This is a genomic window from Pedobacter sp. Hv1, from assembly GCF_001412215.1.
GTDB lineage: Bacteria > Bacteroidota > Bacteroidia > Sphingobacteriales > Sphingobacteriaceae > Pedobacter.
The window spans coordinates 749,730-807,400 of record NZ_LLWP01000004.1 but is presented as its reverse complement, the minus strand read 5'-3'; the positions used below and the strand labels follow the sequence as shown (position 1 = coordinate 807,400).

Annotated in this window: 52 protein-coding genes and 1 tRNA gene (2 of these 53 cut by a window edge); 31 read left to right on the top strand and 22 right to left on the bottom strand. The window is 37.1% G+C overall.

Annotation, left to right across the window (positions count from 1 at the left end; all coding sequences use genetic code 11):
- The 11 genes from kduI to AQF98_RS11320 form a co-directional block, all read left to right on the top strand.
- A protein-coding gene (kduI, locus tag AQF98_RS11375; protein ID WP_055132049.1) for a 5-dehydro-4-deoxy-D-glucuronate isomerase crosses the window boundary here: on the top strand, positions 1-630 show its 3' portion. The gene continues 201 nt to the left of window position 1, outside the view; the window shows 630 of its 831 coding nt (coding positions 202-831); the start codon falls outside the window, past its left edge; the stop codon is at positions 628-630.
- On the top strand, positions 630-1,445 hold the full coding sequence (locus AQF98_RS11370; RefSeq protein WP_055132048.1) for an SDR family oxidoreductase: 816 nt from the start codon (positions 630-632) through the stop codon (positions 1,443-1,445). Before kduI ends, AQF98_RS11370 begins: the two co-directional genes overlap by 1 nt.
- A gap of 351 nt (positions 1,446-1,796) precedes the next feature.
- Entirely contained in the window at positions 1,797-3,197 is a 1,401-nt protein-coding gene (gene uxaC / locus AQF98_RS11365; protein WP_055132047.1) for a glucuronate isomerase, read from the top strand.
- Between the two features lies 1 nt (position 3,198).
- Positions 3,199-4,215: a sugar kinase gene (locus AQF98_RS11360; RefSeq protein WP_055132122.1), complete on the top strand. Its 1,017-nt coding sequence runs from the start codon at positions 3,199-3,201 to the stop codon at positions 4,213-4,215.
- Positions 4,208-4,873 (top strand): bifunctional 4-hydroxy-2-oxoglutarate aldolase/2-dehydro-3-deoxy-phosphogluconate aldolase, encoded by a 666-nt coding sequence (locus AQF98_RS11355; protein WP_055132046.1) that lies wholly within the window; start codon positions 4,208-4,210, stop codon positions 4,871-4,873. Before AQF98_RS11360 ends, AQF98_RS11355 begins: the two co-directional genes overlap by 8 nt.
- Positions 4,874-4,911: 38 nt before the next feature.
- Positions 4,912-6,486: an MFS transporter gene (locus AQF98_RS11350; RefSeq protein WP_082434993.1), complete on the top strand. Its 1,575-nt coding sequence runs from the start codon at positions 4,912-4,914 to the stop codon at positions 6,484-6,486.
- 3 nt (positions 6,487-6,489) lie between these two features.
- Entirely contained in the window at positions 6,490-8,115 is a 1,626-nt protein-coding gene (locus AQF98_RS11345; RefSeq protein WP_055132121.1) for an NADP-dependent glyceraldehyde-3-phosphate dehydrogenase, read from the top strand.
- A 214-nt stretch (positions 8,116-8,329) separates the two neighbouring features.
- Complete coding sequence (locus AQF98_RS11335; protein ID WP_055132044.1) at positions 8,330-8,902, top strand: UbiX family flavin prenyltransferase; 573 nt, start codon at positions 8,330-8,332, stop codon at positions 8,900-8,902.
- A gap of 468 nt (positions 8,903-9,370) precedes the next feature.
- Positions 9,371-10,690, top strand: coding sequence for a tRNA (N(6)-L-threonylcarbamoyladenosine(37)-C(2))-methylthiotransferase MtaB (mtaB, locus tag AQF98_RS11330; protein WP_055132043.1), 1,320 nt, complete (start codon positions 9,371-9,373; stop codon positions 10,688-10,690).
- Between the two features lie 105 nt (positions 10,691-10,795).
- Positions 10,796-11,950, top strand: coding sequence for a prolipoprotein diacylglyceryl transferase (locus AQF98_RS11325; protein WP_055132042.1), 1,155 nt, complete (start codon positions 10,796-10,798; stop codon positions 11,948-11,950).
- A 3-nt stretch (positions 11,951-11,953) separates the two neighbouring features.
- Positions 11,954-12,742, top strand: a complete 789-nt coding sequence (locus AQF98_RS11320; RefSeq protein ID WP_055132041.1) for an inositol monophosphatase family protein — start codon at positions 11,954-11,956, stop codon at positions 12,740-12,742.
- Between the two features lie 123 nt (positions 12,743-12,865).
- On the opposite strand, the gene AQF98_RS11315 is transcribed toward AQF98_RS11320, so the two are convergent.
- The 3 genes from AQF98_RS11315 to AQF98_RS11305 all read right to left on the bottom strand — a co-directional run bounded on the left by AQF98_RS11315 (position 12,866) and on the right by AQF98_RS11305 (position 15,325).
- On the bottom strand, positions 12,866-13,417 hold the full coding sequence (locus AQF98_RS11315; RefSeq protein WP_055132040.1) for a NifU family protein: 552 nt from the start codon (positions 13,415-13,417) through the stop codon (positions 12,866-12,868).
- Between the two features lie 222 nt (positions 13,418-13,639).
- Positions 13,640-14,986 carry an adenylosuccinate lyase gene (gene purB, locus AQF98_RS11310; protein WP_055132039.1) on the bottom strand — a complete coding sequence of 449 codons (1,347 nt, stop codon included), beginning with the start codon at positions 14,984-14,986 and terminating at the stop codon, positions 13,640-13,642.
- Positions 14,987-15,118: 132 nt separating this feature from the next.
- Positions 15,119-15,325 (bottom strand): hypothetical protein, encoded by a 207-nt coding sequence (locus AQF98_RS11305; RefSeq protein WP_055132038.1) that lies wholly within the window; start codon positions 15,323-15,325, stop codon positions 15,119-15,121.
- A gap of 586 nt (positions 15,326-15,911) precedes the next feature.
- Here AQF98_RS11305 and AQF98_RS11295 point away from each other — a divergent pair.
- The 5 genes from AQF98_RS11295 to AQF98_RS11275 all read left to right on the top strand — a co-directional run bounded on the left by AQF98_RS11295 (position 15,912) and on the right by AQF98_RS11275 (position 19,537).
- The gene (locus tag AQF98_RS11295; protein ID WP_055132036.1) at positions 15,912-16,478 is read left to right on the top strand and encodes an RNA polymerase sigma factor; all 567 of its coding nucleotides are present in this window, start codon (positions 15,912-15,914) and stop codon (positions 16,476-16,478) included.
- A gap of 1 nt (position 16,479) precedes the next feature.
- Positions 16,480-17,559 carry a S1C family serine protease gene (locus tag AQF98_RS11290; protein WP_055132035.1) on the top strand — a complete coding sequence of 360 codons (1,080 nt, stop codon included), beginning with the start codon at positions 16,480-16,482 and terminating at the stop codon, positions 17,557-17,559.
- Positions 17,560-17,635: 76 nt separating this feature from the next.
- Positions 17,636-18,559, top strand: a complete 924-nt coding sequence (locus AQF98_RS11285; RefSeq protein ID WP_055132034.1) for a DUF72 domain-containing protein — start codon at positions 17,636-17,638, stop codon at positions 18,557-18,559.
- Between the two features lie 56 nt (positions 18,560-18,615).
- A complete protein-coding gene (locus AQF98_RS11280; protein WP_055132033.1) occupies positions 18,616-19,251 on the top strand; it encodes a peroxiredoxin in 636 nt (211 codons plus the stop codon).
- Between the two features lie 88 nt (positions 19,252-19,339).
- The gene (locus AQF98_RS11275; protein WP_055132032.1) at positions 19,340-19,537 is read left to right on the top strand and encodes a cold-shock protein; all 198 of its coding nucleotides are present in this window, start codon (positions 19,340-19,342) and stop codon (positions 19,535-19,537) included.
- A 61-nt stretch (positions 19,538-19,598) separates the two neighbouring features.
- Here AQF98_RS11275 and AQF98_RS11270 read toward each other — a convergent pair whose 3' ends face one another.
- The 6 genes from AQF98_RS11270 to AQF98_RS11245 all read right to left on the bottom strand — a co-directional run bounded on the left by AQF98_RS11270 (position 19,599) and on the right by AQF98_RS11245 (position 27,192).
- Positions 19,599-22,604 (bottom strand): DUF2723 domain-containing protein, encoded by a 3,006-nt coding sequence (locus AQF98_RS11270; protein ID WP_055132031.1) that lies wholly within the window; start codon positions 22,602-22,604, stop codon positions 19,599-19,601.
- A 169-nt stretch (positions 22,605-22,773) separates the two neighbouring features.
- On the bottom strand, positions 22,774-23,952 hold the full coding sequence (locus AQF98_RS11265; protein ID WP_055132030.1) for a class I SAM-dependent methyltransferase: 1,179 nt from the start codon (positions 23,950-23,952) through the stop codon (positions 22,774-22,776).
- 13 nt (positions 23,953-23,965) lie between these two features.
- Complete coding sequence (locus tag AQF98_RS11260; protein ID WP_055132029.1) at positions 23,966-25,240, bottom strand: aspartate kinase; 1,275 nt, start codon at positions 25,238-25,240, stop codon at positions 23,966-23,968.
- On the bottom strand, positions 25,240-26,040 hold the full coding sequence (locus AQF98_RS11255; RefSeq protein WP_055132028.1) for a DUF3298 and DUF4163 domain-containing protein: 801 nt from the start codon (positions 26,038-26,040) through the stop codon (positions 25,240-25,242). The genes AQF98_RS11260 and AQF98_RS11255 overlap by 1 nt, the downstream gene beginning before the upstream one ends.
- The gene (locus tag AQF98_RS11250) at positions 26,037-26,504 is read right to left on the bottom strand and encodes a GNAT family N-acetyltransferase (RefSeq protein ID WP_055132027.1); all 468 of its coding nucleotides are present in this window, start codon (positions 26,502-26,504) and stop codon (positions 26,037-26,039) included. Before AQF98_RS11250 ends, AQF98_RS11255 begins: the two co-directional genes overlap by 4 nt.
- The gene (locus tag AQF98_RS11245) at positions 26,494-27,192 is read right to left on the bottom strand and encodes a YggS family pyridoxal phosphate-dependent enzyme (protein ID WP_055132026.1); all 699 of its coding nucleotides are present in this window, start codon (positions 27,190-27,192) and stop codon (positions 26,494-26,496) included. Before AQF98_RS11245 ends, AQF98_RS11250 begins: the two co-directional genes overlap by 11 nt.
- Positions 27,193-27,264: 72 nt before the next feature.
- On the opposite strand from AQF98_RS11245, the gene AQF98_RS11240 reads away from it, so the two are divergent.
- From AQF98_RS11240 to AQF98_RS11215, 6 genes are all read left to right on the top strand, one after another.
- Positions 27,265-27,744, top strand: a complete 480-nt coding sequence (locus AQF98_RS11240) for a DUF4296 domain-containing protein (RefSeq protein WP_055132025.1) — start codon at positions 27,265-27,267, stop codon at positions 27,742-27,744.
- Positions 27,745-27,758: 14 nt separating this feature from the next.
- On the top strand, positions 27,759-30,128 hold the full coding sequence (locus AQF98_RS11235) for an endonuclease MutS2 (protein ID WP_055132024.1): 2,370 nt from the start codon (positions 27,759-27,761) through the stop codon (positions 30,126-30,128).
- Positions 30,129-30,441: 313 nt separating this feature from the next.
- On the top strand, positions 30,442-31,530 hold the full coding sequence (locus AQF98_RS11230) for a sorbosone dehydrogenase family protein (protein WP_055132023.1): 1,089 nt from the start codon (positions 30,442-30,444) through the stop codon (positions 31,528-31,530).
- Between the two features lie 163 nt (positions 31,531-31,693).
- Positions 31,694-32,395 carry a CoA transferase subunit A gene (locus tag AQF98_RS11225; RefSeq protein ID WP_055132022.1) on the top strand — a complete coding sequence of 234 codons (702 nt, stop codon included), beginning with the start codon at positions 31,694-31,696 and terminating at the stop codon, positions 32,393-32,395.
- Positions 32,395-32,751 (top strand): DUF4260 domain-containing protein, encoded by a 357-nt coding sequence (locus tag AQF98_RS11220; RefSeq protein WP_055132021.1) that lies wholly within the window; start codon positions 32,395-32,397, stop codon positions 32,749-32,751. Before AQF98_RS11225 ends, AQF98_RS11220 begins: the two co-directional genes overlap by 1 nt.
- A gap of 1 nt (position 32,752) precedes the next feature.
- Positions 32,753-33,415 carry a 3-oxoacid CoA-transferase subunit B gene (locus tag AQF98_RS11215; protein WP_055132020.1) on the top strand — a complete coding sequence of 221 codons (663 nt, stop codon included), beginning with the start codon at positions 32,753-32,755 and terminating at the stop codon, positions 33,413-33,415.
- Between the two features lie 62 nt (positions 33,416-33,477).
- Here the strand turns inward: AQF98_RS11215 and AQF98_RS11210 are convergent, their stop codons facing one another.
- On the bottom strand, positions 33,478-34,116 hold the full coding sequence (locus AQF98_RS11210) for a uridine kinase (protein ID WP_055132019.1): 639 nt from the start codon (positions 34,114-34,116) through the stop codon (positions 33,478-33,480).
- Positions 34,106-35,428, bottom strand: a complete 1,323-nt coding sequence (locus AQF98_RS11205; RefSeq protein ID WP_055132018.1) for a LysM peptidoglycan-binding domain-containing protein — start codon at positions 35,426-35,428, stop codon at positions 34,106-34,108. The genes AQF98_RS11210 and AQF98_RS11205 overlap by 11 nt, the downstream gene beginning before the upstream one ends.
- A gap of 173 nt (positions 35,429-35,601) precedes the next feature.
- On the opposite strand from AQF98_RS11205, the gene AQF98_RS11200 reads away from it, so the two are divergent.
- Together AQF98_RS11200 and AQF98_RS11195 are read left to right on the top strand one after the other, a co-directional pair.
- Complete coding sequence (locus AQF98_RS11200; protein WP_055132017.1) at positions 35,602-36,081, top strand: Dps family protein; 480 nt, start codon at positions 35,602-35,604, stop codon at positions 36,079-36,081.
- A gap of 115 nt (positions 36,082-36,196) precedes the next feature.
- The gene (locus AQF98_RS11195; protein WP_055132016.1) at positions 36,197-38,029 is read left to right on the top strand and encodes a UbiD family decarboxylase; all 1,833 of its coding nucleotides are present in this window, start codon (positions 36,197-36,199) and stop codon (positions 38,027-38,029) included.
- A 55-nt stretch (positions 38,030-38,084) separates the two neighbouring features.
- On the opposite strand, the gene AQF98_RS11190 is transcribed toward AQF98_RS11195, so the two are convergent.
- Positions 38,085-39,635, bottom strand: coding sequence for an OmpP1/FadL family transporter (locus tag AQF98_RS11190; protein ID WP_055132015.1), 1,551 nt, complete (start codon positions 39,633-39,635; stop codon positions 38,085-38,087).
- A 22-nt stretch (positions 39,636-39,657) separates the two neighbouring features.
- Entirely contained in the window at positions 39,658-40,611 is a 954-nt protein-coding gene (locus AQF98_RS11185; RefSeq protein WP_152969697.1) for a hypothetical protein, read from the bottom strand.
- A gap of 161 nt (positions 40,612-40,772) precedes the next feature.
- Here AQF98_RS11185 and proS point away from each other — a divergent pair, with 161 nt between their 5' ends.
- The 5 genes from proS to AQF98_RS11160 all read left to right on the top strand — a co-directional run bounded on the left by proS (position 40,773) and on the right by AQF98_RS11160 (position 46,255).
- Positions 40,773-42,245 carry a proline--tRNA ligase gene (gene proS / locus AQF98_RS11180; RefSeq protein WP_055132013.1) on the top strand — a complete coding sequence of 491 codons (1,473 nt, stop codon included), beginning with the start codon at positions 40,773-40,775 and terminating at the stop codon, positions 42,243-42,245.
- A 94-nt stretch (positions 42,246-42,339) separates the two neighbouring features.
- Positions 42,340-43,026, top strand: a complete 687-nt coding sequence (locus AQF98_RS11175) for a hypothetical protein (protein WP_055132012.1) — start codon at positions 42,340-42,342, stop codon at positions 43,024-43,026.
- A gap of 37 nt (positions 43,027-43,063) precedes the next feature.
- Complete coding sequence (locus AQF98_RS11170; protein WP_055132011.1) at positions 43,064-44,203, top strand: cystathionine gamma-synthase; 1,140 nt, start codon at positions 43,064-43,066, stop codon at positions 44,201-44,203.
- Between the two features lie 90 nt (positions 44,204-44,293).
- Positions 44,294-45,148 (top strand): TIGR02757 family protein, encoded by an 855-nt coding sequence (locus AQF98_RS11165; RefSeq protein ID WP_055132010.1) that lies wholly within the window; start codon positions 44,294-44,296, stop codon positions 45,146-45,148.
- Between the two features lie 594 nt (positions 45,149-45,742).
- Positions 45,743-46,255: a YdeI/OmpD-associated family protein gene (locus tag AQF98_RS11160; protein ID WP_055132009.1), complete on the top strand. Its 513-nt coding sequence runs from the start codon at positions 45,743-45,745 to the stop codon at positions 46,253-46,255.
- 116 nt (positions 46,256-46,371) lie between these two features.
- Here AQF98_RS11160 and AQF98_RS11155 read toward each other — a convergent pair whose 3' ends face one another.
- The 8 genes from AQF98_RS11155 to AQF98_RS11125 all read right to left on the bottom strand — a co-directional run bounded on the left by AQF98_RS11155 (position 46,372) and on the right by AQF98_RS11125 (position 54,477).
- On the bottom strand, positions 46,372-47,100 hold the full coding sequence (locus tag AQF98_RS11155) for a polyprenol monophosphomannose synthase (protein WP_055132008.1): 729 nt from the start codon (positions 47,098-47,100) through the stop codon (positions 46,372-46,374).
- Between the two features lie 135 nt (positions 47,101-47,235).
- Entirely contained in the window at positions 47,236-48,822 is a 1,587-nt protein-coding gene (locus AQF98_RS11150; RefSeq protein WP_082434991.1) for a peptide MFS transporter, read from the bottom strand.
- Positions 48,823-48,893: 71 nt separating this feature from the next.
- The gene (locus AQF98_RS11145; protein WP_055132007.1) at positions 48,894-50,555 is read right to left on the bottom strand and encodes a peptide MFS transporter; all 1,662 of its coding nucleotides are present in this window, start codon (positions 50,553-50,555) and stop codon (positions 48,894-48,896) included.
- A 74-nt stretch (positions 50,556-50,629) separates the two neighbouring features.
- A complete protein-coding gene (locus AQF98_RS11140; RefSeq protein ID WP_055132006.1) occupies positions 50,630-51,559 on the bottom strand; it encodes a hypothetical protein in 930 nt (309 codons plus the stop codon).
- 18 nt (positions 51,560-51,577) lie between these two features.
- Entirely contained in the window at positions 51,578-52,756 is a 1,179-nt protein-coding gene (locus AQF98_RS11135) for an acetyl-CoA C-acyltransferase (protein WP_055132005.1), read from the bottom strand.
- A 170-nt stretch (positions 52,757-52,926) separates the two neighbouring features.
- Positions 52,927-53,103 carry an Arc family DNA binding domain-containing protein gene (locus AQF98_RS21840; RefSeq protein ID WP_082434989.1) on the bottom strand — a complete coding sequence of 59 codons (177 nt, stop codon included), beginning with the start codon at positions 53,101-53,103 and terminating at the stop codon, positions 52,927-52,929.
- Positions 53,087-53,620, bottom strand: a complete 534-nt coding sequence (locus AQF98_RS11130; RefSeq protein WP_055132004.1) for a hypothetical protein — start codon at positions 53,618-53,620, stop codon at positions 53,087-53,089. The genes AQF98_RS21840 and AQF98_RS11130 overlap by 17 nt, the downstream gene beginning before the upstream one ends.
- Positions 53,620-54,477, bottom strand: a complete 858-nt coding sequence (locus tag AQF98_RS11125) for an SPFH domain-containing protein (RefSeq protein ID WP_055132003.1) — start codon at positions 54,475-54,477, stop codon at positions 53,620-53,622. Before AQF98_RS11125 ends, AQF98_RS11130 begins: the two co-directional genes overlap by 1 nt.
- 131 nt (positions 54,478-54,608) lie before the next feature.
- Between AQF98_RS11125 and AQF98_RS11120 the strand changes: the two genes are divergently transcribed.
- Together AQF98_RS11120 and AQF98_RS11115 are read left to right on the top strand one after the other, a co-directional pair.
- Complete coding sequence (locus tag AQF98_RS11120) at positions 54,609-56,684, top strand: HD family phosphohydrolase (RefSeq protein WP_055132002.1); 2,076 nt, start codon at positions 54,609-54,611, stop codon at positions 56,682-56,684.
- Between the two features lie 67 nt (positions 56,685-56,751).
- Positions 56,752-56,838 (top strand) — tRNA-Ser (locus AQF98_RS11115).
- A gap of 86 nt (positions 56,839-56,924) precedes the next feature.
- Here the strand turns inward: AQF98_RS11115 and AQF98_RS11110 are convergent.
- A protein-coding gene (locus AQF98_RS11110; RefSeq protein WP_055132001.1) for an ROK family protein crosses the window boundary here: on the bottom strand, positions 56,925-57,671 show its 3' portion. The gene runs 507 nt beyond the window's last position; only the last 747 of its 1,254 coding nucleotides appear in the window; the start codon falls outside the window, past its right edge; its stop codon occupies positions 56,925-56,927.

The window sequence follows — 57,671 nt, the reverse complement described above, 5'->3', positions numbered from 1 at the left end:
GATTTCTTTTTAGAAAGAAGGGAGATGGGCGTAATTAACGTAGGTGGTGCTGGCACTATCGAGGCCGATGGTACCACATACGAGCTGGCAAAAATGGACTGCCTGTATATGGGTAAAGGTGTAAAAGAAGTAAAGTTCAGTAGTAAAAATGCTGATGAACCTGCTATCTTCTATGCATTGTCTGCACCAGCGCACCACACTTATCCAACTACTCATTTGCAACATGCTGATGCTTTTTCTGCTCAATTGGGAAGTTTAGAAACAGCAAACGAACGTAAAATTGTAAGATATATTCACAAAGATGGGATCCAGAGCTGTCAATTGGTAATGGGATTGACCATTCTTTCTACCGGAAGTGTATGGAATACCATTCCACCACATACCCACGATCGTAGAATGGAAGTCTATTTCTACTTTGATGTTGATGAAGAACATCGTGTTTTCCATTACATGGGCGAACCACAAGAAACCCGTCACATTATTGTAGCCAATCATGAGGCAGTTTTATCGCCAACATGGAGCATCCATGCAGGTAGTGGTACCAAGAATTACAGTTTTATTTGGGGCATGGCTGGCGAAAACCTGGATTATGCAGATATGGACACCTTTGGCGTAAAAGAACTTAAATAATGGAACAATCATTCTCTTTAAAAGATAAAGTAATTGTAGTAACTGGTGGCACAGGTATTTTGGGCAACTCGTTTATCAATGCAATTGTAGAAGCAGGTGGGGCTGTAGGTATTTTGGGCAGAAATGCCGAAATCGCTAACGAACGTGCTGATGCCATTAACAAAAATGGGGGTAGGGCTATTGCCTTAATTGCCGATGCCATGGATGAAGCACAACTAATTGCTGCCAGAACAAAAATATTGGCTGCATTTGGTAAAATTGATGGTTTGGTAAACGCAGCTGGTGGCAATATGCCAGATGGAGTTTTACAACCTGAAGAAAGCATTTTCGAAATGAAAATGGATGGCATGAAAAAAGTGTTGGATCTCAATTTATGGGGAACACTAATTCCAACCCAAGTTTTCGGTGCTGCAATTGCCGAAACCGGAAAAGGAAGCATCGTTAACATTTCGTCGATGAACTCTAAAAAAGCAGTAACCAAAGTATTGGGATACAATATGGGCAAAGCTGCGGTAGATTGTTATACACAATGGTTCGCTGTAGAGTTGGCCAACCGCTATGGAGATCAAATCAGGATGAATGCCCTAGCACCTGGTTTCTTTTTAACCGAACAGAACAGAAATTTATTAACTACACCTGATGGTGGTTTTACACCTCGTGGACAATCGGTAATTAAACAGACTCCTTTTAAACGTTTTGGCGATCCAGGCGAATTGAAAGGTGCCTTGGTTTGGCTATTGAGTGATGCTTCGCAATTTGTAACCGGAGCCATGATCTGTGTAGATGGTGGATTTTCGATTTTTAGTGGGGTTTAGATAGTAGGGAATAGGAAATAGAGAATAGGTAGTAGGGAATGGGAAATAGATAGTAGGGAATAGCTAGAAGGAAATAGGAAATGGAAAATAGGGAATAGAAAATAATAGAGAATAGTAAATAGACAATTTGCATCAGCATCTAGTCTATTGCCCATTTCCTATTCTCTATTTCCTAATCATCTAGAAAGGAAATAGACAATTTGCATCAACATCCAATCTATTGCCCATTTACAATTCCCAATTTCCTAATCATATACTAGAAAGGAAGTAGACAATTTGCATCAACATCAAATCTATTCCCAATTTACTATTCCCTATTCCCCAATAACAGACATAAAAAAATAAGAATACGTGAAAAACTTTTTAGACGAAAACTTTTTATTGCAGACCAAAACAGCACAAACGCTGTATCATGAATTTGCAAAACAGATGCCCATCATCGATTACCATAATCACTTGATGCCTGAGCAGATTGCTGAAGATAAAAATTTCGAGAACATTACTCAGGTTTGGTTATATGGCGATCACTATAAATGGAGAGCCATGCGTGCCAACGGAGTAGACGAATATTACATCACAGGTGGTGCATCTGATTTTGAAAAGTTTGAGAAATGGGCAGAGACAGTGCCATATACTTTAAGAAATCCACTTTACCATTGGACCCACCTCGAGTTGCAACGTTATTTTGATATCCACGAGGTTTTATCGGGGGCCAATGCCAAAAAAATATACGATGAATGTAATGCCAAATTACAGACAAAGGAATACAGTGTACAGGGGCTGTTGCGCAAAATGAATGTGAAAACATTGTGTACTACTGATGATCCATTAGATAATTTGGAATATCATCAGCAGATCAAAAACAGTGGAACCGATCTTCGGGTTTTACCAGCATTTAGACCAGATAAAGCAATGAATGCAGATGATATCGCTGGTTTAAACCAATACATCGATAAGCTGTCTAATTTAATTGGGATCGCTATTTCAACCTACGATGCTTATTTGAGTGCATTGAAATCTCGTCACGATTATTTTGCCAAAAACGGCGCTTCAGTTTCTGATCATGGTTTAGAACAAATCTATGCCGAAGATTATACCATAGAAGAAGTGAAAAATATCTTCCTGAAAATCAGAGCAAATGCAAGCCTTACTTTAGCAGAGAACTTGAAGTTCAAATCGGCAATGTTGTTCAATTTTGCACTTTGGGACCATGAAAAAGGTTGGGTGCAACAATTCCATTTAGGGGCTTTACGCAACAACAATAACCGCTTATTGTCTTCTTTAGGTCCAGATACTGGTTTCGATTCTATTGGAGATTTTGTACAAGGCAAACAATTGGCCAAGTTTTTAAATAAATTAGATTCTGGCAATACCCTTGCAAAAACGATTTTATATAACCTCAATCCTGCAGATAATGAGCTAATGGCCACCATGATTGGTAATTACAACGATGGTACCGTTGCCGGTAAAGTACAATGGGGTTCTGCCTGGTGGTTTTTAGACCAAAAAGATGGCATGATCAAACAGTTAAACACCTTGTCTAACATGGGCTTGTTGAGCCGCTTTGTAGGGATGTTAACCGATTCTAGAAGTTTCCTTTCATTTCCACGTCACGAATATTTTAGACGCATTTTATGTGATTTATTTGGAACGGATGTAGAAAATGGAGAACTTCCTAATGATAAAGAATGGCTGGGAAAAGTAATCCAAGACATTTGCTACAACAATGCCAAAACCTATTTCAATTTTTAATATGGGTAAAGTCTTAAATTTTGGTGAGCTTTTATTGCGGATCTGTCCAGATGGAGATGGAGCATGGCTAAAGGAAAATAAATTGCCGTTTTATGTAGGTGGTGCCGAGTTAAATGTGGCAACAGCACTGGCATTATGGGGCATTCCTTCGGCCTACTTTACTGCCTTGCCAGAAAATTTCATGGCAGAACAGTTGATCGGTTACCTAGATGGCTGTCAGATTGATACTTCTAGGATCTATCATGGCGGCGACCGCATTGGCTTATATTATTTGCCAAAAGGAAAAGACTTGAAAAATGCAGGTGTGATTTATGATCGTGCAAATTCGGCCTTTGCCAGCCTGCAACCAGAAAATATCGATTGGGACAAAGTATTAGATGGAATCAGTTGGTTTCATTTCAGTGCCATTTGTCCAGCGTTAAATCAAGCCGCTGCCGATGTTTGTTTAGCTGCAGTTAAAGCAGCAAGCGCAAAGGGCATTACCATTTCTATCGATCTAAATTATAGAGCAAAGTTGTGGCAGTATGGCAAACAACCCATAGAGGTGATCCCGCAATTGGTGCAATATGCCGATTTGGTAATGGGGAATATTTGGGCAGCCGAAAAAATGTTAGGCATTCCTGTTGCCGAAAATATAGAAAAGCTTGATGATCAAACGACTTATCTCGAACAAGCCAAAACAACCTCTGCTGCAATTGTTGAACAATATCCTAAATGCAAATGGGTTGCAAATACATTTCGTTTCGACCAGCAACAAGGCATCAAATACTACACCACACTTTATACCGATCATGAATTATTGGTATCAAAAGAATTCAATGCAGGACAAATTTTAGACAAAGTAGGGAGTGGCGATTGTTTTATGGCGGGCCTGATCTATGGTCTGTATCAACAAAACCAATTACTAGATACCTTGAATTTTGCTACAGCAGCAGCATTTAATAAATTATTTATCCCAAGCGATTGTACCACAGCAACAGTTGCAGCCATAAAACAAACATTAGCAGACCATGATTAAAAATAAGGAAACCGCTATAGCAGCGATCAAAACCCAAGGTCTTTTGCCTCTTTTTTATACAGACGATGCACAAGTAAGTTTAGATGTGGTGCGTACCTTGTACCGTGCTGGGGTTCGTGTTTTCGAATATACCAATAGGGGCAAAGCGGCGCTTGAAAATTTCAAATTCATTAAAGCAGTGCAAAAAACCGAGATGCAAGACCTGTTTTTGGGTATTGGTACCATTAAGAACACTACAGAGGCCAAAGCATTTTTAGCTGCGGGTGCCGATTTTATCGTTTGCCCAGTGGTAGATCTCGAAGTAGGAAAATTGGTACATGATGCAGATCTGTTGTGGATTCCGGGATGTATGACCCCAACAGAAATCAATCTGGCACACCAAAATGAGGCAGGAATTATCAAATTGTTCCCAGCAAATATTCTAGGACCAAGTTACCTGTCGTCTATTAAAGAACTTTTCCAAGGGCAATTATTTGTGCCAACTGGTGGCGTAGAAATAGACGAAACCAATATCGATACCTGGTTTAAAGCAGGCGTTTGTGCAGTTGGTATGGGCAGCAAGCTAATCAGCAAACAAATTTTAGAAAATAAAGATTACGATACCTTGTTTTTACTAACCACGAAAACATTCGAAATTATCAATAAAGTAAAACCTTAACTACCAATACAAACCAACCAACATATAAACTTAAAATTATGAACCAAGCTAAAATCGGCAATTACAGATGGACCATTTGTGCCCTTCTGTTTTTTGCAACTACGGTAAACTACCTCGACAGACAGGTGCTGAGTTTACTGAAACCCACACTAGAAGAGCAGTTTGGCTGGTCTAATAGCGATTACGCTGATATTGCTGCCGTATTTCAATTTACCTATGCCATTGCCATGCTTTTTGCAGGCAGGTTTGTAGATAAGTTAGGTACAAAATGGGGCTACGGCATTGCCATTATCGTTTGGTCTATCGGCGCAATTATTCATGCGTATTCCATTACCATCGGTACAGGTATTGCTTCTATCTTAACTTCTTTTGGTATTGCAGCCATTCCAGTTTCCATATTGGGCTTTATGTTCTCTAGAGCGGTTTTGGCCATAGGTGAATCAGGAAATTTTCCAGCAGCCATTAAAGCTACAGCAGAATATCATCCCAAAAAAGAACGTTCATTTGCTACCGGTATCTTTAATTCTGGAGCCAATGTAGGTGCAATTTTAGCGCCGATTACTGTGCCTTGGATTGCTACCCACTGGGGATGGGAAAGAGCATTTGAGCTTGTTGGGGCAATAGGCTTTTTATGGTTGTTCTTTTGGTTGATATTTTACGAATCTCCAGAAAAACAAAAAAGATTGTCGGCAGGCGAGTTGGCCTATATCAATAGCGACGAAGATGAAGTAGCTGATAAAGCCAACGTAGATAAGGTATCGTGGTTTAAATTGTTAAGTTACAGACAAACTTGGGCATTTACTTTTGGTAAATTCATGACTGATGGTGTGTGGTGGTTTTTCTTGTTCTGGTTACCTGGTTATTTGAAAGATCAATATGCCATGACCGGTTCAGATATCATGTTGCCATTATCGGTGTTGTATAGCATGACCATGATTGGTAGCATTGGCGGAGGCTGGTTGCCTAAATATTTTGCAGATAAAGGTTACGCCGTTTACGATGGCAGAATGAAAGCTATGTTCTTAATAGCCCTTTTTCCATTAATCGTTTTATTGGCACAGCCTTTAGGCCATTATTCTTTCTGGATTCCAGTAGTATTAATTGGCATTGGTGCTTCTGCGCATCAAGCTTGGTCGGCAAATATCTTTACAACCGTATCAGATATGTTCCCGAAAAGAGCCATTGGTTCTGTAGTAGGTATTGGTGGTATGGCTGGTGGTATGGGTGGTGTTTTGGTAACCAAAATTGGGGGCTGGATTTTCGATAGCTATGCACATAAAGGCATTGCAGAATCGTTTACCAAATTTAATGAATTGGGCAATAGTAGTTTCATTAGTCAAATCACTTCAATGGATTTGGCCAGTAAATATGGCGATAAAGTAAACCTAAATGTAATGGCCTTAAGTAAATTACCAGTAGAAGTGGCAGATAAACTGAAAGCCATTGATGCAAATCTATTTACCCAGCTTTTAGAAGTTCAAAAGCCTTTGGTGCAATCGAATATGACAGTTGCTTACACCATTATGTTTGCATTTTGTGCGGTTGCCTATTTAATCGCATGGGCTGTAATGAAGTTATTGGTTCCTAAATATAAAAAGATTACCGACCTATAAATGATGAGCTTTCAAGAACAATTAAATGGGCTTTTCCCTAGCGAAGAGCAGATTCCTGCCGCTTTTAAATTGGCAGCAGAGGTTAATCAAAGAGAATATCTATCCAATGGCGAGATGTTGGCCTGGAGTGGAGATGTGCATACGGTTTTATCACCAATCTGTATCCAAACTGCCAATGGTTTAGCACGTAAGGTAATTGGTACTTATCCGCTGTGCGATAAAGAAGAAGCAAATGCTGCTTTAGATGCTGCCGTTAAGGCTTATGACAATGGGAGGGGAGAATGGCCAACCATGAGTGTGGCTCAAAGAATTGAAAGTGTAGAGAAGTTTACCAGAGAAATTATAGAGAAAAAAGAGGAAGTGGTGAAGCTCATTATGTGGGAAATTGGTAAAACATTTGCCGATTCGACCAAAGAGTTTGACCGCACCATCGAATATATTCAAGCCACTATCGATGCACTGAAAGATCTGGATAGACAATCTTCAGGTTTTACCATAGAGCAGGGCATTGTAGCACAAATCCGTCGTTCGCCATTAGGGGTAGTTTTGTGCATGGGTCCCTTCAATTATCCATTAAATGAAACTTTTACCACCTTAATCCCAGCCCTGATTATGGGCAATACCATATTATTTAAACCACCAAAACATGGTACTTTATTGTTCTATCCTTTGTTGCAGGCCTTTAAAAACTGTTTTCCAAAAGGAGTAGTCAATACCATTTATGGCCGTGGCAATAAGATCATTCCAGGTTTAATGGAGTCGGGCAAAATCAATGTGCTCACTTTAATCGGTTCTAGCAAAGTGGCCAACGAATTGAAAAAGATGCACCCTAAAGTAAACCGTTTACGTGCTATTTTAGGATTAGATGCTAAAAATGCAGCCATTATTACGGCACATGCCGATTTGAAATTGGCGGTACAAGAAACTGTTTTAGGTTCGCTTTCTTTTAACGGACAACGATGCACGGCTTTAAAGATTATTTTTGTACACCGTAGTTTAGCTGACGAATTTTTGAAACAGCTGGATGAAGCAGTAGCTAAACTGAAATTTGGAATGCCTTGGGTAGATGGCGTTTCCTTAACTCCGCTTCCAGAACAGCATAAACCTGCTTATTTAAAAGAGTGTTTAGACGATGCTGTGGCAAAAGGTGCTAAAATCATTAACGAAAATGGAGGAGCTACTAACGAATCCTTTGTGTTTCCAGCAATTGTTTATCCTGTAAATGCCGAAATGAAGTTATACACCGAAGAGCAATTTGGTCCGGTGGTGCCAGTGGTACCATTTGATAATTTAGAAGAAACGATTGAATATCTGATCGAATCTACGCACGGCCAACAGGTAAGTATCTTTAGTAACGACGATCAAGAAGTAGCAGCTTTGATCGATCCTTTGGTCAATCAGGTTAGTCGTGTAAACATCAATTGTCAATGTCAAAGAGGACCAGATGTGTTTCCATTTACCGGAAGAAAAGACAGTGCCGAAGGAACTTTATCTGTAGTTGATGCTTTACGTTCATTTTCGATCCGCTCTTTGGTGGCTACAAAACTCAATGAAAACAACAAACACTTACTAAATGAGATTATTGATAGCAATAGTTCAAATTTTTTAAGTACCAAATATTTATTTTAAATCGTCTGAAGTGCATTTTAAGCCACATTTTGATTTTCGTTGTGTCACATTTACACTATATAAAAAAAAAGAGTGTTTAAACTTTCTTTTTTTTACAATTTTAGTTACATTTGAGCTTACCCTTTCGGGGGTATGTTTTTCATAGGTAGATGTAGGGTCAGAAACTTGTTTCTGGCCCTTTTTTGTTTTAAGCTTCGTATCTTTGTACCATATCATGGGAAACAAGAAAAAAATCATCGTTGCAATTACCGGAGCCAGTGGTTCTATTTACGCCAAACTCTTATTAGATAATTTAGTAAAACTCTCCGATCAGATTGAGAAAGTAGGAGTAGTGATGTCTGATAATGCCAAAGAAGTATGGCGATATGAGTTGGGCAACGAAGAATATGACAATTATCCATTTACCTTTTACCATAAAATGGATTTCAATGCCCCTTTCGCCTCAGGTTCGGCCAAGTTTGATACCATGATCATCATTCCTTGCTCAATGGGAACTTTAGGCCGTATCGCCCATGGCATTTCTAACGACCTCATTTCTCGGGCAGCCGATGTCATTTTAAAAGAACGAAGAAAATTAATTGCCGTAGTACGAGATACCCCATTTAGCCTGATCCATATCAATAACCTTAAAACCGTTGCAGAAGCCGGAGGAATCATTTGCCCAGCCAACCCATCATTTTACAGTTTACCCAAAACCATCGAAGAAGTAGCCCAAACCGTAGTCAACAGAGCAATAGACCTAGCAGGCTTAGAACAAGACAGCTACCGCTGGAATGAGAATGATTAGCTCATTGGGCATTGGTTCATTAGTAAAAAGTACCAAGTATAAAGTACTAAGACTTATTAGTTCATTGGTCATTAGTATAAAGTACCAAGTAAAAAGTATAAAGACATCATGCTAACCTGTTCAATAGTTCATTAGTAAAAAGTACTAAGCAGAAAGTAGTTAGTACCAAGTATAAAGATTTAGCAAAGCATACCAATTTTGTGAACACATTTAACAAACATCACATTTTGTGAATAAATCAACTTATAACTTAAAACGTACAACTTTTAACTTTACACTTTCAACCTTTAACTCTAGTTCCATTTTACCTTTTCCATCGTCCATTTACCATTCCCTATTTCCTCCAAGCTATTCTCTATTTCCTATTACCCATTCCCTCCACCTATTCTAATATTCTTGTAAGGTTTCTAACTCACTGCAAATCTCCTGTCTTAATACTCGTCTCAAATTCTTATCTTTGCATCCTCCATGAAAAAAGTTGCATTTTATACACTTGGCTGTAAGCTAAACTTTTCAGAAACCTCAAGTATTGGTCGTTTGTTTACCGATGCAGGTTATGCTGTAGTTGAATTTACCGATGCTGCAGATGTATATGTGATCAATACGTGCTCCGTTACAGACCATGCAGATAAAAAATGCAGGAAAGTTGTCAAAGAAGCCTTGAAATATTCGCCGAACGCTTACATTACCATTGTAGGATGTTATGCACAGTTAAAACCAACAGAAATTGCTGAAATTGAAGGAGTTGATATGGTTTTAGGTGCTGCAGAGAAATTTAGGATTGTTGAATTTATTTCAGATCTGACCAAAAATCCAAAGGCGATTGTACACCAGCAAAACATTGAAAAAGTAAACCATAATTTTATTGCAGCCTATTCTATTGGCGATAGAACCCGTACTTTTTTGAAAGTTCAGGATGGTTGCGATTACCCATGTACCTATTGTACCATTCCATTGGCACGCGGTGGAAGTAGGAGCGATACCATTGAAAATGTGGTGAACCGAGCTACCCAAATTGCTGCAAGTGGAGTAAAAGAAATTGTGCTAACCGGGGTAAACCTTGGCGATTTTGGTATTCGTGAAGGAAAAAGAGAAAATAAATTCTTTGACCTGGTTAAAGCTTTAGATGAAGTAGAAGGGATTGAAAGAATTCGGATTTCTTCAATTGAGCCAAATTTACTGAGCAATGAAATCATTGAGTTTGTCGCAACATCCAAAAGATTTGTACCTCATTTTCATATTCCATTACAGTCTGGATCTAACAAGATTTTAGGCTTGATGAAAAGACGCTACCAACGCGAACTCTATACCGAGCGTGTAGCCAAAATTAAAGCAGTAATGCCAAATTGCTGTATTGGGGTAGATGTAATTGTTGGTTTTCCGGGCGAAACACACGACGACTTTTTAGATACCTATCAATTCTTAAATGAATTGGATATCTCTTATTTACACGTGTTTACCTATTCAGAGCGTGAACAGACTGAAGCTGCCGAAATGAAGGGCAAAGTAGCAGGTAGCACACGATTTGACCGGAATAAAATGTTGCATATCCTTTCCGATAAAAAAAGAAGAGCCTTTTATCAATCGCAAATTGGTTCTCATGCTCAGGTACTTTTTGAAGACGATCAGAAAAATGGATACATGCATGGTTTTACCAAAAACTATGTAAAAGTAAAGGCCAAATACGACCCAATTATGGTCAACGAGCTTAAAAATGTCAAATTGGTTGAGCTGTTAGCAGATGGTGAGGTTGAAGTAGCCGAACTAGAAACAGTTTACACACATTAAATCAGTTCCCAATTAGCAATTGAAGGTTGACAGTTAATATCATCAACTGAAAACTCAGAACTGAAAACTGAAAACTCTTTATTATCTTCGCCTAAACTTTTGACTATGTTTCCTACCGTTTCCCATTTCTTAAACTATCTTTTTGGCATTGATGTGCCACTTCCATTTAACACTTTTGGTGTTTTTGTTGCCTTAGCTTTTGTAGCTGGTTATTGGGCTTTTTCTGAAGAGCTAAAAAGAAAAGAAGCATTGGGGATATTGCATCCAACAAAAAGAAAAGTAACCATTGGCGAGCCTGCACATATCGTAAGCTTATTAACCAATGCCTTTTTCGGTTTTTTGGTTGGTTATAAATTAATTTATGCCTTATTAAACTACAAACTTTTTGTAAGCGATGCACAAACTGTTTTGCTCTCTACAAAAGGAAATATATTAGGTGGTATTGCATTAGCAGCATTATTTGCCTATTGGGAATACAGAGAGAAAGAAAAAGCAAAATTACCTAAGCCAAAAACGGTAGAAGTTACCGTTCGTCCGCATGAGCTGATGAGCAATTTAATTGTTTGGGCAGCAGTTTGGGGCTTTTTGGGCGCCAAAATTTTTGACAACCTAGAACATTGGGATACTTTTATCCAAGATCCGATAGGAGGTTTGCTATCATTTAGTGGTTTAACCTTTTACGGAGGTTTAATTTGTGGTGGAGCAGCTGTTTTGTATATCGCTAAAAAAAATGGCATCAAACCATTACACATGCTTGATGTGGGTGGAGCAGGTATGATGTTAGCTTATAGCGTGGGCCGTATTGGCTGCCATATGTCTGGAGATGGCGATTGGGGTATTGTCAACTTAAACCCAAAACCTTTTAGTTGGTTGCCAGACTGGTTGTGGGCTTATACCTATCCCAATAATGTGGCTAATGAAGGAGTACGGATGGCCAATTGTGTAGGCAAGTTTTGTAACGAATTGCCACAGCCTGTATATCCAACGCCAATTTATGAGGTGATCGTCGCCTTCATTTTATTCCTGATCTTATGGAAAATTCGTCGCCAAATTAATTTACCAGGCATGATGTTTGGAATCTATCTGATGATGAATGGTGTAGAACGTTTCTTTATCGAATTGATCCGTGTAAACTCAAAATATACAGTAGCTGGCATTCCTTTTACACAAGCAGAATTAATCTCAACCATCTTATTCATTTGTGGATTATTACTTGTTGTATTTTCTATCAAGAACAAAGAGAAACATGCAAACTACTAGCAGATGGATTACGAATTATTGTGCTCAAAAGTAATTGCAATTACCCGCTTAACAGGTAATTTTATTCGTAAAGAATCGATGTCATTCGAGGCTAAATCGATAGAATACAAAGGTTTGAATGATCTGGTGTCTTATGTAGATAAAAATGCTGAAAAACAATTGGTCAGAAACTTAACCAAGCTGTTGCCAGAAGCTGGATTCATTACAGAAGAAGAAACGGTTAATGTAACAGGTAAAACCTTTACTTGGATCATTGATCCTTTAGATGGGACAACCAATTTTATCCATGGCATTCCAACCTATTCAATCAGTATTGCGCTATATGAAGAAGGACAGCCCGTAATTGGTGTAGTATACGAAATCAATAGGGGAGAAATGTTTTTTACCTATAAGGGAGGAGCGGCCTATCTTAACAATAAAGAAATTCGCGTTTCTAAAGCTACAGATCTTTCACAATGTTTGTTGGCAACCGGATTTCCTTATTACCAATTCGATAAACAACCACAATACATTCAATTATTTACCGAAATGATGCAGAAGTGTCATGGACTAAGGCGAATTGGCTCTGCGGCCGTAGATTTAGCTTATGTGGCTTGTGGGCGTTTCGATGCTTACTTTGAATACAACTTAAATGCGTACGATGTTGCAGCAGGTGCCTATTTGGTGCAACAGGCAGGAGGTACCATCTTGAACTTTGCAGGTGGAGAAGAATTTTTAGAAACACGGGAAGTGTTGGCTACCAATAATCTGGTTACCGAAGAGATTTTGGCGACAATCAAAAAATACTTTTAAGTGTTGGTCGGGATTTCAAATCCCGACCCATTTTTGTTTCGTGTCGACACGAAACAAAATAATAGAATAAAAAAAAGTCGCAACCAAAGGTTACGACTTTTTTATTTCTATTGAATCTTGCAATTATAGTGCTTCAGAAACTACTTCTTTAACTTCTGGCACCATTCTTTGCAATAAATTCTGGATACCCGATTTTAAGGTAATGGTAGAAGAAGGACAACCACTGCAAGAACCTCTCAATTCTACAGTTACCACACCTTCATCAAATGATTTATAGCTAATGGCTCCACCATCTTGCTCTACAGCAGGGCGAACATAATCGTGTAAGATCTGCTGAATTTTAATTTCTAGGTCAGATCCTTCAAAATTAGGAGCTTCATCAGCGGTATTTTCTTTTATTTTAAGTTCAGATTCTACAGCACCTTTAACAAATTCTTTTAAAATGGCTTCAATATCTGTCCATTCAGCATCTTCAGTTTTAGTAACGGTTACAAAGTTACTGGCAAAAAATACGCCATTAACAAAGTTGAATTTGAACAGTTCTTTAGCAAAAGGAGAGTGCTCGGCACTTTCTTTCGTCGCAAAATCCTCACTACCGTTAATTAAAAGTTTATTCACCATAAACTTCATGGTAGCCGGATTAGGAGTTAGTTCTGTATATACGTTAATAGTCATGTCTATAATTTTATGCTACAAAAATAATTAATTCAACTACCAAATGTAGCTAAGGGTTGTCTGTTTTAGGTCATTTATAAAATGATGCCTTTAAACACACCATTTAAAAGCCAAAACTCACCACTTAAAACGTATAACTTATTACTTAAAACTTACTACTTAGAACTTATAACGGACCACTTAACACTTACTACTTAGAACTTATAACGTACCACTTAAAACTTAAAAAATCCCAGTATAATTAAAAGGTGTAATTTGTTTTAGTTCTGCTTTAATGCTATCATTCACGTCCAATTCATCAATAAATACAGCCATGGTTTGTGCAGTAATTTTCTGATTGGTACGGGTTAATGCCTTTAAAGCTTCGTATGGATTTGGATAAGCCTCACGTCTTAATACCGTTTGAATAGCCTCTGCCACAACAGCCCAATTGTTTTCTAGATCAGCTTCAATAGCCTCATTGTTTAAGATAATCTTATTTAAACCCTTTAAAGTAGAGCTAATGGCAATAATGGTATGAGCCATCGGAACGCCAATATTTCTTAGTACTGTTGAGTCTGTTAAATCTCTTTGTAAACGAGAAATTGGCAATTTAGCAGCAAAGAATTCAAACAAAGCATTGGCAATTCCGGCATTTCCTTCGGCATTCTCAAAATCGATAGGATTTACCTTATGTGGCATGGCCGAAGAGCCAACTTCGCCTTCTTTGATTTTTTGTTTGAAATAATTTTTAGAAATATAAGCCCAAATGTCCCTGTCTAAATCGATAATGATATTGTTAATTCGTTTTAAAGCATCACATTGTGCAGCAAATTGATCATAATGTTCTATTTGCGTAGTGTATTGAGCACGATTTAACCCTAAAATTTCATTCACAAAATTGTTTGAAAACTGAACCCAATTGGTTTGAGGATAAGCAATGTGGTGTGCATTGAAATTTCCTGTCGCACCACCAAATTTAGCATTGTTCGGAATGTTTTTTAAGTTTTGCAATTGAATATTTAAACGCTCGGCAAAAACCATAAACTCTTTACCCAATTTAGTTGGAGAGGCAGGTTGACCATGCGTATGGGCCAATAAAGGAATGTTTTCCCATTCTTTAGCCAAATCACTTATTTTTTCAATCAAATCTGCAATTGCAGGATAGTAACTTTCTTCAAGGGCAAGCTTAAAGGTATAAGGTATGGCGGTATTGTTAATGTCTTGTGAAGTTAAACCGAAGTGGATAAACTCTTTATAAGGTTGTAGGTTCAGTTCATCGAACTTTGTTTTAATGAAATACTCTACAGCTTTTACATCATGATTGGTAATGCTCTCTGTATCTTTTACCTGTTGTGCGTCGGCATCGTTAAAATTTTGATGAATTGCCCTAAGTTTGGTATATAAATTTTTGTCAAAAGACTCCAAACCTGGAATTTGAGCTTCACATAGTGCAATGAAATATTCGATTTCTACAAAAACGCGATATTTGATTAAAGCAGATTCAGAAAAATAGTCGGCAAGTTTAACAGTTGTCTTTCTATAACGGCCATCTACTGGAGAGATAGCTTGGAGCGGAGATAAATTCATTGAATTGAAATTGATACAGCCGCAAAGTTAACATTTATCAGGCATTTATGGTAGTTAAACCCTGATAAAAAGGTCTGGAATCAAAAAAGTCCTGACAAATTGCCAGGACTCTTTTATAAGTTTTACTAGAAACTAGTGTTTTGCTGCTGCTTTAGTAGTATCAGCTGCTGCTTTAGTAGTATCAGCTTTAGTAGTATCAGCTTTAGTAGTGTCAGGAGCCATTGCGTTAGTATCAACTGCTGGAGAATCAGTTGCGTCTGCTTTTTTCTCAGAGTTACAAGCTACAACTGATAAAGATAATGCTAAAGCTACAAAGCCTAATTTGAAGAAATTTTTCATTTTAATTTTCTGTTTAAATAATTAATTAATTTTACATGTTAATACTGCAAAGTTAAAAAGGTAACCCGCAAATGTGAAAAAAAGTTAAAATTATTTTCGTTTAGTGCTTCTGTGTTATGGAATCAGGCTTTACGATTGCTTTATTTGCTACAGAAGTGTCTTGTTTTAAGGTATCTAGCTTCAAAGAGTCTACTTTATTCGAGTCTACAACTCCCGCTTTCGGACTGTTACCAAAGAATTGACATGAAGATAAAATTAGGATAAAAGTGATGGCCAAAAGGCTAAATCTAAATAAGTTTTTCATAGGTAGTGTTTTAAAATTTTTAAATTAATGATTGTTGATTTTTAAACTTAATGCACAAAAAACAAAAAGGTGACCTGAAATATATATTTAAATTTTAGAGGTTACCATTTGCAATTTGCAGGTATTAACGGATGATGTTTTTGTGCAAAAGATGATGGAATAATATGGAACTATTTTTGTGCTGTTGAAAAGAGAAACAACCATGGGAAACGTCTTTTTAAAACAAAAAATAATTTTTTTGCCTATCATTGGGTTACCATTCACGTTTAAATGTATTAATTGGTGAGTATTAAGTTAAGCAGTTCAGTTCCAACAGATAGAGAAGTAGTATTAGGTATACTTAACAACTCAGAAGAAGCGCTAAATAAGTTGTATACGGGGTATTTTCCGATGGTTTTGCAATTTATATTGAATAATAACGGTGATGAAGACGATGCAAAAGATGTGTATCAGGAAGCGATCATTGTATTATATAACAAAATTAAAAGCGGCAATTTTGAGCTCAGCAGTAAATTAAAAACCTATTTGTACTCGGTAAGCCGACGCATTTGGTTGAAAAAATTAGCACAGCAGAGCAAAAAAACAAATAACATCGCCGATTTTGAAGATGTGCTGGCAGTAGATGAAGATATAGAACAGCATGAACAAAAAGACATGCAGTTTGACAAGATGAAAGTGGCCCTAGAGAATTTGGGCGAACCTTGCAAAACGATAATCCAGGATTTTTATATCCATAACTTATCAATGCAGGATATTTGTGAAAAATTTGGCTATACCAATACTGATAATGCCAAAACACAGAAGTATAAGTGTTTACAAAGATTAAAGAAGTTATTTTTTCAATCCTAAAATGAGAAACGACATACAATTAGAATCGATTATTGAAGATTACTTAAATGGTAAACTTAATCCTGCAGAGCAAGCCGCTTTTGAGCAATTGAGGAGTAATGATCCAATTGTTGACCATAAAGTTGTTGCCCACAAGGTTTTCTTAGAGTCGATGCAACAATATGCCGATGTTTTATTGTTGAAACAACAAATGGATGCTGCACATGATCAAATTGATGTAGTTTCACTAAGTGCCCAACTTAAACCACACTCATCTAGAATTGTAAGGTTCTGGAATAATTATAAATCTGCTATTGCCGTTGCTGCATCGTTCTTGATCTTAGTAAGTGTAGTGGTTTTAAACCAGAATAAACAAGAAGGCAGTTTTGAAGCCTTAAATAGAGATGTATCGCAGATTAAAAAATCACAAAATAGTTTAATCAGAGACATTAAGGCCAATTCGCAGAAAACAAATATCACTCCAGCAAAATATGGAGGTACTGGTTTTGCCATTTCAAGCAATGGTTATATCTTAACCAATTTCCATGTAATTAAAGACGCTGATTCTTTATATATCCAAAATAACAAAGGTGTTTCTTTTAAGGTTAAAGTCTTTTTTACAGATGCAGCAAATGATATTGCCATCTTAAGGGTTATTGATCAATCTTTCCGTAACCTAGGTAGTTTACCTTATAATATCAAAAGATCAAGCACAGGTATCGGCGAACCAGTATATACTTTAGGCTATTCAAAAGATGATGCAGTTTTGGGAGATGGTTATGTGAGTTCTAAAACAGGTATCAATGGCGATACTTTAGCCTATCAGATTGCTATTCCTGTAAACCCAGGTAATAGTGGTGGACCATTATTAGATAACAATGGCAACATTGTAGGAGTGATCAATGGCAAAGAAAATAAAACAGATGGCGCTGCTTTCGCGGTAAAATCTAAATATATCATGGAGGCTTTAAATGCAATTCCTCAAGATTCGTTAAGTAAAAGAGTAGCTTATGGTAAAAGAAGCTCTTTACAAGGTTTAAAACGTAATAAACAGGTAGAAAAAATACAGGATTACGTTTTTATGGTTAAAGTATATAATTAACTCTAAATAATTATAAATTTGAAAGCCCTGAAACTTTAATTAAGTTTTGGGGTTTTTCATTTATAAACAAACTGATATGGAATTTGGTAGAGTTGCCGAAGAAGAAATCAAACACATTGATTTTACCTTACCTGCTGATGGCGAGCAAACAATGTTGACTTTAAAAGGTTTAGCGCCTGTAGCTCAGCCTGCTTATTATGTAGGTTGTGCCAAATGGGGCAGAAAAGAATGGAAAGAACTCATCTATCCAAAAAAGACCAAAGAAGCAGATTTTTTGGGCGAGTATGTGAAACACTTTAATTCGATTGAGTTGAATGCCGTATTTTACAGTGTACCCAAAGAAGAGCAGATTTTAAAGTGGAAAGAAATGGTAGACGCCAATACCAAAGGCGATTTTATGTTTTGCCCTAAATTTTCTAGAACGATTACCCATATCAAACGTTTAAAAGACACCGATTATTTAACAGACGAATATATCAAGGCTATTTCTGCTTTTGGTAAATATTTAGGCCCATGTTTTTTGCAGGTAAGCGATAATTTTGGACCAAATAATATCGATGTTTTAGAAAGTTATCTCGAAAAATTACCAAAAGATTTAAAGGTATTTATTGAAGTGAGGCACAAAGACTGGTTTATTGGTGAACATAAAAAACAATTGTTCAGCCTATTGGCAAAAGTGGGTAAAGGAGCAGCCATTACAGATGCCAGTGGGAGGAGGGATTGTGTACATATGGAATTGCCAACCCCAGAAGCTTTTATCAGGTTTGTAGGCAATGGTGGCAAATATTTAGATTCTGATAAAGCCAGAGTTGATGAATGGGTAGTGCGGATTAAACAATGGTTAGCGGAAGGATTACAACAAGTATACTTCTTTTTGCACCAACATGATGAGGCCGATACCCCATTAATTGCAGATTATACCATCCAAGAGTTTAATAAGCATTTAGGTAGCGATTTGTCACGGATAAATTTTATTACACCCGATAAAGGATTATTCTAATGGAGTTTTTGTAACTTCAAATCATATATTAATTTTAGGATTTAAAACAATTGACCATGAGTTTAAGACTTGGAGATACAGCACCGAACTTTAAAGCGATAACTTCTATCGGAGAAATAGATTTTTACGATTATTTAGGCGAGAGTTGGGGCGTATTATTTTCGCACCCGGCAGATTATACACCTGTTTGCACTACAGAATTGGGACGTACCGCATCCCTAAAACCAGAATTTGACAAAAGAAATGTTAAAGTTTTAGCTTTGAGTGTTGATTCGGCAGAATCGCACAAAGGTTGGATCAGCGATATCAACGAAACGCAAAACACCAATGTAGAGTTCCCGATTATTGCAGATCAGGATAAGAAAATTGCAGATGCCTACGATATGATCCATCCAAACGCTTCGGAAACGATGACTGTACGTTCATTGTTTGTGATTTCTCCTGATAAAAAGGTTAAGCTAATGATTACTTATCCAGCCTCTACAGGAAGGAATTTTGTGGAGATTTTAAGAGTGATTGATTCATTGCAATTAACAGCACAGTATAGCGTAGCCACACCTGCCGATTGGCAAGATGGCGAGGATGTGATTGTGATGAACAGCATCAAGACAGAAGATATTCCTGAGCGTTTCCCAAAAGGGCACACGGTGATCAAACCTTATTTAAGAACCACACCACAGCCTAATAAGTAAATTATAAATAATTATTTTATTTCAATTTTTTTGTAATTAACTTTAGTTCAGTAACAATTAAATTAATTTTCAATACAATTACAGTTTTATGAATACCGGAAAAGTAAAATGGTTTAATAGCCAAAAAGGTTATGGTTTTATTGTTTATGATGGCAATAAAGAAATTTTTGTTCACTTTAAAGATGTAGAAGGTGGTATTGAAGGGATTAAAGAGAACGATGAAGTAGAATTTGAAACCGCTGAGGGTAAAAAAGGTTTACAGGCAGTAAAGGTTAGAAAAGCTTAATTCTGTACATATAAAATTTCCAATAAAAAAGCCCTAGATTTTGTATCTAGGGCTTTTTTGTTTAGCCTAAGCTATTGGCAAATCTCGTTTCATAAATTTTAAGCTGTTCTTTTAGGCTTTTGCTCAAGGCCTGTTGATTGTGCATGTCTGTGATTTGATCTAGGTTTTGTAAAACATAAAAACCTCTTCTAATGTCGTTGATAAAAGCTTGTTGCTGGCTTGGCTCTAACGATAAAATATAATCAAATTCTTGTGCCAAATATTTCGAGGTTGTTTTAACAATCTGGCTTGCTTTACCCTCATCTTTCAAATAATAAAGGTTTTGAACCAAAGAGATTTTACCCAACGTATCAGAAATTGAAGAATTGGTTAATGGTAACTTGTTTAAACTCTTGTTAACGACTGCCTTTGCCTGAGCAATTTGATTGGCTTGGAGCAGGTTAGCCGTTAAGGTATTGGCATAACTCCAAGTTCCTGATAAAATACGTCTGCTTTCTGGATCCAGGTATTTTGCATTTTTAAAACCGTCCAATTCAAAATTTAGGTAATGTTGATAAGCCAAGGCTGTATTGGTTTTGTCCAATTTATCTACCTTAGGGTCTGGTTTTAAAGGCAACAGGCGATAAGTATAGCCTTCTTGATATAAGTATTTTTCTAAGCCCATATAAGTATCTTCAGAAACACCAACAGAAAAATAGATTGGTCTTTTCCAATTGTTGTTGGCAATGATATCAAACATGGCCAAATCTTTCTTAAACACATATTTTTCTTTAAAATCCCAATCCAATTGCGTGGCAATTTTATCTTTATCGCTAGCAGCTACTGTTTTGGTAGCAATAATTTGATCAGCATTGATGCTCAGTTTGAGCTTACGTGTAGGCATAAAGTTCTCGTAACTGCCGTCATTCATCTGTATTTTATCGGCTTGGTTATCAGAAGTAAGGATAGAAAGCAAATCGCCAAGCTCAACACTATCGGTAATGCCATAATCAACATATGGTAAGTAATCTCTTACTCCATCTTTGTACTGGCTATTTTTTAGGCTAATGGGTAGCGGAGCAGATAGGTTTTGCTGTCTTTTCATCTGATCGATATACGAACTGGTGGAAAGGAATTGCAAGCACACCACCCTTACATCGGTACGAATACCTTCCACTTCTTGGGCATACCATAATGGATAAGTATCATTGTCTGCATTGGTAAACAAAATGGCATTTGGTTCGCAGCTGTTAAGGTAATTTTTGGCCATTTCAAGCGCAGTTGTTTTTCCGCTTCTATTGTGGTCATCCCAGCCTTGTACCGCCATTAAAACTGGTGCAATTAACATACATGTAGCTGTGGCAACAACAAGGCTCATTTTATTTGACGAAATACGAGCTAAAATGTCTTTTACAGCCAATACCCCAATTCCGATCACAATGGCAAAAGCATAAAAAGAACCCACATAAGCATAATCACGTTCTCTAACCTGCAATGGGTCTTGGTTAATGTATAAAATAATGGCAATACCGGTACAAAAGAAAAGTGTGGCAACTACTAAACCATCTTTTCTGTTTTTTTTAAAGAGGTAACCAATGCCTAAAAGGCCTAAAATTAAAGGGAGCCCATAAAATAGATTATTACCAGCATTTTGGGTAATACTTTCTGGTAACTTGCTCTGGTTGCCCAAATGTAAGGCATCAATTGGTTTGATCCCACTTACCCAGTTTCCCTGATGGATGGCACCTTGCCCTTGCTCATCATTTTGCCTGCCAATAAAATTCCATGAAAAATACCTCCAGTACATAAAACCCATTTGGTAGCTATTGAAAAAGCCAACATTTTGCCAGAATGTAGGTGTCTGTTCATCACCTAATCCCATCCAACTTTTATAAAAGTCTATGTGTGGCTGTTTATTGCTATAGGTTCTTGGAAAAAACGTGTTATTGTCGTAAATGCCTTTGTAGGTTTTTCCACTTACTTCATATTTTTTATCGCCTCTGCGGTAAGTTAAGCCAGTTTCTTTGCTGTCTATAGGTTTCGAATTATAAAATTGGCCATAAACCAAAGGTTTTTCTTCATATTGTTCTCTGCTCAAGTAGCCGTGTAAAGACATTGGGCTATCTGGACTAGAGAGATTGATATTTGGTTTGGCATTAGATCTGATAATGATCATGAAATAAGAACTAAACCCAAATAAAATTAAAGTAAACATCAACAAACCTAAATTTAGGCGATACAGTTTCTTTTGGATACTGTAATAAATGGCCACACCTAAACCTGCAAATAAACAGATGATAAATAGGAGGGCACCAGTACCAAAGTCCATTCCAAATGAATTGACAAACAATAAATCTGCTTTTGCAGCAAATAACACCACATATTGGATCACTCCAAACTGGACAATGCCCAATAAGAAACAACCAATTAAAAAGGCTTTTGTGGTACCCCAAAATGTTGGTTTGTCTGTTTTTCTGAAATAATAAACCAAACTAATGGCCGGAATAACCAATAAACTTAACAGGTGCATACCAATAGACAAGCCAATGATTAAGGCAATAAACAATAACCATCGGTCGTTCATCTGCTCTTCCCATTTCAAAATAGCCCAAAATACAATGGCAGTACACAGCGTAGAAATAGCATAAACTTCTGCCTCAACAGCCGAAAACCAAAAAGTATCTGAAAATGTATAAGCAAGTGCACCCACGGCACCAGCGGCAATAATGCTCCAGATGTTAAGTGTTGATAGATTTTCTGTGGTTCTTTTTACAATTTTAAGTGCAATGGCATTGATGCTCCAAAATAAAAAAAGTATGGTAGCCGAACTAGAAATTACGGAAACAAAATTGACCCAATAGGCAACCTTAGCCGTATTGTTGCCTGCCATAAGCGAAAATAATTTGCCGATCATTAAAAATAATGGGGCACCTGGCTGGTGACCTACTTCTAACTTAAAGGCGGCAGCTATAAATTCGCCACAGTCCCAAAAACTGAGGGTGGGCTCCATGCACAACCAATAAACAATGGTGGCAAAGGCAAAAATAACAAAACCAGAAATGGTGTTAATGCTGTTGAATTTCTTCATGAGATGAGTTTTAGGGTCTAATCAAAAATACCTCATCACTTATTGCTATGCTGTTAAAAGATGTTAAAGAATGTTAAAATTGTTTATTGGTCAATGGTTCGTTAGTCAATAGTTCATTGGTTCATGGTAATTGTACTCAACCTATTTAAACCATTAGTTATTGACTACACTAATAATGTTGGATAATTTTTGTTTTAATTACCATATAGCCGTTTTGAGACTGCGTGAAAATGAGAAAGTCATCATGGCTTGAAGTGATTTTATATTTTTTAACCAGATTTTCAGCTTTTTCTGGAAAATTTCTAACAATTACATTGCCTTTTAAAGATTTTTCTTTTTTCAATTCATTTAAACTGAGTAAAGACTCGATTTCAAAAATCCTACCTAAAAAATCTGATTTAATTTCTGGGGCAAAATACAATTGACTTTGTTGATGCAGTTTTTCTAATCCAAATTTTGTAGCAATGAGATTAAATGCTCCACTTTTTAAAAGGGCAACATCTGGTTCGTACAAATAACCAGCAGGTGCGTTACTGCTCATCTCTAGCTTTGTTTTGAGCTCGCCAATTGGAAAGGCAAAGGTTTTTACATTTTCATTAATTGTAGCACAAATAATTTGGGTTTCGGCGGTATGGTTTCTATCAATTACCCAAAGTAGTTCCTTACATTCATTTTTAACACTTACAATATGGATTTCGCTTACATGGTTAAGTTCGCTCAAACCTGCGCTAATGTCTAAAAGTGGCGCAGTTTTGATAATGATGCGTTGTGCTTTTTGTAGAAATAAGGCTAAATGTTCAGTAACATCTGGGGTGCAATCCTTTAACTTAAAAACCTTATTACTATGGCTTCTTCTAGCTGGGTCTATGTAAATGGTATCAAACTTTAAATGGGTATTTTGTAGAAATGTAATGCCATCTTCAGCCAAGATGTGAATATTGTTGCTACCTAAAATTTGAGCATTATGTATGGTAATTGCTGCTAATTCGGGGTTGATTTCGCAACTGTATACATGGTCAATTTTTTTTGAAAAGAAGTAGCTGTCTACGCCAAATCCTGCGGTAAGGTCTATTAGTGCATTTCCGATAGCCAAATTAGCTTTATAAGCAGCCGTAGATTCAGAAGAACATTGCTCGATTGATAGGAGGGCTGGATAATAAATCCCTTCTGTATTAAACCAGGTTGGAAGTTTGTTAATGGACTTTTTTTTAGCGGCAATTTGTCCGGCCAGTTCAGCAGCGCTTACATTTTCGAAAACAGGTTTAGCCAAAGCGATCTTGTTTACATCAGCATTTAAATTTGCATTGATGTATGCTTGTACTGGTTTGGCTAAAAGTGCTTCATTCATCCCCACTATTTAATTAAGCAATTTGAGGCTTATCTTTCATCACAATCTGGCAGGTATGTCTGCTCTTTACTTCCAATAGTACATCTTTGTTTACAATTACGCGATCAATAGTTTGTTGGTTGTAATAACGAATAGTAACCAACTCTAAGCCCTTGTTGTATTTTACCTTAAAGGTTTCAGATAGATCCTCAATCAATTGTTTAATCTTCGCCTCATCATTGTCTACACTCACCGAAAAACTAATGGCAGAGTTGAGCATGGTATTTACTTTTACCTTGTTTTTGTGAAGGATATTGAAAATATGGCTTAGGTTTTCTTCAATAATGAAAGAGAAATCTTTAGGAAAGATCGAAATTAAAACCTGATCTACCTTAAAAATGAAAGAGGGTACAGGTAAAGGTGTAGCTATTCCGGTAATGGCGGTTCCTTCTACGTCTGGTTGAAGAAAAGAACGCACATAAAGTGGAATATTTTTATTTTGAATAGGTTTGATGGTTTTTGGATGGATTACCGTAGCACCATAATAAGTTAGTTCTATGGCATCGTGATAGGAGAGCTCTGGAATTTTCTCCGTTTCATCAAACCATTTTGGATCTGCATTGAGTACGCCTGGTACATCTTTCCAAATGGTCATTGAAGTTGCATTTAAACAAGCACAGAAAATAGCTGCCGAATAATCAGACCCTTCTCTACCTAAAGTACTGGTAAAGTTTTCGCTGGTGCCCCCAATAAAGCCTTGGGTAACCACAATTCCCTTGTCTAAATAAGTAGGCAGGTGCTTTTGGATTTCTTGCTCGGTTTTATCCCAAATTACATTGGCTTCGCGGTAATTGTTATCTGTTTTGATGTAACTTCTGGCATCGGCCCAAATGGTAAAACAACCCACTAAATTTAAGTAGGCGGCCACAATTTTTGTAGAAACCAGCTCGCCGATAGATACAATCTGATCGTACAGGTAATCAGCACTATCATTTGCTTCTTCTTCTAAGAGCCATTCAATTTCTACAAATGTGTTCGCTACATCATCGTAAACTGGGTTTTGATGATCTTCGAACAAAGTGGTAATGATTTGGAAATGATAAGCTTTGATTTCTTCAAATAATTGATGAGAGCGTTCGTCTCCATTTACATGGGCCCAAGTTAATTCTTCTAATTTATTGGTCATTTTTCCCATGGCAGAAATCACGATCAATAAATTGTTAGCTGGATAATTTTGGACAATTTTGGCTAAATTTTTAACACCTTCTGCGTCCTTTACCGACGCGCCTCCGAACTTAAATACTTGCATTAATTTGTTGATGTTAAAATGGTATGGGGTTTAGCAATTTCTTTTAAAGCAGAGAATGGAACAATCAATTCAGTTGTACCAAAAACATAGGCTTTAATCTCGTAAGGGTTATAAAGAAATACCAAGCCTTTATCGCTTACATAAAAATTTTGGGCCAAGGCAAATATGCCTTTGTCAAAAAAGTATTTGTCGGCCAATGGTGCTGTTGCACTTAATTTTTCATTCTTTCTAAAAATGCCTTCGGCAATGCTCAACAACTTAGGTTTTTGACTGGCGTCAATCAGCGAATCTAAGGTAATGGGCTGATTGGTTTTTGGGTTGTAATTGATATACGAGATATTGGTAATGCCATGCGCACCACCAGCATAATCTGAGTGCATGTATTGCATAGCGATGTAATTTGAAGTTTGTCTCAATACCTTAATGTCAATCTGTAAAAACCACCATTGGTGCGTGTCTTTATTTTCGGTATAAAAACTATCATATCCCTTGATAAAACTATTCACAATATCCTGATAAGAGCTCACAGCTTGATCTTCTTTCGAGAAATAATCAAGCACTTGTCTGTTGATATAAGTATTGAGGTCTTTATTTTCAAAAATAGGATATTTGATACTTGCTTTTGCTGTATCGGTATTTTTATCCTCCTTAATAACGTATTTACTATATACCTTAACCGAATCGTATTTATAAGTTAAAGTATCAACTTTAGCATCACCGCTAGCAGTGGTATCTTTTTTTTCATTGGTACAAGCTACAAAGATGCTTGCTGCAATAAAAAATAGGGCTAATTTTTTCATAGGCTTTTTGTTTGTGCTTTAGAGAATGATGCATTTAACCAACCATTTTCTATATAAGCGTTATATTTATTGTAAAAATTGATAGCAGGTTCATTCCAGTCTAACACTTGCCAAGTCATACCGTTGTAATTGTTGTCTCTAGCTTCTTCAATTACCTTTTCAAATAATATTTTACCTACACCTTTTCCTCTGTAAGCTTCGGTTACAATAAAATCTTCTAAGTATAAACGACAACCTTTCCAGGTTGAGTATCTGGTGTAAAATAAGGCGAAACCGATAATTACCTCATTTTCTTCTGCAACAAAAGCTTTCCAAACCGGTTTTTCTCCAAATCCTGCATCAATAAATTCGGCCAAAGTTACCGTTACTTCTTCAGGAGCTTTTTCATAAAGGGCCAACTCATTAATCAGCTCGAGTAAACGAACACAATCTTTTTCTACTGCTACTCTTAAATTAATTTCCATCTGCTGTTTTCCAATGTTTAATTACCCTTTTACCAAATATATTACTTCCAATCCTTACAATGGTGCTTCCTTGCTCAACGGCAATTTGGTAGTCTGAAGACATGCCCATAGAAATTTCTTTAAAACTATCTTCTTTTCTAAAAAAGCTCAGCTTAATGCCATCAAAAAGTACTTTCAACTCCTGAAATTCTGCTTTTGTCTGTCCATCAAGGGCGGTGTTGGTGGCAATGCCCATTAAACCGATGATCCTTACATTTTTCAAAGTTGTAAATTCTTCCGAACGCAATAGTTCAATAGCTTCATCAAAGCCCAGGCCAAACTTCGTTTCCTCATCGGCAATGTAAATCTGTAACAAACAATCAATTACCCTGTTGTTTTTTGCGGCTTGTTTGTCAATCTCTTTTAAGAGTTTTAGACTGTCTACAGATTCGATCAATTTAATAAAAGGAGCAATGTATTTTACCTTATTGCTTTGTAAATGACCTATTAAATGCCATTCAATATCTTGTGGCAGTTGAGCTTGTTTTTCCACCATCTCTTGTACCAGATTTTCGCCAAAAACTCTTTGACCTGCATTGTAAGCAGTTAATATAGCTTCTGCTGGATGGTTTTTAGAAACGGCTACCAACTTAACCCCCGCTGAATCTAATTCATTTTTATATTTCAATAAGTTATCTGCAATGCTCATTTATCAGTATTTTTGGTAAAATTAATAACCTTAGCTCAATTTGACTAAGAAATAAGAAAGGTTTTGTAAATAATGAAGAGATTTTTTGCCATCATCATATCTTGTATGCTATTATATGCTTGTAAACCAGGCATCCCTAAAGAGATCATTCAGCCAGATCAAATGGAGAAAGTATTATTTGATGTGCATGTAGTAGATGGCTACGTTACCACAATTGCTAAAAAAGATTCTGCAACATTGGTAGCTTCGGCTTACTATAAGGGCATTTATAAAAAATTTAGTATTGATTCTGCTTTATATGCTAAAAGCATGAATTATTATTACGACCATCCAGACATCATGGAAAAAATTTACCAACAAGTAGAAAAAACCTTTGCTAAAGAAAAAGCAAAAAATGATAAAATGGTTAATGCAGAATCGGTAAAAGAGCAAGAAAGGCTTGCAGCACAACAGAACCCATTGTTGGTTATAAAATATTTAGATATTCAAAATGCAGGGGCAAAGCGTACAGGACCTGCAGTGGGTTCAAACCCATTTTTTTTAGTGCACTAACACCAGTATAAAGTATGTTATATCCAGAAAATTGCCAAGAGAGATTGGGTTTTAATGAAGTGAGGCAAATGGTTCATCAACATTGTTTAAGTACAATGGGGCAAGCATTGGTGAATAAAATGCAGGTGATGACCAAATATGATCAGATCAATAAATTTCTTCGCCAAACCCACGAATTCAAGAGTATTTTAGAAAACCAGGAACCTTTACAGATCAGTACCTTTTTTGACATTAAGGCACTAGCCGATAAAATTAGGGTAGAGGGAACTTATTTAATGGAAGAAGAACTCTTCCAGATCTATGCTTCTTTACAGACCGTATTTTCGGTGATTAGATTTTTTGACGAAAGAAAAGAAATCTATCCAAACTTAGAGGCGCTGTTTGAGCATTTGCCCATCGAAAGAAATATCCTTAAAAAAATAGAAGCAGTTTTAGACCCTAAGGGGAAATTGAAACCAAATGCTTCGCCAACATTACAAGAAATTACCGCTGAAATTGCCAAAGGCGAGCAAGAAGTTCGCAAAAGAATGGACTCCATCTATAAAATGGCAGTTGGTAAAAATTGGGTGGCCGATGGAAGTTTAACTATCCGTGATGGGCGAATGTGTATTCCTATTTTAGCAGAAAATAAAAGAAAACTGAAAGGTTTTATCCATGATGAATCTGCCAGTGGGCAAACGGTTTATTTAGAACCTGAAGAAGTTTTTACCTTAAACAATAAACTTCGCGACCTAGAATTCGACAAACGCAGAGAGATCATTAAGATTTTGATTGCTTTGACCAACGAATTGAGGCCATACACGCCTTTATTGTTGTCGTACCATGGTTTTTTAACTAAGCTTGATTTTGTTAGGGCTAAGGCCTTGTTTGCTATTGATATTCAGGCAAATATGCCAGTGTTGTTAAAAGAACCTAAAACTAGGTTGACCAATGCCCGCCATCCTTTATTGTTGCTTTCTTTTGCGCTAGAAAAAAAGACAGTGGTGCCTTTAAATATTCATATCAATGAAAATTTAAGGATTGTATTGGTTTCTGGGCCAAATGCCGGGGGAAAGTCTGTTTGTATGAAAACAGTAGGCTTGTTGCAGATGATGATGCAAACAGGTTTATTGGTGCCTGTTGATGAGAGCAGTGAAATGGGTATTTTTGATCAGATTTTTGCAGACATTGGAGATGACCAATCAATAGAATCCGATTTGAGTACCTACAGTGCACACTTAACCAAAATGCGTTATTTTGTGGAACATGCCTCACCCAAAACATTGGTGTTAATAGACGAATTTGGTACCGGAACTGATCCGCAATTTGGTGGGCCAATGGCCGAAGCAGTATTAGAAGTATTGAACAATAAAAAAGTTCGTGGTGTAATTACAACCCACTATTCTAACCTGAAGTTGTTTGCCGGAAATACAGATGGTCTAGAAAATGCATCCATGCTGTTTGACAATGCAAAAATGAAGCCTTTATACATTTTGGATATTGGTAAGCCAGGAAGTTCTTACGCCTTTGAAATTGCTCAAAATATAGGTTTGCAAAAGGAAGTATTGCAATTGGCCAAAGAGAAGACAGGAACCAACCAGAATAGTATTGATAGTTTATTGGTTGATTTGGAGAAAGAAAAACGACAAATTCACGAAACCAAAATCACCTTAGCCAATCAACAAAACAAGGTGAAGAACCTCGTTGCTGAAAATGAAAAACTCAAACTGTTTTTAGAAGAGAATAAAAAAGTACTGATTAAAGAAGCCAAACTCGAAGCCCAGAACATTGTACGTGAAGCCAATAAATTGGTAGAAAATACAATTGCTGAGATTAAAGAAAAACAAGCAGATAAAGTGGTAACCAAAGAACTGCGCCAGAACCTACAGAAAAGCTTGGTTAAAAACGAAGTGAAAGAAGAACGCAAACCTGTGGTGAAGATAGACAATTCTATAATAGAGGTTGGCGATTGGGTACAATTGGTAAATACAGAAACCAGTGGGCAGGTTTTAGAGATTAATAGAGATAACTTGGTTATTGCTTTGGGCGATCTAAGGTCTGTAGTAAAGAAAAATAGAGTGCAAAAAATTAGCAACCGCCAAGCTAAAAAGGTAGTGCAAAGCAATTCTTTTTCAGGACGTATTTCTGAGGCCATTACCAACTTTAAGCCAGAATTAGATTTACGTGGTATGCGTGGCGAAAATGCCCTGCAAGAAGTAGAAAACTATTTGGATAAGGCCATTATGTTGGGCTTTCCATCGGTTAAGTTAATTCATGGCAAAGGCGATGGCATTTTAAGGAAATTGATTAGAGATTACCTTAAAAAATTTAAAGAGGTAACCAAAGTGGAAGATGAGCATGCCGATAGAGGAGGAGATGGGATTACTTATGTATACCTAAACTAATGTAAGCTCAGGTTAAGGAGCCTAAACTTGGAACTATGTCAAGCCAAAGCACCACCTCACGTTCCACTAAAAGCGGCCTTGGCCTGTTCGGAATGCAGCAATAGGCCTAAGTACTTTCTTTAAAAGAACAGGGCGCAGCCGTGGATTTTTTTGCATACTTTTTTCATCTACAGGAAAAAAGTTTGTCTGCGAAGCAATATAGTTACCAAAGAGGAGAAAAAAATAAAAACTCATTTTCTTATCCCTAAGTCCAGTTAAACCAAACTTTAAAACTAAAATACCCTAATGTTGTTATCTTTAAAACATTGGGGTTATGAAAACATTCTTATTTTACCTTGTAATTGCAATTTCATGCGTTGCTTGTAAAAAGAGCAGTTCCGAAAATGAGGAAGTAGGAACCTTACCAGATGTAACACTCAAAACAAATGTATTGGTGTCTGGTTTGGTTAATCCTTGGGAAATAGTTTATGGTCCAGATCAGTTCATTTGGTTGACCGAAAAGAGTGGCAAAATTAGTCGCTTAAATCCGCAAACAGGTGCAGTAAGCCCTTTACTCACTATTAGTGAAGTTCGAGTAAATGGTGAAGGTGGTTTGTTGGGCATGGCGCTTCATCCAGATTTTGCTACCAATCCGTATGTATATGTAGTGTATAATTATGGTACAACTTATAAAGGCAAAGTTGTGCGTTATACTTATTCAGGTGGAGCTTTAAATAATCCTCAAATTTTATTAGATCAAATTCCGGCAGCATCTATCCACAATGGTTCTCGATTGTTGATCAATGCCAATAAACTTTTCATCACCACTGGCGATGCATCAGATACTTCAACACCACAAAATAACACCTCAATTTCTGGTAAAATATTAAGGATAAATTTAGATGGAACCATTCCTGCCGATAATCCAAATCGCAATAGCCCAATTTGGACATCAGGCCATCGCAATCCACAAGGTTTAGTGCTCGTTAGTAGTAAAATCTTTTCTTCAGAACATGGTCCAGATTCTGACGATGAAATTAATGTAATTGAAAAAGGAAGGAATTATGGTTGGCCAAATGTGAAAGGTTTTTGTAATGAGCCCAATGAACAAGCTTTTTGTACCCAAAATAATATCGTAGAACCATTGATCAATTGGACACCAACCATAGCGCCAAGCGGCTTAACGTATTACAATTCAAATTATATTCCGCAATTTAAAAACTCTTTGTTGCTAGCCGTATTAAAGGGATCGAAATTGGTACAGCTCAAATTAGATGAAACGCAATCCAGAATTGTTGAAACAAAAGATTTTTATGTGAACAGTTTTGGTAGGTTAAGAGCGGTTTGTCAATCTCCGGAAGGAAAGATCTATATCTGTACCAGTAACGGAAGTAACGATAAAATTATCGAAATCACAAAATAGCTACACTAGTTTTTAATTTGACAAAATTACGGCTAAAGTAGTCTTTAAATATTTTTAGAGGCTATTTTTGTTCTGCCTTAGTGTATAGTTTACATCATCATTGTTCAAAAAACGATTTGGAAGCCGTGCAATAACTTTATAATTTAGCCCTAAAACAGAGTATATGATCAATAAAGTTGTAGCTGGTGCAGACGAGGCTATTAAAGATATCAATGACGGACAAACCTTAATGTTAGGTGGTTTTGGTTTATGTGGTATTCCAGAAAATTGTATTGCAGCCCTAGTTAAAAAGGGAGTGAAAGATTTAACCTGTATTGCCAATAATGCAGGTGTTGACGATTTTGGGATCGGTTTAATGTTGCAGACTCGTCAGGTAAAAAAGATGATCTCTTCTTATGTAGGAGAAAATGCAGAATTTGAACGTCAACTGCTAAGTGGTGAATTAGAAGTAGAACTGATCCCTCAGGGAACTTTAGCAACCCGTTGTTTGGCAGCTGGTTACGGTATGCCTGCAATTTTTACACCAGCAGGAGTAGGAACCGAGGTAGCAGAAGGAAAAGAAGTGCGTAATTTTAACGGAAAAGATTACCTAATGGAATATGCCTTCGATGCTGATTTTGCTTTGGTAAAAGCCTGGAAAGGTGATACAGCTGGCAATTTGATCTTCCGTTCTACCAGTAGAAACTTTAATCCGGTAATGGCAATGGCAGGTAAAACTACCATCGCTGAAGTAGAAGAACTGGTAGAGGCCGGAGAATTAGATCCTGATCAAATTCATACGCCTGGTGTTTATGTACACCGTATTTTTCAGGGAAAAGCTTACGAAAAAAGAATTGAGCAAAGAACCGTTAGAAGCAAAGCTTAATGAAAAAAATAGTTGCAATAGAAGAGATCGCTATGTTTTTACTAGCGCTTTTTGGGTTTTGTTACTTGCCATTTTCGTGGTGGGTTTTTCCTGCATTGTTATTGGTGCCCGATCTTAGTATGTTAGGTTATATCATTAACCCTAAAGTTGGAGCTATCCTCTATAACATTTTACACCACAAAGCTTTGGCTATTGCAATTTTTGTTACAGGTTTCTATTTATCATCACCAATTCTTCAACTTATAGGCATTATCCTATTTGCCCATTCTAGCATGGATAGGGCATTAGGTTATGGTTTAAAATATTTTAATGCTTTTAATCATACGCATTTGGGCATTATCGGAAAAAATAAATAATATGGCATTATCAAAAGAAGGGATCGCTCAGCGAATCTCCAAAGAAATAAAAGACGGTTATTATGTAAATCTTGGAATAGGTATTCCAACATTGGTGGCCAATTATATTCCGCAAGGAATAAATGTAGTACTCCAGTCTGAAAATGGATTATTGGGCATGGGCCCTTTTCCTTTTGAAGGAGAAGAAGATCCTGATTTGATCAATGCGGGTAAACAGACCATTACAACCTTGCCAGGATCTTCTATATTCGACTCGGCAATGAGTTTTGGAATGATCAGGGCACAAAAAATTGACCTGACCATTTTAGGCGCAATGGAAGTTTCGGAAAATGGCGACATCGCCAACTGGAAAATTCCAGGTAAAATGGTGAAGGGAATGGGAGGTGCTATGGATTTGGTAGCATCGGCTAAAAACATTATTGTAGCCATGCAGCATGTAAATAAAGCGGGCGAAAGTAAATTGTTACCAGCTTGTACTTTACCGCTAACTGGTGTAAAATGTATCAAAAAGATAGTAACAGAATTAGCGGTATTGGATGTTTTACCTGAAGGTGGTTTTAAATTAATTGAAAGAGCACCGGGTGTAAGTGTTGATTTTATTAGAAATGCAACATGGGGTAAACTCTATGCTGATGACGATGTACCAGAAATGGTAATTGATTAAAAAATAATATGGAATCAAAAAGGTCAAGAAATATTTCTTGACCTTTTTCTTGATCTAAAAACTTACTTACAGAATTTAGCTTTAAGCTCTTCAGTAATTTCTTCCGTAATTCTGATAATATCATCAGGCGTATCGTTATTGTTAACTATAATTTTATCGCAGCTTTCTCTGTAGGGCAATAAGAACTCTTTGTAGGCAGGTACCACATGGTTGGTCCATTTGTATAACACATCATCTTCAGGATAACCACGCTCCATACCATCGCGTTTAATACGTCGTTGTAAAGCTACTTCCTCATCGGCTTCAATAAAAAGCCTCAGATTTAACAACTCTGCAATTGCCTTAAAGTGTAAAATGAAAAGCCCCTCTACAATAATAATTGGTGCAGGATTGATCTCCAATATTTTTACAACCGCCAAAGGGTTATTGAAATTGTATTCTTTTTTATAAACCACATCGCCTTTGATTAGCTTTTTGATGTCAATTAAAAATTGTTCATCATCTATGGTCGATGGGAGATCGAAATTATACAACTTGTTTTCTTCCTGCGTCATTTCGCCAGCAGGAATGTAATAGTCATCTTGAGATAAAAGAGTTACCTCATCGTTTTTAAAATGGTGTAAAAAACTATTCAAAAAAAAGGTTTTGCCAGAACCACTTCCACCAGCAATACCAATAATTAATGGACTTTTATTGTTCATTCTCTAGAGCGCCGTAACTTATATTACAAAAAAATCGTTTATCTAAAGCACCAACAGCATCTGCTACTGCTTTTGTAATTACAATGATAACATCTTTTGTGGTTTCATTCTCTGTAAATTTACCAACAACCTTTGCAAAGGTAGACCGATTGGTCATTGGGTTGGTAATTTTGATAATGGTACCAACCGGAACAGTGCGGTGTAAAACCAGCATTTTAGTAGGGTCTAAATCTTGGTCGGCAATCCAAACTGCAGTTCCTTTTTCTTCTACCTGACTAAGTCCGTATCTGCTTGCTGGAAGTTTTAAGGCAGGGTTTTTCATGGTGCCTGTACTTTCTTCTGTGCCTTCTTCTTCTGTAGCAGCTGCAGCAGTTGGTTTAGCATTTTTGATGATCAATTTCTGTCCAACCGTAAGGTCGTTACTGGTCAAATTATTTGCAGTTTTAATCTGATAGGTTGTCGAATTGTATTTTTTGGCAATAGAATAGATGGTTTCACTGGCTACCACCACATGTTCAATACTACTTCCATCGCTCGAAACTTCAGGTGTAGCCACATTTGCTACAGGTTTTTCTGCAGCAGCTTTTTTGCTAATTTTTGGTGCCGGTTGTTCTACAATTTTTTCAGCAGGTGTTTCTATTACTTCTCCGTTAGCCGAAGGGATTTTTAAAACCTGTCCAATTTGTAAACTATTAGAAGAAAGTCCATTTATACGTTTAATTTCATCTATCGTAGTGTGGTACTTTTGTGCCAATAGATTTAGGTTTTCCTTAGCTTTAATGGTATGCTCAATTGCAGTAACATTGTCGCTGCTCACAGCTGCTGTGGTTGGTTTATATACCGCACTTGGCGAAACTTCTTTCGGCGTTTCTACAACAGCTCCAGTTGATGGGATTTTTAAAACCTGCCCAATCCTTAAATTGATAGAGCTTAGGTTGTTTGCACTTTTGATGTCGTTTACCGTGGTGCCATATTTTTCTGCCAACATATTTAAGTTGTCCTTGGCAACAACGGTATGTTCAACAATGTTGCCAGTACTTGTTGGAGCAGCAGTAGTGAATGGGCTGTTAGTAGGGACTTTTAAAATTACCCCAATCTGTAAAAGCTTACTGTCGTTAAACTCCATAACGTCTTTATAATTAACGTTATATTTCTTAGCGATAGAATAATAAGTTTCTTTGGCTTCAACCTTATAAACAATTACTTTTTTTCCTTTGTTGTTTTCTACACCAATAGAGTCTATGGTGTTACTGGCATAGGCCGAAATATTGATGAACAAGCCGGCCAGTATGATGATATATATTTTATGCATTAAATTCTTGAGATATTTGGAAACACAATTATACGAATAATATATTTTACCGAAAATATGTATGTAAAACGATAAGATGACAGATGTATTGTTCGAAAGTTCTATTTTTGAAAACCATTTCGAACATCGTTTGTTCTTTATTTAGAAATTAAAACCCATCAAAATTAATTGTCATGGACGCAAAAGAAATCAGTTTAAGTGAAAAAAAAGTGAAGCCAGTTGTGGATATGTTGAATGACTATCTAGCAAATTATCATATTCATTACCAAAAATTAAGAGGTTGTCACTGGAACATTAAAGGACAAAACTTTTTTACATTACACATCAAGTTTGAAGAGTTGTATACCAATGCACAGCTCACCATTGATGAAATTGCAGAACGTGTTTTAACCTTGGGCAAAGCCCCGCATAGCCGCTTCTCAGATTATATTAAAGAATCTAAAATTAAAGAAATTGATACCATCGGAATGAGCGATTTAACCATGGTTGATGCTGTTTTAGACGATATGGCGAAATTAATTGAATTGGAACGCGAATTATTAGATGCAACAGACGCAGCTGGCGATGACGGTTCAAATGATATGGTTAACCGCTTTATGCAATTCAAAGAGAAAACAACCTGGATGTTACGTTCATTTGCAGGCAAAAAATAAAAGATTGATTTAAAGGAAGATTCCTCACTCAAAAGGTGGGGATTTTTTTGTTAGTCAAGATTTTTTGTTAGTCGGGATTTGTAATCTCGACTAACAAGTGATTACTTTTGTGCCAATGGGATATAAAAACTTAGCCGCATGCGTGGCCGACCTCGAAAAACATGGCCATTTGATTCGTATTAAAGAAGAAGTAGATCCATATTTAGAAATGGCTGCCATTCATTTACGTGTTTACGAAAATCAAGGGCCAGCACTCTTGTTCGAAAATGTAAAAGGAAGCAAGTTTAAAGCCGTTTCTAACCTTTTTGGAACTTTAGAACGATCGAAATTTATGTTCCGAGATAGTTTGGCCAAAGTAGAAGAATTAGTAGGCTTACGGTCTGATCCCATCAAGGCCTTAAAAAATCCATTTAAATATGCAGGTGCGGGTTTAACCGCATTGTCGGCTTTACCGTTAAAACAATCGTTGTTTAAAAGTACGTTTGAGAAAACAACGATTAGCAGTTTACCGCAAATTGTAAACTGGCCTATGGATGGAGGTCCGTTTATTACCATGCCCCAAGTTTTTACCGAAGATATTGATCGCCCTGGGGTAATGAATGGAAATTTGGGAATGTACCGAATCCAGTTGGCTGGAAATGAGTACCTCACTGATCAGGAAATTGGTTTGCATTATCAGATCCATAGAGGGATAGGAGTACATCAAACTAAGGCAAATGACAAGGGGCAACCTTTAAAAGTAAGTATTTTTGTGGGTGGGCCTCCTTCACATCCATTAGCAGCAGTAATGCCTTTACCAGAAGGCTTATCTGAATTGACATTTGCTGGTGCTTTAGGTAACCGTCGTTTTCGTTATTTTTATGATGAAGAAGGATTTACCATCTCTGCCGATGCCGACTTTGTAATTACGGGTATAGTTTACCCACAAGACAATAAACCAGAAGGCCCGTTTGGAGATCATTTAGGTTATTATAGCCTTACCCATCCATTTCCTTTAATGAAAGTGCACAATGTGTACCATAAAAAAGATGCCATTTGGTCTTTTACAGTGGTAGGTCGCCCACCACAAGAAGATACCAGTTTTGGAGCGCTTATTCACGAAATTACTGGAGCAGCCATACCACAAGAGATCTCAGGTTTAAAGGAAGTGAATGCTGTTGATGCCGCAGGTGTACATCCCTTGTTGTTTGCCATTGGAAGTGAACGCTATACACCATACTTAAAGGAACGCAAACCACAAGAAATTTTAACCATTGCCAATCATATTTTGGGTAAAAACCAGTTAAGTTTAGCCAAATATCTATTTATTGCAGCTAGAGAAGATAACGAGGAGTTGAGCACGAACAATATTTCAGCATTTTTTACCCACATCTTAGAGCGGATAGATTTACGTAACGACCTACATTTTTATACCAATACCACAATCGATACTTTAGATTACTCTGGTGATGGATTAAATACAGGTTCGAAAGTGGTTTTTGCAGCTGCTGGCGAAAAACGAAGAGAATTAATGGACGTATTACCAGATGGTTTCCATCTATCTGCCGAATTTACCGATCAACAGATGGCCATTCCGGGTGTAGTGGTTATTCAAGCGAATGCCTATCTCGATACCATAAAAGCGAAACAAGAAATAGAAACTTTAAAAGATCAACTGAAAGGTTTATCGTTAACTACTTTACCTTTAATTGTGGTTTGTGATGATGCCTCATTTACAGCGGCCAATATCAATAATCTGGTTTGGGTAACATTTACAAGAAGTAATCCTGCAGCCGACATCAATGGTGTAGCTGATTTTACAGTAGACAAACATTGGGGCTGTAATGGACCATTAATTATCGATGCCCGTAAAAAACCTCATCATGCTCCAGAGTTGATAAAGGATGCAGATGTAGAAGAAAGAATCAACCGTTTTTGGGAAAAGGGCGGAGCCTTATTTGGAATTTAATTTTAACAAAAAAGCCATGATGTTGATCATGGCTTTTTTGTTAATTAGTATTTGCTTAGAACCTAAGTCCGAAAGTTAAAAATACATTGTTTTTGGTAGTTTTAATATCTGCACTTGGTGAACTGCCATTGCTTAAGCTATAAGGACTAAAATTATTAGTTACCTCCACTCTCTGATAAGCTACATCCATATAATAATTGTTTACACGGTAACCAATACCACCACTGTACATTTTTGTATCTAAAAGACTAGAATCGTCTTTTTTGTTTAAAATTGTAGCTGCATCTGCTTTGTAAGGACTGCCATTTACACCATAACCTGCCCTTAAGCTGATGGTGTTAATTTTATACTCAGCACCAATTCTATAATTAATGGCACTTTTATAGTTTTTTCTTACCTCGTTGTTATCATTGTTAATGGTAGCTAAATCGCTTGAACCATTAAAGCCTTCATTTGTAGAAAATCTGATGCTGCTATAATCTACAAAATCAACATCTGCACTAATTAATGCTTGCCCAGCAATTACATAACTTGCACCTAATGACCCCTTCAGTGGGGTTCTCACATTGTACGTAAAATCATAAGTTCTACTGTTGATCGTTCCTCTAGCTGTAGATCTGTTGTCTAACGTTTCGGTGGTTGCATCATCAATTACCATCCAAGTTGGTGATTGAAGGGTTAAACCTAACCTGAAATTACTTACAGGTCTAAAAATAACACCTATTCTTCCATTTACACCAGAACCTTTAGTTTGTTGGTTTTGGTTAAAAAACAACTTGTAATTGATGTTGTTTCCGGTTAAGTTACCACCTCCATCAAATTCTCTAACCTTTCCAGTTTCCTCATAGCTGGCATCTCTGTTATACCTCACATCTACCAAATTGATAGTTGCCCCAATGTAGATCTGGTTTGAAATATTGGCTGCAGCAGAGAAGTTAAATTCAGATGTAGAACCTGTTCTTACCTCATTTGTACGTTGTATGTTACTTTGATTAGCGTCCGCAAACGTTTCAGGATAGTAATTGCCTTTAGAAGGGTCATAACTAATCAAATAATTGTTGTAGGCCCATCCTTCAAGCCCATCTACATCTTTTAATTTATTAGGTGTTGTTGAACCTGCTATCTGTGCAAAATAATCAGCTACTGATGTAGAATTGTTCGGCGCACCAAAATTGCCTTCAAAACTAAAATCGTTATTTCTATTGTAACCTAAACCAAATACAGTACTAACTAACCCTTTTCTTGTGTCTTGTCCTTTTTGTCTGTACACTGGAGAATAAAAAACAAGCCCAACTTGATTAAGGTTCAATTGGTTTTTAGAAGAGTTGGTGTTTTGACCTAAGTAAAGTGCATTGGCACCTGTTTGATTAAATTCTGGTGTTAAACTAAATTCAGATTTTGTAAAAAGTCCCAAGCCGGCAGGGTTGCCACCTAAGGCACTCATATCGCCACCAACGCCAATTTGAGCATTGCCTAAGCCTTTAAATCGAGCAGAACTTCCATAATTTGTTTGCGAAAATCGCAAAGCATCGCTTGCATATTGAGCGTATGTATTACTTGTGGTAGCTACTATAGCTACCACTAATATGGTTAAAATTTTTTTCATGTGTGTTTCGTGCTAATTTAGATTATCTACCCCCTCTAGTTGGTCTGCCGCCACCGCCACCACCGCCGCCGCCACTTTCGCCTCTACTACCACCGCCACTGCTGCTTGCAGGAGGAGGGGTGTAAGTTGGTCTAGAAGGAGGAGAGTCGTTTGTACGAGTTGGTCTAGATGAAGCCGGAGCATCATTTGTACGAGTTGGTCTAGAATCAGTTGAATTAGGTCTGCCAGGAGCATTACCGCTTTCACCACCACGGGTAGGTCTACCACTAGTTGGGTTATACACTTCAGCTCTGCCGCTTCTAGTTGCATTTGAATTGCCATTGTCAGCTCTTGTAGGCACGCCACCCATATAAGAGCCATTTGCTCTACTTACCCCATTTTCACTACCTCTACTTGGTCTAGGGTTATTGTTACGTTCTCTTACCAAATAACCACCGCCACCGAAACCTCCGCCGTAGAATCCACCACCGTAAAATCCGCCTCCATAAAATCCACTGTAATAAGAATATGGTCCCCAGAAATTACTGAAATATGGAGAACCATAGAAAGCCCAGTTGTAATAAGGATTAGACCAGTTGTTATAAAAACCGCCGAAATAGCCACCTAATCCTAGCCCAAATCCGAAATAGTTTGAGCCGTAAAAGTTGCCGTAATAGTTATTGTATCCGTTATAACCGTAGTCAAAATAATTATTGTTAAAATAAGATCTCCAAGGGCTGCCATAATAAAATCGATCAATACGAGAAGAGTAATCCATGTCGTAATAAGGATCACTTGTAGCATAATACCCAGTATTTACAGAATCTGTCTGTGAATTTTGGATAGGCGCCATCGCTATATATTCCTTAGCTCGAGCCGTAGAGTTGTATACATCGTCCTGAATGGAGTTGTTTTGCACCATTCGAGGAGCGGAGCAAGAGGCAACAAACAAGGCTGTTACCGCAAGCAAACTGGTGAATAAATGATTAGGTTTCATGTGTGTGTGTTTAAGTTTTTAATTCTTACATGGAATTCGCTTAAGGCTCATTTCATGATATCTGTCTTTTGTTTGTGTGTGCAATCAAATTCTAGCTATAAATTTATAGCTTTGTAAACGATATTACAAGAAATTTAACACAAAAAACGTTCCAAATAGTTATGAGCAAAGGTATTACAAGCAAAAATGACGATTATTCGCAGTGGTATAACGATATTGTTATAAAAGCCGATCTTGCAGAGCATTCGTCTGTTAAAGGCTGTATGGTAATTAAGCCATATGGTTACTCCATTTGGGAGAAAATTCAGGCAGTTTTAGACCAGAAATTTAAAGATACTGGTCACAGCAATGCTTATTTCCCCTTGTTTATACCCAAGTCTTATTTTTCTAAAGAAGCAGCTCACGTAGAAGGTTTTGCAACAGAGTGTGCTGTGGTTACCCATTACCGTTTAAAAAATGATGGCAATGGAAATATTGTGGTAGACGAAACCGCTAAATTAGAAGAAGAATTAATTGTTCGTCCTACCTCGGAAACCATTATCTGGAATACTTATAGAGGTTGGATCGAATCTTATCGTGATCTACCTTTGTTAATTAACCAATGGGCAAATGTGGTTCGTTGGGAAATGAGAACCCGTTTGTTTTTACGTACCACCGAGTTTTTATGGCAAGAAGGGCACACCGCACATGCAACTTCTCAAGAAGCTATTGAAGAAACAGAAAGAATGTTGGATGTATATGCCGATTTTGTTGAAAATTGGATGGCTGTTCCTGTTGTTAAAGGAAAGAAAACGCCTACAGAGCGTTTTGCTGGGGCTTTAGATACGTATTGTATTGAAGCTTTGATGCAGGATGGAAAAGCTTTACAAGCAGGTACTTCTCACTTTTTGGGACAGAATTTTGCCAAAGCTTTTGATGTTAAATTTACTAGTAAAGAAGGTAAACAAGAGCATGTTTGGGCAACTTCTTGGGGAGTGTCAACTCGCTTAATGGGTGCTTTAATTATGTCACATAGTGATGATTCTGGATTGGTACTGCCTCCGAAATTGGCTCCAATTCAAGTAGTTATCGTTCCAATTTATAAAGGCGAAGAAGACTTGGCCAAAATATCAACCTTTGTTGACGAATTGATGGCTAAGCTAAAAGGCCTAGGTATTTCTGTAAAATACGATGATAGAGACAGCCAACGCCCAGGATTTAAATTTGCAGAATACGAACTCAAAGGAGTGCCAATCCGTTTAGCTATTGGAGGTAGAGATATGGAAAATGGAACTGTAGAACTGGCTAGAAGAGATACCAAAGAGAAATTTACGGTACCTCAAGCAGATTTAGATGTTTACATTGCAAATCTATTGAACGAAATTCAAGAAAATATTTACAATAAAGCCCACCAATTTAGAGAAGAGCACATTACCGAAGCTAATTCTTACGAAGAGTTTAAAGAATTGCTTGATAGCAAAACTGGCTTTATTTCGGCCCATTGGGATGGAACTGCAGAAACAGAAAAACAAATTAAAGAAGAAACCAAAGCTACCATTAGATGTATTCCTTTAGATAATAAACTAGAAGATGGCGTTTGTATGGTTACTGGTAAACCTTCTATACAAAGGGTATTGTTTGCAAGAGCTTACTAAGATGTGAGTATTGAGATGTGGGATTTGAGAGCCTTTGTTGACTCATATCTATTCTCTCAAATCTCCTATCTCACCTCTCATATCTAAAAAAAAAATGCAAAAAGATAATTATAAAGAAATACTAGGCAAATTAGAAAGTAAGGCTTCGTTAAAGCAGGCCATTTACCGCAGTACCGCTGAAGTATTTGGTTTAACAAAATCTATTCTTTCTAAAATAGCTGCAAAACTGCATGCAGATTATACACAAAAAGATCCATCGGTTGAGGTAAACTATCAGGAGAATAATCAATTTGAAGCGCAGCTGAAATTTTCAGGCGATATGCTGATGATTTCTATGCACAGCAATGTTTTTAATTTTGATGTAGGACATTCTATTTTTCAAACGACCTATGTTAAGGCCGACGAGAGTTTAAGTTATTGTGGCGTGATTTATGTACATAACTTTTTGGCAGATTCGATAAAGTATAATCGTTTGGCAGATGAAGGCTCTTTAATAGCCCGCATTTTAGTGAACAAAGAAAAGCACTTTATGGTAGAAGGCGATGGGGCTTTAGGCTTTTTGTACGAAGATTTTGCTGCAAATGTGGTTACAGAAGAAAACCTGACTGATATTTTAGAAAAATCAATTCTTTTGTGCTTAAATACTGATTTGTTATTGCCACCATTTGCACAAGTTAAAGATGTAACTTTACATCAAAAGCAATCAATTGTTGCCGCAAGCGGATACCCAACTGGTAAACGTTTGGGCTATCAGTTTAAAGCAGAAATAGAAAATAAATAAAGATGATTTAATATTCATCACTCAATACTTGTATAACATGAAATTTGCAACAAAAGCGATCCATGCTGGTCAAGAACCAGATCCAACAACAGGTGCTGTAATGACACCAATTTATCAAACCTCAACTTATTGGCAAAAATCGCCAGGAGAACACAAAGGTTATGAATATTCTAGAGGAACAAACCCTACACGTAAGGCCTTAGAAGATTGTTTGGCCGCTTTAGAGAACTGTAAATTTGGCTTAGCTTTTAGTAGCGGAATGGGTGCCACAGATACAGTTTTAAGGTTGTTGAAGCCTGGCGATGAAGTAATTACAGGTGATGATTTGTATGGAGGTTCTTACCGTATTTTTACAAAAGTGTATGAGAAATACGGAATTAAGTTCCACTTTTTAGATTTATCAAAACCAGAAAATATCATTCCTTATATCAATGCCAATACCAAATTGGTTTGGATAGAAACACCTACCAACCCAACTATGCGTATTATTGATATTGAGGGGGTAGCTAAAATCACTAAAGAGAACAATATTCTTTTAACGGTCGACAATACATTTGCTTCGCCATACCTACAAAATCCAATTGATTTAGGTGCCGACATTGTAATGCATTCGGTAACCAAATATATTGGCGGACACTCGGATGTGGTAATGGGTGCATTATTGACTAATAATGAAGCTTTATACAAAGACCTGTTCTTTATTTACAATGCCTGTGGTGCAACCCCAGGGCCGCAAGATTCGTTCTTGGTATTAAGAGGGATCAAAACGCTGCATTTGAGAATGAAAGCACATTGCGAAAATGGCGAAAAAGTAGCGCATTATTTAAAAAAGCATCCTAAAATAGACAAGATTTATTGGCCAGGATTTGAAGATCATCCTAACCATGATATCGCCAAAAAACAGATGCGTGGTTTTGGTGGCATGGTATCCATTACTTTGAAAGATGCCGATTTGCAAGAAACGTTTAGAATTGCTTCTCGATTTAAAGTGTTCTCTTTGGCCGAATCGTTGGGCGGAGTAGAGTCTTTAGTGAACCACCCAACCACCATGACACATGGTTCAATTCCGAAAGCAGAGCGTGAAAAAGTTGGTGTAACTGATAATTTATTGCGTTTAAGCGTAGGTGTAGAAGATATCGACGATCTATTGGCAGATTTGGAACAAGCATTGAGTTAACTAGAGGTTAACTGTTTAATTGTTTAAATTGGTTAATTGCTCATTTAACCAGTTTAAACAATTCTGCAATTAAACAATTAAAATATTGGAATGGAATTTTTAGAATTGAAAGATTTTTTGGATTATAAAGTTGCGCAATACAATCAGCCAGGCTTTATTACTAATGATCCAATTTGTATTCCACATCAATATACATTGAAACAAGATATTGAAATTGCTGCATTTTTTGCAGCAATTTTAGCTTGGGGGCAACGTAAAACGATCATCAACAAATGTAATGAGCTGTTTTTAAGGATGGATAACCAGCCTTATCAGTTTATGCTGCACCATAGTGATCACGACCTGAAAGGATTGCTAGGTTTTAAACACCGTACGTTTAACGATACAGACCTGTTGTATTTTGTTTCTTTTTTCAACTACCATTATACCAAATCGAATAGTTTAGAAACTGCTTTTTTACCACCACAAACTTTTAATTCGGCTTATTTGCCTGAGTTTAATGAGGTCGAAATTGAACTCTCTTCATCGGCTTGTATGCTAAACCAATTTAAAATAGAAGACTTTACTGCAGAAAAAGCCCTCAATCATTTTAGAACCTACTTTTTTAGTCTACCAGATTTTCCTAGACGAAGCATTAAACATATTTCATCACCATTGCAGAAATCGACCTGTAAACGCCTAAATATGTTTTTAAGGTGGATGGTGCGGAAAGACAACTGTGGGGTAGATTTTGGGGTGTGGAATACCATTCCAATGTCGGCACTAGTTTGTCCTTGCGATGTGCATGTTGATAGGGTAGCGCGAAAATTAAAATTGATCAACCGGAAACAAACGGATTGGCTAACTGCTGTAGAGTTGACCGATAAACTGAAGGCATTTGATGCCGCAGACCCTGTTAAATATGACTTTGCGCTCTTTGGTTTAGGGATAGAGGAGAAATTTTAGGGGGGAGGAAATAGGGAATGGGGAATAGAAAATAGTAAATGGGAAATAGGGAATAGAAAATAGGTAGAGAGACTTCTATTGCTATTTAAAAAAACTGAAAAAGAATGTCATTGCTGCATGGCAAATGCAGTCCCGCTTTTGTTACTGCCGAAGAAAAATCGGCATTCACGTCAATCGGGTTTAGCTAACAAAACCAGTGGTTCTTGGCAAAAGCAGACCTAAATAGTTGCATAAGCCTGCGTTCTATAAACGGGATTGAAATGAAAATCCTTTTTGCTGCGAAGCACAAAAAGATTGCAATGGAAAGCCCGGCTATCGTTAAAAAGAGCTCGGAAACTGATTTTCAAATCTAAAAAAGAGATAGACGTTAGTATTTAAAATTGGTAGGAAATGGGGAATAGGGAATAGATCGGGCTAACTGAATAGGTTATAAAGATTTCTGAAAACGATGTTACTGCGGTTTGGCAAATGCCGCCTCGCCTGCCTACCGCAGGCAGGCTTTTGTTACTACCGAAGAAAAATCGACATCCACGTTAATCAGGTTTATTTTACAAAGGCTTTGTTCGATTGTGTTTCTTCTATTATCTTTAAAATATGATTAATCTTAAAGCCGAAATAGAAAGATTTGAAAGCAATGGTGAAAAAACCGGATGGTCTTATGTTTTTATTCCGAATGCCGTTGCCGATCAGATTAAACCTGGCGAAAGGCGAAGCATAAGGGTTAAAGGGACCATAGATCGGGTTGAAATTAATGGCATAGGTTTGTTGCCCATTGGCGAAGGCGATTTTATCATGGCACTCAATAAGCCCTTGCGTAAACAACTTGGAAAAGAAGCAGGTGCAAAGGTTGAGTTGAATTTAAGCTTTGATGCTGATTTTAAGATTGAAATGCCCGATGATCTGGAAATTTGCTTGGCTGATGAAGAAGTGTTGTTGAAGCAATTTTTATCGATGTCAAAATCACATCAGAACTATTTTATCAATTGGTTAAATACGGCTAAAACAGAAGTAACGAGAACCAAAAGACTGGTTATGATTGTAAAGGCAATGGCCGAAAAATATAATTTTGGAGAGATGATTAGAGCGGGTAGGGATGTTAGTCTTTAGTCAATAGTCTTGAGTCTATAGTCTGAAGTCAATAATGAATAGCTTACAGAAGGGGGGGGGGTGACCGCGTACTCTGGACTCTAGAGTGAGGACTGCAGACTCTGAACTACTTAAAACTAACGACTATAATTACGGAACCAGCTGTTTACTTTCATTTGGATCACTCCTAAAAAAGCTTCCCTGAATATTCTTGTACTCATTTTAGAAGTTCCTTCTGTGCGGTCGGTAAAAATGATGGGCACTTCTACCACATTAAAACCATACTTTATGGCCGTGAATTTCATCTCAATCTGAAAAGCATAACCTACAAATTTGATTTTGTGCATAGGAATAGTTTCCAATACCAACCTGCGGTAACATTTGAAACCTGCAGTTGCATCTTGAATGTCGATTCTGGTAATCCAGCGAACGTACATAGAGGCGAAATACGACATCAGTACTCTTCCCATTGGCCAGTTCACTACGTTTACTCCTTTTACATAGCGTGAACCGATGGCCAAATCGGCACCATTTACACAGGCCTCACGTAACCTGATCAAATCTTCTGGATTATGAGAGAAATCGGCATCCATCTCAAAAATATATTCATAATTTCTAGACAATGCCCATTTAAAACCATGGATATAAGCAGTTCCTAAACCAAGTTTACCTTTACGTTCTTCTAAGTGCAATTGTTTAGGAAACTCTAACTGTAGTGTTTTAATAATGTCTGCAGTGCCGTCTGGAGAACCATCATCAATGATCAGGAGGTGGAAAGCATAGTTTAAAGAAAAAACTTTACGTATAATTTTTTCGATGTTCTCTTTCTCGTTATAAGTAGGGATAATGACTAAGCTATCTGACACAAGTTTGTTTGGGGTTAATGGCCATTGACTATGGATTGTTTAACCATTGACTACGGATGAACAAAATTAGGGATTAAAAACCAAAAGCCCGAAATTTCTTTGCGGGCTTTTGGTTAAATGTTGTTAAATTTTTTATTAATGAACTCCATTCATCCACTTGCGCAATAATGGATTTAATAAGAACAAAAGTAATCCTGCTACAACAGGGATAATCGTAAATATTAAAAAGAAAGTAGAGATAGAATATTCGGTACTGATTTTATCAATTAAACCACCAGTTTTTCCAGCTAACCAATTTCCAATAGCTGTACAAGTAAACCATACGCCAAACATTAATCCAACTAATTTAGCTGGGGCTAATTTACTTACATAAGATAAACCAACCGGAGACACACAAAGTTCGCCTACAGTATGGAAGAAATAAGCAAAAATTAACCAAAACATACTCACTTGTGCTACCGATGCACCTGCAGCGATATCTTTACCACCATAAGCCAGCCCGGCAAAGCCTAAGCCTACAAAAATTAATCCTAAACCAAATTTAACTGGTCCGCTTGGGTTAAATTTAGTTTCCCATAATTTAGAGAAGAATGGTGCCAAAGACACAATGAAAAACGAGTTTAATATACCAAACCAAGAAGCTGGAACCTCAGTGTTCACAGCTGTGAACTCTTTTTGCACTTTCCAAATGGCTAACCCCCAAATGATAATGAAACTTAAAGTTGTGAAAATAATAGTTGCAGGATATTTTTTAAAGATTTTTTGTGCTAAGCCAAATAATACTACAGAAACTGCCAATAATGGGAAAATAGTTAAGGCTGCATCTGCCCATCTAAAAATTGTACCTGCATTTCCATTTAAGTTCCTTAAGGTATAATCTTTAGCAAAAATGGTCATTGATCCACCTGCTTGTTCAAATACCATCCAAAAGAAAATGGTAAAGATTGATAGGACGAAAATTACCAATAACCTTTCGGTAACCACTTTTTTAGGCAATTCCTCTACTTTGTTCTCTACTTTTTTAGTTACGGTATTTAGGGCTGATCCAATTACACCGAATATTTTCTGTCCGAAATAGAACTGTAGCATACCAAAGAACATAAAAATACCAGCTAGACCAAATCCCCAGTGCCAGCCAATTTTTTCGCCTACATAACCACACATTAAAATACCCAAAAATGCACCAGAGTTGATACCCATGTAGAAGATGGTATAAGCTGCATCTTTTTTATCACTAATGGCAGGGTATAATTGTCCAACCATTGAAGAAATATTCGGTTTGAACAAGCCATTTCCAGCCATCATTAAAACAAGGCCTAGATAGAAGAAATTCATGTTTAGCCCTTCCATTGCCATGGCAGCATGTCCAAGGGTCATAATTAACGCACCCAAAATAACTGCTTTTCTGTAGCCTGTTAACTTATCGGCAATTAGACCACCAATAATTGGTGTCAAATAAACCAAGCCAGTATACCATGCATACAAACTTAAAGCTTCGGGTCTAGTCCATGCCCAACCACCTTTACTGGCCTCGCTTACTAAAAAGAGTACCAATAAGGCCCTCATTCCATAGTAACTAAACCTTTCCCACATTTCTGTGAAGAATAATACGAATAGTCCTACTGGATGATTGATCAATTTATCGGTTGCTACGCCACTATTTTCTAGGTGTAAATCTAAGACCTGATCTTGGCCTAGGCTGGAAGAATTTTCTATTGCCATGTTTTTAGTTTAGGTGTTTGTGTGTTTAGTTTAAATTGCAAATTAAGTAAGTTTATTTATATTTTTTGTAACTATTTTATCCCCTTCTCTCTCATAATGCCATTTAGCCATTTTAAGAGTACGAAACCGATAACGGCCGAACAGGTCAATAAGGTAAAGTTAACCCAGAAGAAGTTAGATTTATCGCTATAAGTATCCCATAGGGTAGAGAGTACCCCAGAAAGTTTGTTTCCTATTGAGGTAGCCAAAAACCATCCACCCATCATTAATGAAGTAATTCTGGTAGGACTTAGTTTAGAAACCAAAGAAAGTCCCATTGGGCTTAAGAATAGTTCACCGATGGTAATCACTCCATAACTGCCCATGAGCCATAATACAGATACTTTTTCAGAACCATTGTTGCCAGCATAAACAGCAGCCACCATTACCAGTACAGAAATGGCAGAGATCAATAGTCCGAATATGATTTTTGTAGCTGTACTTGGTTCTTTTTCTCTGCGTCTTAGCCAGCTAAAAAAGGCAACAACTAATGGAGTAAGTAGAATTACCCATGCCGGGTTAATCGATTGGCTTAAATTGGTTGCCCAAAGCTCTACTTTTCCGCCTTCTTGCGGAAGTTTAGCAGCTGGTACATTTTTGAAATAAGTAGGGTAGTTGAACTCTTTCAATACCACGCCATCTTGTTTTTGTAAACGGAATGCATTGTCGTATAAGGCAATGCTATCTTTTTGATAGGTTACATTCTGAGATAAACTTAAGCTAGAGAAAGTGTTTTTTGCTACTGGATTTGTTAATTCTCTATCTGTATAACGATCGGCCCAAGTGGTTAATGCAGTTCCATTTTGTTTAAATACGGCCCAAAATAAAATTACCACAGCAAAAATGGTTAATAAAGCAGCAATAGGCCGTTTTTCCTCTTTGTTGGCTTTGAAAAATAAGGTGCTGTAGAAATAGATTACTGGTAAACAGGCGAAAATAAAGGCATCAGTAGAGGTAGAACCTACCAAGGGATGCCCTAATAATTTACTTGGCAATACCCAACCAATTACGCCCGCAACTACAGAAGGCAATAGAATTAATAAGATAATTTTAAGAAAAGGCATATCGTCTTTGGTTACGCCTTTTTTAATATCGAAAGCCCTGTAATGTTTTAGCCCGCTGATAAATACAACCACGCCAATAAACATCCCTATTCCGGCAGCGAAAAATGCATATTCCCATCCCAGCATAATGTATAGGGCGGCACCAAAGAAATTACAGATAAAGGCACCAACGTTAATGCCCATGTAGAAAATGTTATAACCATCATCTTTCTTATCCTCATGTTCTGGCGTAGAATAGATATTTCCAAGTAGGGTAGAAATATTGGGTTTGAAAAATCCATTTCCTAAAATAACCAAGGTCATGGCCACATACAACATGGTTAAGCTGTGCACACCCATAAGGCAATAACCAATACCCATCATTAATCCCCCAATGATAATTGATTTGGCATAACCGAGATACCTATCGGCAATTAAACCTCCTAAAAATGGGGTTAAAAATACCAATGCAATGAAAGTGCCATATAAATCGGCCGATTCGGCCTCTGTCATCGCAAACCCTGTTTTTACATCTTTGAGGTAAAGTGTAAAAATTCCGATCATTAAATAATAACCGAAACGTTCCCACATTTCTGATAAAAAGAGAAATTTTAATCCTTTAGGATGTTTTGTAGTAATTGATTTTGACATAATTTTTGGCTTCAAACAATTTGCAATATAAAAACAGGAGGCGATAGTACCAAATATTGCCCATTCCTGAATATTTAGTGATTTTGATTAATGATTACAGTAGATGCTTTAGTTGGTCTGCCGTATAATTCATCATTGGCAGAAGCATCATTTTTTAACTGTATATTTTCTGAGAGAGATAATTTGCCATAAACCAATTTAAAGCCGTCAAAACTTGAGTCTGAGGCATAAAATTCAAATTTTCCAACCATTTTTGGATCGTAGGGTACCAAATGGTCAAAAACAATCATGTTCACCTTTTTATCAAAAGTTAAGGTCATTGCATTTTGTTTATTGTACTCAAATACAACCCTGTTTTTTAAAGGGGAATTTTTAACGGGTTCAAAAATGTTTTTCCCAAAAACAGGCTCTCCCTTTTCGAAGGATAAAACCTCGATTATTTTTTTGGTTGTTTTTTGGTCATTACCTTTCCAGCCTAAAAGGAGGAAATAAGGTTGTTTTCCGTTTACAATTACTGGCAAAATTTCATAGTAACGAGCACCAAGCCAATTTTTATGGCTAGTTACTGCATTTGCATCAATTAAATTGTTGGTGTCGTCTGTTAAAGGGAATAATTTCAAGCTCCCGTTTGGTGTAGCCATTTGGATGGTGCCATAATAGCGGTAATTACCTTCATCAGTTGGTATAAACCAGGTAATGATCCGAAAAGATTGATCTGGTGATTTTAAAACAGAAATGCGTTTTAAAGAATCGAAATCGTAATTAAATGACCCGTTTATTTTTAATGCAGTGACCAGCTTTTTAACAAAAGCTGCATTTTTTTCAAAACGAGAAAGGTTGTCTTTGGCAGTAAAGGTTTCTTCGCTCAGTGTAAGCAAAGAATCTTGATAAGCGCTTAGCTTAGATTTGTTGTCGGTAGTAACCGTATATTGTGCACTTAGTTTTGTAGTTGCACAACATACGATTAATAGAATTAATATCTTGCTGCTGAAGGCTTTAATCATCAAAGCTGTTTTTGGGTGTTAACGTAAATTCTCGATAACTATTGCACTTGCACCGCCACCGCCGTTACAAATACCAGCCACACCAATTTTTCCATTGTTTTGTGCCAAAACAGAAAGTAAAGTTACTACAATTCTGGCCCCAGATGCGCCAAGTGGGTGCCCAATGGCAACAGCGCCACCATTTACATTCACCTGGTTTTCTTTTAAACTTAATTCTTGATTATTAGCTAAAGAAACTACTGAAAATGCTTCGTTAATTTCAAAGAAATCTACGTCAGCAGTGCTTAAACCTGCTCTGCTTAGGGCTAAAGGAATTGCTTTAGATGGGGCAGTAGTAAACCATTCTGGTGCTTGTTGTGCATCGGCATAAGCTAAAATTTTAGCCAATGGTTCAATACCCATTTCTTTCGCTTTATCGGCACTCATTAATACTAAGGCAGCAGCACCATCATTTAAGGTTGAAGCATTTGCAGCAGTAACGGTACCATCTTTTTTAAATACTGGTTTTAAGCTTGGTATTTTATCAAATTTTACGGCCGCTGGTTCTTCATCTTTATCAAATAAAGTAACCTCGCCTTTGCGGTCTTTAATTTCTACAGCAACAATTTCTTCGTTAAACTTGCCAGCTGCTTGTGCCGCTTGTGCTCTTTTGTACGATTCTATAGCGAAATTGTCTTGATCTTCTCTGGTAATATGGCAAGTTTCTGCACAAAGCTCTGCAGCAGATCCCATGTGGTAATCATTATAAACATCCCACAAACCATCTTTAATTAGGCCATCAGTAATTTGACCATGTCCTAAACGGTAACCATTACGGGCTTTATCTAAGTAATAAGGTACATTGCTCATGCTTTCCATACCACCTGCTACTACAATTTCGTTTTGACCTAGGGCAATACTTTGTGCAGCCAACATAATTGCTTTGGTGCCAGAAGCACAAACTTTATTAATGGTTGTGGTAGGTACATCTGGTAAACCAGCAAACTTAGCTGCTTGTGTTGCAGGTGCTTGGCCTAAATTAGCAGACAATACATTACCCATGTAAACTTCTTGAATACTTTCTGGAGCTAAACCAGCCTTTGCTACAGCCGCTTTAATGGCAAAACCACCTAATTGGGTAGCAGAAAATCCTGATAATGAACCGCCAAAACTGCCAACGGGCGTTCTAACAGCAGCTACAATTACTACGTCTCTCATATTATATTTTTAAATATTTGGTGGGCGCAATTTAGGTAATTGAGCACAGATTACCGCAAAAATGTTTGATTTTGAGTAATTGATCAGGCGTAGCTTTGTGAAATAGAATGGTTTAATGCATTTTAAACCCTTGGTTTGCAGTAAAAAGATTAAATATGGATAATTAAAGCCTAGTCCAAATTTTCTTTTTTGCTTCTGCCTTTCTTCTTCGCTTTAATAGCTTCATTGAGCAGGTATTCAATCTGCCCATTCGTGCTTCGAAATTCACTTGCTGCCCATTGCTCTATTTCTTTAAGTAGAGCAGGGTTTATTCTTAACACAAACGCTTTTTTATCTTTCTCTGACATCTGTTTCTATAGCTGTTATGTTGTACTGTCTTTTTAGGTTGATTAGAAAAAGAGCCAATTCGTCTGGTCTATCTGTGCTAAAAAGCACTTTTTTAGGGTCTAATTCCAGCTGCAAACCTAATATTTTGTCGTTAAAAATATAGGCTTTGTCATTAAACTTAAACCAGAGGCGGGTACGTAAGCCCCAACCACCATATTCACTTAAGGCATCGTACTTTCTGAGATAAGCCCTTTTAATAGTAGCCCAAGAAATGTGTTTTTTTCTTACAAATGGCCAGTAATGATAGGTAATCCCATGTTGATCAATCTTTAAGGTCAATCGGTTTTTGGTGACGAAGAAAACAATCACATAAGGTAACAATATAGAAAAGATAGGTAAGAAATAAATATCCTTTAGGTCTTGCCAGCTCATGCCTCCTTTATCTAAAAAGATAATGCTACAAACAATGATGGTTTCTATACCCAAAAGAATATATAACCACCATAATTTTAACTGTTGTGTTTCTTCAAACTCCATTAGTTGTATAAAGTACCTGTATTTACAACTGGTTGTACATTTCTATCGCCACAAAGCACTACCAATAAATTACTTACCATGGCGGCTTTACGTTCTTCGTCCAATTCAACAATACCTTTTTCAGAGAGCCTGTCTAATGCCATCTCTACCATTCCAACAGCCCCTTCTACAATCAGTTTTCTGGCAGAGATAACCGCTGTAGCCTGTTGACGTTGTAACATGGCGCTGGCAATTTCTTGTGCATAGGCCAAGTGCGAGATCCGGGCTTCAATTACTTCAATGCCCGCTCTAGATAAACGTTCGTTCAATTCTTCTTCTAAAAGAACACTTACCTTTTCTGCACCATCTTTTAAGGTAATTTCTGCACTTTCATCTTCCATATTGTCATAAGCAAAACTGTTGGCTAAATGTCTAACCGCTGCTTCACTCTGAATGTTTACGTATTGTAAGTAGTTCTCTACCGCAAATGTGGCTTTGGCAGTTTCATTTACCTGCCAAACAATTACGGCGGCAATTTCAATTGGATTACCCATTTTATCATTTACTTTCAATTGTTGCCCATTTAAGTTTCTGGCACGTAATGATAATTTCTTTTTAGTAGTAAGCGGATTTACCCAGAAAAAGCCGTCAGACTTTACCGTGCCAACATATTTTCCAAATAAGGTCAATATCTTAGATTCGTTTGGGTTTACAATAATCAATCCCGGTGCAACCAGAACAAAATTAAGCGTTAAAAGTAAGCCGCCTAAAATAAAGCTCTCCAAGGCGAAACAAAAAACTGCTGCACCCAAAAGCCCTAAAAATAATGCTAATGCTAAATACCCAGATGGTGGGTTAATAATTTTTTCTTGATACATAATTGATATTGATTTGATATCACAAATTGAAATATAAAATCTGAGATAAACAAATAAAATAGTGGAAATATTTATGTTTTAGGCTATTGATGAAAATAATCTTAATTTTGGGTTAATCAATTTGTACAGCTTTGGCCAAAATCAGAAAAAATCCTAAAGTACTTTACCGCAAATATTCATCTAACATTAAATATGTAATGATGGTAGTTTGTGTATTTGTAATTACACTCTATCTGCCTAAACAACCTCGGTTTAGGTACGAATTTGAAAAAGGAAAGATCTGGTTAAACAAAGACCTGATCTCGCCATTTAGTTTTGCCATTTTAAAAACAAATCCACAGCTCAATACCGATAAAAAGGAAGCGTTGAACAATGTGTTGCCAATCTATAAATACAATGAAGATGTGTTGAAAGGACAGAGAGAAGCATTTTTAAATGAATTTGATGTCAAATGGAGATCAAGTGCCTTGGTCGAAAATGAAAAAGAAGCCACCAAACAATCGGCACTAAAAATGCTCGAATTGGTTTATAAAAAAGGGATTATCGGCCTTACTGCCAAACACCAGAAAGAAGATAAACATTACGATTTTTCTTTGGTGAACAACAATGTATCGATAAAGACCAACTCACAAGATGTTTTTACTACTGAAAGCGCTTTAGATTATTTCAAGAACAACTTTAGGTCTACCAATCTAAAAGTGAAGGATGTGATTGTGAATTTGGTAGAGAGCCATCTAAAACCTAATCTGCTCTTTGACGAAAGGTTAACGGCAATGGTACAGAACAGTACGGTTAATAGCCTTTCTACTACTAAAGGGATGGTGCAAAAAGGCGAGCTGATTGTAGCCAAAGGAAGTTATGTAGATGATGAAGTGTATCAAAAACTACTTTCTTTTAAAGAGACGTATGAAGCGCAGACCAAAACCATAGGTGATAACAGACTTGTGTATTTGGGGCAAGTGCTTTTGGTAGGTTTTATCATTACCTTGTTAATGGTTTTCCTTTTCCTTTTTAGGAAGGATATTTTTGCTGATAACCGACAGCTTTCTTTGCTTTTACTGGTGATCACTTCGATGTTGCTGGCTTTAACCTGGGCCATTAAACTCAATCTGCCAAGTTTATATTACATCCCATTCTGTATTGTACCCATTATTATCAGGATCTTATTTGATACCCGTTTGGCACTCAATTTACATTTGCTGGTTATTTTAGTTGCAGGTTTTTTTGTGCCCAACAGTTTCGAGTTTGTGTTTTATCAGGTTACAGCGGGTATGGTGGCCATTTATAGCATTAAGAATCTAATCAAAAGAGAGCAATTGCTCATTTCTGCTTCGTTTATATTGGCATCGTATTTTGTGGCCTTTGTGGGTATTGCACTGTTGCGTGAAGGTTCTTTCAAACAAATAGAATGGGTAAACTTTTTGCCTTTTGTATTTAGCGTGTTGCTGTCCTTATTGGCTTATCCATTGATTTATGCGTTTGAGAGGGTTTTTGGCATCACATCAGATGTGGCGCTGATTGAATTGACCAATACCAATAATAAATTGCTCAGAGAGTTGGCTTTTAAAGCACCAGGTACCTTCCAGCACTCTTTGCAGGTAGCAAATTTGGCCGAAGCCGCCATTTTTAAGATCGGTGGAAATTCACTATTGGTTAGGGCAGGGGCATTGTACCATGATATTGGTAAGATGGAGAACCCTCAATATTTTATCGAGAACCAAAATACAGCGGTTAGTCCGCATGATAAGTTGCCGTACGAACAAAGTGCCCAGATCATTATTAAACATGTGCACAAAGGCATAGAAATTACCCGCAAGCATAAGTTGCCAGAGAATGTAATTGATTTCATTAGAACGCACCATGGCAATACAAGGGTCGATTACTTTTATCAATCTTTCTTGAAGAATTCGCCAGAAAAATTCGTCGACGAAAATATTTTCCGTTATCCCGGACCCATTCCTTTTTCTAAAGAAACAGGTGTGTTAATGTTGGCCGATTCGGTCGAAGCAGCGTCGAGAAGTCTCAAAAATCCGGATGCTCAGAACATAAATGACCTCGTTGAAAGGATAATTAATTACAAATTGGAGCAAAATCAGTTAGATAATTGCGATTTAACGCTAAAAGATTTAGAAACTATAAAGCTGATATTCAAGACAATGCTCATGAGCATCTATCATGTGAGGATAGATTATTTACAAACTACGTAATTTTTTTTTGCAAACATCAATGAATTGCTATATTTGCAACCTCGAAACGCAATAATGCGCAACGATAGGAGAGGTGCCTGAGTGGCCGAAAGGAACAGTTTGCTAAACTGTCGTACTGGCAACGGTACCGCGGGTTCGAATCCCGCCCTCTCCGCAAAAAGCCCATCAATATACATTGGTGGGCTTTTTATTTGCACTCTATTTGCCTTTTTCTGGCTAAGATTACTAATACGCTATCTTTTACTTCTTTAACTTTTTGGCTTTTTTAATATGGGTATCCAAAAATTGATCAATTCCTGTTGCAGCATAACCCAAGAGCCTCGAGTTTTCGCCAAGCTCTGAAGACACAATCGTTGTTTTTTCTCTAATTTGAGTCATGCAGTACATATTAATCGCTTGTTGCATAGGTAAGGTAATGTATTGTTTTGCCCCAGCAATTTTACCGCTTAAAATAATCAGCTCTGGATTAAACAATTGGATCAGCACAGCTATTCCTTTGCCCATGTAAGTGCCCACATTAGACAATAACTGAATAGCGTATTGATCTCCTTTATTTGCCGCTTTAATAATCACTGCAGGTTCAATTCTTTCCAATTCTTCGTTAGTGAGTTTGTTGAGCATCGAATTTTTGCCCGATAAAATATCTTCCTTAGCCATTTCAGATAATGCATTTCCAGAGGCAACTGTTTCTAAACAACCATGTTTGCCACAGTAGCATAAGGCACCATTTTCAACAAATGGAATATGCCCCAATTCTCCCGAAAATCCACACGTCCCTTGTCTCAATTGACCATCCATGATAATCCCAAGTCCAACACCCCAGTCCATTAACAAGATCAGTACATTTTTTTTGCCTTTTGCCAGCCCATGTGTAAATTCGGCCATCGACGAACCGTTTACATCATTTTGGATCACTACTGGCAATTCGAGCATCTTCTCAAATGCACTAGTTAAAGAGATATTCTCGGTATCACTTAAGAAATAGCT

Excerpts from the sequence above, each read along its gene's own strand:
- AQF98_RS11370 (WP_055132048.1), top strand. The coding sequence starts at position 630 with ATGGAACAATCATTCTCTTTAAAAGATAAAGTAATTGTAGTAACTGGT.
- AQF98_RS11360 (WP_055132122.1), top strand. The coding sequence starts at position 3,199 with ATGGGTAAAGTCTTAAATTTTGGTGAGCTTTTATTGCGGATCTGTCCA.
- AQF98_RS11355 (WP_055132046.1), top strand. The coding sequence starts at position 4,208 with ATGATTAAAAATAAGGAAACCGCTATAGCAGCGATCAAAACCCAAGGT.
- AQF98_RS11350 (WP_082434993.1), top strand. The coding sequence starts at position 4,912 with ATGAACCAAGCTAAAATCGGCAATTACAGATGGACCATTTGTGCCCTT.
- AQF98_RS11345 (WP_055132121.1), top strand. The coding sequence starts at position 6,490 with ATGAGCTTTCAAGAACAATTAAATGGGCTTTTCCCTAGCGAAGAGCAG.
- AQF98_RS11335 (WP_055132044.1), top strand. The coding sequence starts at position 8,330 with ATGGGAAACAAGAAAAAAATCATCGTTGCAATTACCGGAGCCAGTGGT.
- mtaB (WP_055132043.1), top strand. The coding sequence starts at position 9,371 with ATGAAAAAAGTTGCATTTTATACACTTGGCTGTAAGCTAAACTTTTCA.
- AQF98_RS11325 (WP_055132042.1), top strand. The coding sequence starts at position 10,796 with ATGTTTCCTACCGTTTCCCATTTCTTAAACTATCTTTTTGGCATTGAT.
- AQF98_RS11320 (WP_055132041.1), top strand. The coding sequence starts at position 11,954 with ATGGATTACGAATTATTGTGCTCAAAAGTAATTGCAATTACCCGCTTA.
- AQF98_RS11315 (WP_055132040.1), bottom strand. The coding sequence starts at position 13,417 with ATGACTATTAACGTATATACAGAACTAACTCCTAATCCGGCTACCATG.
- purB (WP_055132039.1), bottom strand. The coding sequence starts at position 14,986 with ATGAATTTATCTCCGCTCCAAGCTATCTCTCCAGTAGATGGCCGTTAT.
- AQF98_RS11305 (WP_055132038.1), bottom strand. The coding sequence starts at position 15,325 with ATGAAAAATTTCTTCAAATTAGGCTTTGTAGCTTTAGCATTATCTTTA.
- AQF98_RS11290 (WP_055132035.1), top strand. The coding sequence starts at position 16,480 with ATGAGAAACGACATACAATTAGAATCGATTATTGAAGATTACTTAAAT.
- AQF98_RS11285 (WP_055132034.1), top strand. The coding sequence starts at position 17,636 with ATGGAATTTGGTAGAGTTGCCGAAGAAGAAATCAAACACATTGATTTT.
- AQF98_RS11280 (WP_055132033.1), top strand. The coding sequence starts at position 18,616 with ATGAGTTTAAGACTTGGAGATACAGCACCGAACTTTAAAGCGATAACT.
- AQF98_RS11275 (WP_055132032.1), top strand. The coding sequence starts at position 19,340 with ATGAATACCGGAAAAGTAAAATGGTTTAATAGCCAAAAAGGTTATGGT.
- AQF98_RS11270 (WP_055132031.1), bottom strand. The coding sequence starts at position 22,604 with ATGAAGAAATTCAACAGCATTAACACCATTTCTGGTTTTGTTATTTTT.
- AQF98_RS11265 (WP_055132030.1), bottom strand. The coding sequence starts at position 23,952 with ATGAATGAAGCACTTTTAGCCAAACCAGTACAAGCATACATCAATGCA.
- AQF98_RS11260 (WP_055132029.1), bottom strand. The coding sequence starts at position 25,240 with ATGCAAGTATTTAAGTTCGGAGGCGCGTCGGTAAAGGACGCAGAAGGT.
- AQF98_RS11255 (WP_055132028.1), bottom strand. The coding sequence starts at position 26,040 with ATGAAAAAATTAGCCCTATTTTTTATTGCAGCAAGCATCTTTGTAGCT.
- AQF98_RS11250 (WP_055132027.1), bottom strand. The coding sequence starts at position 26,504 with ATGGAAATTAATTTAAGAGTAGCAGTAGAAAAAGATTGTGTTCGTTTA.
- AQF98_RS11245 (WP_055132026.1), bottom strand. The coding sequence starts at position 27,192 with ATGAGCATTGCAGATAACTTATTGAAATATAAAAATGAATTAGATTCA.
- AQF98_RS11240 (WP_055132025.1), top strand. The coding sequence starts at position 27,265 with ATGAAGAGATTTTTTGCCATCATCATATCTTGTATGCTATTATATGCT.
- AQF98_RS11235 (WP_055132024.1), top strand. The coding sequence starts at position 27,759 with ATGTTATATCCAGAAAATTGCCAAGAGAGATTGGGTTTTAATGAAGTG.
- AQF98_RS11230 (WP_055132023.1), top strand. The coding sequence starts at position 30,442 with ATGAAAACATTCTTATTTTACCTTGTAATTGCAATTTCATGCGTTGCT.
- AQF98_RS11225 (WP_055132022.1), top strand. The coding sequence starts at position 31,694 with ATGATCAATAAAGTTGTAGCTGGTGCAGACGAGGCTATTAAAGATATC.
- AQF98_RS11220 (WP_055132021.1), top strand. The coding sequence starts at position 32,395 with ATGAAAAAAATAGTTGCAATAGAAGAGATCGCTATGTTTTTACTAGCG.
- AQF98_RS11215 (WP_055132020.1), top strand. The coding sequence starts at position 32,753 with ATGGCATTATCAAAAGAAGGGATCGCTCAGCGAATCTCCAAAGAAATA.
- AQF98_RS11210 (WP_055132019.1), bottom strand. The coding sequence starts at position 34,116 with ATGAACAATAAAAGTCCATTAATTATTGGTATTGCTGGTGGAAGTGGT.
- AQF98_RS11205 (WP_055132018.1), bottom strand. The coding sequence starts at position 35,428 with ATGCATAAAATATATATCATCATACTGGCCGGCTTGTTCATCAATATT.
- AQF98_RS11200 (WP_055132017.1), top strand. The coding sequence starts at position 35,602 with ATGGACGCAAAAGAAATCAGTTTAAGTGAAAAAAAAGTGAAGCCAGTT.
- AQF98_RS11195 (WP_055132016.1), top strand. The coding sequence starts at position 36,197 with ATGGGATATAAAAACTTAGCCGCATGCGTGGCCGACCTCGAAAAACAT.
- AQF98_RS11190 (WP_055132015.1), bottom strand. The coding sequence starts at position 39,635 with ATGAAAAAAATTTTAACCATATTAGTGGTAGCTATAGTAGCTACCACA.
- AQF98_RS11185 (WP_152969697.1), bottom strand. The coding sequence starts at position 40,611 with ATGAAACCTAATCATTTATTCACCAGTTTGCTTGCGGTAACAGCCTTG.
- proS (WP_055132013.1), top strand. The coding sequence starts at position 40,773 with ATGAGCAAAGGTATTACAAGCAAAAATGACGATTATTCGCAGTGGTAT.
- AQF98_RS11175 (WP_055132012.1), top strand. The coding sequence starts at position 42,340 with ATGCAAAAAGATAATTATAAAGAAATACTAGGCAAATTAGAAAGTAAG.
- AQF98_RS11170 (WP_055132011.1), top strand. The coding sequence starts at position 43,064 with ATGAAATTTGCAACAAAAGCGATCCATGCTGGTCAAGAACCAGATCCA.
- AQF98_RS11165 (WP_055132010.1), top strand. The coding sequence starts at position 44,294 with ATGGAATTTTTAGAATTGAAAGATTTTTTGGATTATAAAGTTGCGCAA.
- AQF98_RS11160 (WP_055132009.1), top strand. The coding sequence starts at position 45,743 with ATGATTAATCTTAAAGCCGAAATAGAAAGATTTGAAAGCAATGGTGAA.
- AQF98_RS11150 (WP_082434991.1), bottom strand. The coding sequence starts at position 48,822 with ATGGCAATAGAAAATTCTTCCAGCCTAGGCCAAGATCAGGTCTTAGAT.
- AQF98_RS11145 (WP_055132007.1), bottom strand. The coding sequence starts at position 50,555 with ATGTCAAAATCAATTACTACAAAACATCCTAAAGGATTAAAATTTCTC.
- AQF98_RS11140 (WP_055132006.1), bottom strand. The coding sequence starts at position 51,559 with ATGATTAAAGCCTTCAGCAGCAAGATATTAATTCTATTAATCGTATGT.
- AQF98_RS11135 (WP_055132005.1), bottom strand. The coding sequence starts at position 52,756 with ATGAGAGACGTAGTAATTGTAGCTGCTGTTAGAACGCCCGTTGGCAGT.
- AQF98_RS21840 (WP_082434989.1), bottom strand. The coding sequence starts at position 53,103 with ATGTCAGAGAAAGATAAAAAAGCGTTTGTGTTAAGAATAAACCCTGCT.
- AQF98_RS11130 (WP_055132004.1), bottom strand. The coding sequence starts at position 53,620 with ATGGAGTTTGAAGAAACACAACAGTTAAAATTATGGTGGTTATATATT.
- AQF98_RS11125 (WP_055132003.1), bottom strand. The coding sequence starts at position 54,477 with ATGTATCAAGAAAAAATTATTAACCCACCATCTGGGTATTTAGCATTA.